This is a genomic window from Micromonospora sp. CPCC 206061 (genome assembly GCF_036906915.1).
In the GTDB taxonomy this organism is placed as follows: Bacteria; Actinomycetota; Actinomycetes; order Mycobacteriales; family Micromonosporaceae; genus Phytohabitans.
Genome location: NZ_JBAKHX010000041.1, coordinates 1 through 57,671, shown reverse-complemented (window position 1 = coordinate 57,671; position 57,671 = coordinate 1). Strand labels below are relative to the sequence as shown.

The following is a 57,671-nucleotide window of genomic DNA, read 5'->3' as shown; positions in this document are numbered from 1 at the left end:
ATGATCCGCTGCGCGTGGTTGTCGTACAGGATCGCGCCGACCCGGTTGCCGCCGTGTGTGAAGAGCCGCGCGAGGCAGACGGCGAGTTCGGCGAGGCGCGAGTCCTTGCCCCGGTCGGGCGGCCCGAACCGCATCGAGGCGGACTGGTCGAGCACCAGCCACGCGGTCAGGTCGCGGTCTTCGGTGTACTGCCGGACGTAAGGCTCGTCGAGGCGGGCGGTCACGTTCCAGTCGATGTGCCGCACGTCGTCTTCGGGCGTGTACTCGCGCAGGTCGGCGAAGTCGAACCCGGTACCGCGAAAGACCGTGCGGTACGCGCCCAGCAGCCGCCCGTCGAGTCGGCGGACGACCTGCCAGTCGAGGCGCCGCAGCAGCCGGTCGGGTGGGCTCGTCACACAGGGGCCTTCCGCATGGGCGCCTCCGGCACCGGCATCGCGGCCAGCACCTGGGTGAGGATCATGTCGGCGGTGACGTCGTCGGAGAGCGCCTCGTAGGTCAGCACCAGCCGGTGCCGCAGCACGTCGAGGGCCAGGTCGGTGACGTCCTGCGGCACCACGTAGTCCCGCCCGCGGATGTACGCGAGGGCGCGCGCGGCGAGGATGAGGTTGATCGACGCGCGCGGGCTGGCACCGAAGTCGATGTACCGGGTCAGCCCGCCGAGCCCCACTTCGGCCGGCTGGCGGGTGGCGGTGGCGAGGCGCACCGAGTACTCGATCAGGGCCGGATCGACGTACACGTCGTCGACCTGTGCCTGCATCTGGATGAGCCGCTCCGGGGCGACGACCGCCTGGGTGATCGGGTCGGGCGCGATCGCCCGCTCGACGATCACGAACTCTTCGGTGGCGCTGGGGTAGCCGACCAGGACCTTCATCATGAACCGGTCGACCTGCGCCTCGGGCAGTTGGTAGGTGCCCTCGGACTCGATCGGGTTCTGCGTCGCCATGACGAGGAACGGCCGCGGCACCGGGTGCGTCTCGCGGCCGATCGTGACCTGCTGCTCCTGCATGACCTCCAGCAGGGCGCTCTGCACCTTCGCGGGCGCCCGGTTGATCTCGTCGGCGAGCAGCAGGTTGGTGAACACCGGCCCCAGCGACACCTCGAACTCCCCCGTGCGCTGGTGGTACACCCGGGTGCCGACGATGTCGGCCGGCACCAGGTCGGGCGTGAACTGCACCCGGTGGAACTGCCCGCCGATCGCTCCCGCGAGCGCCTTGACGGCCAACGTCTTGGCGAGGCCGGGCACGCCCTCGACGAGGATGTGCCCGCGCGCCAGCAGCCCGATGAGGAGCCGTTCGAGCAGCGTGTCCTGCCCCACGATGGTCTTCTTGACCTCGTACAGGATCTGCTCCACCGGTGCGTCCATGCATACTTCCTTACGGTTCGTTCGTCACTGCTGGTGCGTCACTGCTGGGGTCCGTCGCCGCCGCCCGCGGCGGCGGCCGCGCCGATGGGCACGGCGAAGCCGATACCGATGAACGTGCCGGCGGTTGTCGGGTTGGCCAGCGCCACGACGATCCCCACCGTCTCACCTCGGGTGTTGACCAACGGTCCGCCGGAGCTGCCGGGGTTGACCGCCGCGTCGAACTGGATCAGGCCCGAAAGGCGCAGCCCGCCGGTGCCGGTCGCGGACCGGTCGAGGCCGGAGACCACGCCGGTGGTCGCGCTGCGGACCATGCCGAGCTGGTTGCCGACGGCGACGACGCCGTCGCCGACGGAGAGGCGGCCGGAACTACCCAGTACCGCTGGAACCACGATCTGCGGCAGGGTCGCGGCGGCGAGCGCCGCGACGTCGATCTCCTCGTCCGCCGCGCGGACCGTGGCGGCCGATTGGGTACCGTCGGCGAACGTCACGCGCACCCCGCCGGCACCCTTCACGACGTGCAGGGCAGTGAGGATCACCCCCTGCGCGCTGGCGATCACGCCGGTGCCGGTGGCGGTGGTCTTGCCGCCCGCGTCGAGCGCCTCGATGATCACCACCGACGGCGCCACGGTGTCGTAGACCTCTTTGGCGGTGAGCTCCTCGACAGCGGTGGGCTCCGGCGAGACGGTCGGCAGTACGGCCGGGGTGTCGGAGGCGCCCCACCGGAACGACACGACCGCGACCAGCGCCAGGGCGACCAGCGCGACCAGCGCCGAACCGATGATCAACAGTCGGTGCGAACGCGCGGGTCTCTGGACCGGGGGGTCGCCCGCGTCGGGTTGGCCCATGCCTCAAGATAACCGCGCAAACTCGGAATTCGGTAAGGATCGCCCCCACGATCGGGCCCGATCAAGTACCGTCAGGCAGCGCCTGATCATGCCAGGAATCGCCGTTTCGGCCTGTCGCGCGCCTGAAGCCGGCCGGCATATCGGGAGTATCCGAAATGGACGCTAGCCCGTCCGAAACTGGCTGCTCACTGACGGTTGTCCATGGCACAGCGGTCGCATAGCCTCCTGTCGTTGCCCGAACACTCCACCCGGGTGTCGGGTGCGTGGCTCGCTCAGGGACGCGCGAGAAGGGGGAATACAAAGTGCGGGGCAAGAAGATACGGGCACTGCTGTCGGTACCCGTCCTGGTCATCGCGTCGGCCGGCTTGTCGGTCGCCAGCGCGGGGCCGGCGGCCGGCAAGCCCGCCCGGTTCGTTCCGACGGACCGGGACTACTACATCAACTACGTGGAGCCGAAGGTCGAACGCCCCACCGACGGCCGCGAGGTGGTCGCCGAGGGCGCCAAGGGCAAAATCAAGCAGGCCCGCCCCGACCCGGTCAGCGAGTACGGTCGCAAGTTCTCCGAAGGCAACCCGGTAGCCGCCCGCGGGCTGGCCAGGACCGAGGCCGAGGCGATACGCACGGGCAAGAACCCCCGGCACATCCGATACAAGCAGGCCGACCAGACGCAGGTGGCCCAGCTGCTGACGATCCTGGTCGAGTTCAACCCCAACGCCAACGACGACTTCAGCGGCGTGATGGTGCCGCAGGCGACGTTCGACGACGCGACCACGCCGGAGAACGAGCGGTCCTGCGTGCCGGGCAACGTGCAGAACGGCCCACTGCACAACAACATCCCCAACCCGGCCGAGGCATCGCATCCCGACAACAACTCAATGTGGGTGCCGGACTTCTCCTCCGAGTTCTTCAACAAGCTGCTGTACACCAAGGAGGGCGTCACCGAGCGGGTGCGGCCCGACCTGCGCGGCCCGGACGGCAAGAAGGGCATCAGCCTGCGCGGCCTGACGATGGCCAACATGTACACCGAGATGTCCAAGGGCGCCTACACGGTCGACGGCGAGGCAACCCCCTGGGTCACCGTGCCGCACTCCGAGGGGTGGTACGGCGCCGACACCTGCACGCTGGTCGACGGGGTCTGGGAGGCCGGCGCGAGCCAGGACATGAACGGCCATCCCGACAACCCGGCCGGCCCGGCGGCGCTCGGTGCCGACGCTGTCGACGTGCTGGCGGCGCAGGACCCGAGCTTCCCGTGGGCCGACTACGACGTCGAAGACGTCGCGGACGTCGACGGTGACGGCAACTTCCTCGAGCCCGACGGCGTGATCGACCACCTCGTGCTGGTGCACGCCGGCGAGGACAAGTCCGGTGGCGGCGGCGCCGAGGGCCCGTACGCGATCTGGGCGCACTCCTCCGCGATCGTTCCCGGCCACACCATCCCGGGTACCGACATCGCGATCAGCAACTACATCGTCCAGCCGGAAGACTCCGGCGTCGGCGTCTTCGCCCACGAGTACGGGCACGACCTCGGCCTGCCGGACCTGTACGACACCGGCTCCGGCGGCGACTCGGACGTCGACTTCTGGGACCTGATGTCGTCCGGCTCACACACCGGTCCGATCTTCCAGAGCATGCCGACACACATGGGCCTGTGGGACAAGTTCGTGCTCGGCTGGGCCGATCCGCTGATCCTCAACCCGGGCGACTCCGCGGCGCGGGTCAAGCTCGGGCAGACCTCGCGCACCCCGGTCGGCACCGAAGACGGCATCCGGGTCAACCTGCCTCCCAAGCAGGTCACGCTCTCGACACCGCACAGCGGCGCCAACCAGTGGTGGTCCAACAACGACCAGTCCTGGGCCGACGTGCGACTGACCCGGTCGATCGACGTGCCGGCCGGCGGCGACGTGCGGTTCTGGACGTGGAACAACTACGTGATCGAAGAAGACTGGGACTTCGGTTTCATCGAGGTGTCCACCGACGGCGGCGCCACGTGGGCCGAGCAGAAGATCTTCGACGAGGCCGGCAACCTGGTGTCCACCGACGACGGGTACGCCGACCCCAACAACCGGATGCGCGACTACGGCAACAAGAAGTACGGCCTCACCGGCACCACCGGCGGCCAGTGGCGGCACGACTACGTCAGCCTGACGCCGTTCGCCGGCCAGAGCATCCAACTCCGGCTGCGGTACGCCACGGACGCCGCGTTCGAAGCCAGCGGCTGGTTCGCCGACGACTTCTCGGTCACCGCGGACGGTGCCACCGTATGGTCCGACGACGTCGAGGGCGGTGCCAACGGCTGGACGCCGACCGTCACGACCTTCACCAACACCACCGGCGCGGGCTGGGGCATCTCCCCCGGTTCGTTCTCGTTCGCGCACTACTACCTCGCCGAGTGGCGCAACCACGACGGCTTCGACGAGGGCCTCAAGTACGCGTACTCGACGAACTACCTGCGTGATGGCGCGTGGAAGGTCGAGCGGGTGCCGTACAACGCCCCCGGCATGCTGGTGTGGTACCGCGACACCAGCTACGGCAACCTCAACCACGTCCTCAACAACCTCTTCGACCCGCCGAGCATCGGCTCGAAGGGCGGCCTGCTGATCGTCGACTCGCACTTCGACCCGCTCCGCCGCAAGGGCGTAGCGGCCGACAAGGACCCGTCGGCCCTCAACAACCTGCCGTCCCGGCCACAGTCGTCGAACGCGGCGTTCGGGTTCCGCGCCACCTACCCGTTCACCGAGTGCTTCGAGGCGCCGAACGAGCCGTTCAGCTCGTACTGCTCGAAGTTCGCGGCCAAGCCCGGCAAGTTGGCGTTCACCGACGCCAAGGGCTGGTACCCGGGCGTGGAGTACCGGCCGGACCTCAACCCGGCCAACCCGCTGTTCTTCCGCGACGCCGACGCGTCGGTCGTGCTGCCCTCGAAGGACAGCGCGCCGTACTCGGTGCGGATCGTGGATGCGAACGGCAACCCGGCCACCGCGCAGTACGGCATCGACCTTGGCGGCGGCGTGGTCACCGGCACCGGCAATCCCGGTGACGCCGGCGTGAACTTCGGCGTCAAGTTCATCCTGCTGGAAGAGGGGCACCGCAACCAGTGGGCGACCGTCCGGGTCGTCCCGCCCGCGGCGCCGTAACCGCTCGATCATTGTTGGGGGGCCGCCCGTGGGGTGGCCCCCCTTCGTTGTCGCGATCCTTTACCGTCGGGTCATGAACCTGCTCGCCCCGTTCACAGGCACCCTCTACCTGCCGGACAAGGAGTTCCTGGCCACGGGTACGCCGGTTCTCCTGTCCGACGGCCGGCCGGTGGCGTCCATCCAGTGGCACACCTGGTCGCAGCGGTTCGAGGTGCTCGACCTGGCCGGGGCGGTCGTGGCGGCGTGCCGGCCGGAGGGGTTCTTCCGGCGGCGGTACCCCGTGCACGCAGCGGACGGGCGGCTCCTGATCGACCTGCGGCCGGGCACGTGGCGGGCCTTCAACGGCGCCGAGCTGACCGTCGCCAGTGGTCGCCGGCTCGCGATCCGCCAGCCGAGCATGTGGTCGAACCGGCAGTTCGAGTTCCACGCTCCCGAGGGGCTGGTGGGTCGGATCGCGCCGACCACCGGCACGTTTACCTTCCGACCTGATTCATACGCTTTCGAGCTGCTTCTCCCGGTACTGTCCTCATTGGAAGCGATCTCGCTCGCTCAGGCGTTGCGGCTTGTCGCGCGTGGGCAGCGGCAGGCGGCCGCGTCCTCCAGTAGCTAACAACCCACCGGTCCGCGCTTCGCCATCAAGGACGACCAGGACTCCCACCCGCTGCGCTGAGACTCCGGCTAGCCGTGCCAGGAGCGCCAGAGGGCGGCGTACGTGCCGCCAGCGGCGACCAGCTCGTCGTGGCTGCCCAACTCGGTGATCCGGCCCTCTTCGAACACCGCGACCCGGTCCGCGTCGTGCGCGGTGTTGAGCCGGTGTGCGATCGCGATGACGGTCCGCCCCTCCACCACGGCGGCGAGCGCCCGTTCGGTACGCCGCGCGGTGGTCGGATCGAGTGCGGCGGTGGCCTCGTCGAGGATGAGCGTGTGCGGGTCGGCGAGCACGAGACGGGCCAGCGCGAGCTGCTGCGCGTCGGCCGCGCTGACCTCGAGAGCGCCGTCGCCGAGCTCCGTGTCGAGCCCTTCCGGCAGGTCGGCGTACCAGTCCGCGCCGACAGCGGCGAGGGCGGCGCGCAACTGTTCGTCGGAGGCGTCGGGCGCGGCGAACGCCAGGTTGTCGCGGAGCGAGCCCATGAAGATGTGGTGCTCCTGGGTTACCAGCGCGATCCGGCGGCGGCGCTCGGCCGGGTCGAGGTCGGTGATCGGGCAACCGCCGACGCTGACCGTGCCTTCGCGCGGCGCGTCGATGCCAGCCAGCAGCCGGGCGAGCGTCGACTTCCCCGCGCCGGACGGGCCGACGATCGCCAACCGCTCGCCGGGGCGCACCTCCAGGTCGATGCCGTGCAGCACGTCATGGCCCTCGGGGTACGCGAACCGCGCGCCGCGCACGACGAGCCGCTCGCCGCGGGGCACGGACGTCACGCCGCGCGGCTCCGGCGGGACCAGGCCGACGCCGAGCACGCGGGCGAACGAGGCGATGCCCCGCTGCGCCTGCTCGATCCATTGCAGCAGGCGGTCGAGCGGCTCGATCGACCGCTGGAGGTACAGTGCGGCGGCGACCACCTCGCCGAGCGTGAACCAGCCATCGGCGAGGAAGAAGCCGCCGAACAGCAGGACCGCGGCGATCGGGAGCGCATAGCTGCCCTCGGCCACCGGAAAGAACACCGACCGCAGCGCGAGCGTGGCCCGCCGGGCCGCCCACATCTCGCCGATGCGCTCCGTCCCGTACCGGATGCGCTCGCCGTCGAGGCCGAGCGCCTCCACGGTGCGCGCGCCCTCGGCGGTGGTGGTGAGCGCGTCGGTGATCTCGGCGGTCGCGGCGCCTTCGGCGAGGTACGCGGCGCTGGCGCGGCGCAGATACCACCGGGTGACCGCGTAGATCGACGGGAGTCCGACCAGCGCGACCAGACCTAGGAAGGGATGCAGCAGAAAGATCGCACCGAGCAGCAGTACCAGCTCGGCCAGCGAAAGCACGATGACCGGTAGCACGTCCCGCACGGTGGTGCCCACGGTGTTGACGTCGACCGAACTGCGGGTGGCAAGGTCACCGGTGCCGGCGTGCTCGACGACGGAGACGGGTAGTCGGAGCGTCTGCCGGACGAACCGTTCGCGCAGCCGCGCCACGGCTCGCTCGCCGAACCGGTGGCCGGCGTACTGCGCGTACCGGGTCAACAGCCCCTGCACCAGCACACATCCGCCGATGGCCAGTGCCAGGCGATCGACGGTGCCGGCGCCCCCGCCCGCGGCCACCTCGTCGACGATGCGGCCGAGCAGCCACGGCGTGGCAAGGCCGGCGACCGCCGCCAGGCCGTGCAGGGTCAGCACGATCGCCGCCGCGCGCCGGTCTCTTGCGATCAGGTCGAGCGTGGCACGGCGCACAGTGGTCCGATCGGCAATCGGAAGCCGCCTCATCGCCGGGCCCCGTCGCGGTGGCCGGCGGCGTCGTCGATGTCGGCGTCCCGTGCCACCAGCGCCCGATAGGTGGGATCGTCGTCGAGCAGCTCGACGTGGCGGCCGGTGGCGACAACCCGCCCGTCGCGCACATGCGTGACCACGTCGGCGGCGCCGAGCAGCAGCGGCGACGTGGAGATCAGCACAGTCGTGCGGCCGGCGCGAGCGGACCGCAGCCGCTGCGCGATGCGCGCCTCGGTGTGCGCGTCGACGGCGGAGGTCGGGTCGATCAGGATCAGCACATCGGGCTCGGCGAGCAGCGCCCGCGCCAGGCGGATCCGCTGGCGCTGGCCGCCCGAGAGCGTACGGGCGCGGGCGGCGACGGAGGTGGAAAGCCCGTCGGGCAGCGCGTCGACGACGTCTTCGGCGGACGCGGCGCGCAGCGCGGCCCAGATCTCAGCGTCGCCAGCACTGGCCCGGATCCGCAGGATCTCGCGCAGCGCGCCCGCGAACAGGTACGAGTCGTGGTCCGCGACGAGGATCCGAGCACGCACCTCGTCGAGAGCCATCTCGGCGAGCGGAACCCCGCCCCACGTGGCCTCGCTGGGTGCGAACCGTCCGAGCCGGTCACCGAGCGCCACCGCCTCGGATGGCTCGTCGACGGCCACGCCGATCAACAGGCCATCGGGCACCACCAGCCCGCTGTCGGGATCGTAGAGGTCGGCCGGGCGCTCCGGGGTGGACCGCTCTCCCCGGCCACCGGCGTCGTCCGCCGTCAGGCTGAGCAACGCGACGATCCGGCGGGCGGCGACCCGACCGCGGATCATCTGGTAGGCGCCTTCCAGCAGGAACCAGACCGGCACGATCAGCACCGTCACGTATCCGTACACGGCGACCATCTGCCCGATCGTGATGCCGCCCTGCGCGGCGGTCCGCGCCGCGAGCCACACCACGGCCGCGAGGAAGAGCCCCGGGATCACGATCGTCAGCGCGTCGATCCAGCTCCGGACCGCGCCGACCCGGTACCCCTGGGCAAGCAGGTCCTGCGACTGGGCCGAGAAGCGCCGCGCGAACAGGCCGCGCCCGCCGACGCCGGCGAGCACGCGCAGCCCGGCGACGATGTCACCCGCACGGGCGGTGAGCGCGCCCTGCTGGCGGCGGTACACGTGCTCGGCGTTCTCGAGGCGGCGCAGCAGCGGACCGGCGAGGATGGTCATCACCGGGACGCCGAGCAGCACGAACAGGGCCAGGAAAGGAGAGACCGACCACAGCAGGACGGCCACGACCGCGTAGGCGAGGACCGCGCCCACACCCGGCCCGGTCATCGTCAGCACCGCCGAAGCGTGCCCGATGTCGGCGCCCCCCACGGTGGCTGTCTCGCCGGCGGCCAGCTTGCGCGGCAGCACGGCTCCGATCCGGGAGAGGTGGCGCAGCAGGACACCGGCGGACCGGGCGGTCGCGTCCTCCCGTACGAACGTCATCGTGCGGTGCCGCATGATGCCCAGGTACGCGAGCCCGAACCCGGCCACCGCGATCGCCGTGACCCACAGCGCCAAGGCCCGGCGGTCGTGCGCGCGGAGCCCGTCGTCGATGGCGCGGGAGACCAGGTACGGCCGGACGGCCAGCCCGATCATCCAGGCTGTGCCGATCAGGCTGCCTCGCAGCACGCGCACCGGCTGGCAACGGACCAGCCACCAGATGTACCGCATCGGTCCCCTCGTGTCCGGAACGCCAGGGTCCGGATGAGGGATGCGCGGCATGCGCCACAGGCTACCGACCGCCCAGACGCGGTTGAATCGATTTTCCGCTTGGACGACGCAAACCTCGATTTCGCGACACGCTGTCCGACACGCCGATCGCGGTCGCCATCGAGACAGATTGATCTAGCACCTCCGTTCGAGAATGGGGACATGCTCGACGTCGACGTGTTGGTCCCAGGCGCGTGACCTGGCCGCCAAGTGCGCTGACGCGGGTGTGTGGTCGGTGCCCGACGCCGACCTGGTGGCCGTGTTGGATACCGCGCACGCGTTGGAGCAGTTGGCCGCGACGGTCAAGCTGCACGCCGTGCGGGAGGTAGACGGGCGTGGGATCCCCGCCGCACAGCACGCGACCAGCGTGGCGGTGTGGTTGCGGCAGCGGCTGCGGGTCGACATCCACACCGCTCGCCGGATGGTGGAGTTGGCGCGGCAGGTGGAGCGGCGACCCGGGTTGGACCAGGCGTTGGCCAGCGGTGCGGTGTCGGTGGATCAGGCTCAGGTGATCGCTACCGCGATCCGTGACCTGCCGGACCGGCTCGCCCCCGAGGTGGTAGACGCGGCTGAAAGCCTGATGGTCGGCTGGGCAAAGGAGTTCGAGCCGAGGTCGATGCGGCAGCTCAGCACCGGCCTGTTGGCGTATGTGGCGCCGGAGTTGGCCGACGAGGCGGATCGGCGGGCAATCGAGCGGGACGAGAAGCGCGCCCAGCAGACGCGAGCGTTCGCCCTGTCCGACCAGGGTGATGGCCGCTACCGGGTGACCGGTTGGCTGGACGCCGAGGCCGCCGCCACCGTCTCCGCCGCACTTGACCCACTGTGCCGGCCGAGCGGTGATGAGCGAAGCCCGACCCAACGGCGTGCGGACGCACTGGTGGATGTCTGCAAGCTGGCCTTGGGGTGCGGAGAGCTGCCAGACAACGGTGGTGACCGGCCTCAGGTGGTCGTCACGGTGCCGTTTGACGTGCTGCGGGGCGAGCTGGGCGTGGGGCAGTTGGATTGCGGCGACCGGCTCAGCGCGGAGCAGGTGCGCAAGCTGGCCTGCGATGCCCGGATCATGCCGGTGGTGTTGGGTGGTGACGGTCAGGTCCTGGACGCCGGCCAGGCTCGGCGGCTGTTCACCGGTGCGTTGCGGCGCGCCCTGGTGGCTCGCGACGGCGGGTGCGCTTTCCCAGGCTGTGACCGGCCGGCACGCTGGTGCCACGGCCACCACGTCAAGGCCTGGACAGCCGGTGGGGCCACCGCTCTCGACAACGGCGTTCTTTTGTGTGGCCATCACCACCGGGTGATCCACCAGGGCGAGTGGCAAGTGCGGATGGCCGCCGACGGTCGGCCGGAGTTCATCCCGCCCGCTTACCTGGACCCCGCCCGCCGCCCCCGCCGCAACACCTACCACCTGCGCACATAGCCGAGGCGGCACGGCTGTCAGAAACCTGGACACGCGACCAGCCCACGTGGTCACCGGCCAGGTCTGGTGCTCTGCGTAGGAACGACGGGCGGCAAGGTGGCTCGCCTGACGATCACCAGAGCCGATTACGAGGGGGTGCGCTTCAACGTCACCGTCTGGGAGTGACCAGCGCGGACGCCACCGCCTCGTCGAAGCCCGAGTGCCACGTCGCGTCGTCCGACTCGACCTCCCAGAGCTTGTTCTGCAGGATCCGCGCCAGCGTCCACGCCACCGCCCGCTCCCGATCCAGGCCGAGCACCTCGGTCATCAGGTCGAACCGCCGCTGGACCGCCCGCGGCACGTCGCCGGTCGCGACCACGTCGTCCCAGCGGTTGTGCAGGGCGGCGAGCAGCTCGAAACCTGGATCGCCGGCGAGAGGTTTGGGGTCGATGGCGAGCCACGGCTCGCGCTCCCCGGCGAGCACGTTCTCGTAGTGCAGGTCCCAGTGCAGCAGCCGGTCGCCCGGCTCGGGCAGCACCTCGCGGAGAGCGGCCGTGCCGTCCCGGATGAGCCGCCGCCGGTCCGGATCGCCGTCCTTGGCCAGGGCGTCCGGCACCCGGTCGAGCATCGCGGCACCCACATCGGCCAACCTGCGGACGCCGGGCGGTGCCGCGACGGCGTTGAGGCGCAGCAGCAGCTCGCTGATGATGCGGGTCGCGGCAAGGTCGTCAGGCACATCCGCCAACATCCGCCCCTCGAGCCGTTCCAGCAGCAGCGAGCCGTCCTCCGGTTCGTACCGCAGCAATCGCACCGCACCGTCGCCGTCCCATGCCTCGAGGGCGACCGGTTCACCGGCGGTCTCGTCGTCGATGGGCTGAAGCTTCAGCATGGCGGGGGTGCCGTCGTCACGCACGACCGGCACGACGAGCGCGACCGCGCCGTAGATCGGTTGCCCGTCGCGGCGCAGCTCCCAGCGCTCCATCAGCTCCGCCGCCCGACCGGGCAGCGCCGCGATCCACGCCTTGCCGGCCTCGCCGTAGAACTTCGCGTGCGACTCGACCAACTCGTCGGGCACCTCAAGGCGAAGATCGCTCGTCATCGCTCAAGCATGGCGGAACTGGCCCCGGCCGCAACTGTTGACCCCTGTGTCAGCGAGCGGACAGTGGGTGTGCTTGTCCGGCGGATATGGCGAGCGCGGGATGAGGCTCCGACGCGATACTGCGACCGTGGATGGGGAGATCGTCGCGGATGACGGGTGCCGGCTGTGGAGCGCTCAGGCGGGCAGCGGGCCGCCGCTGGTGTTCTGCCATGGCGGGCCGGGACTGCGCCGTCTCAACGTCTCCGGCGCCAACCTGTCGCTCATGGACTACTGCACCGCCGGCCCGCAGTACGCCAGCGGCGGCTTCATCGCCGACTCGCGGCTGCCGTTCGTCGTCAACGGGTCGCAGCAGCAGTGGCTGACCCGCAACAGCGAGGTCGCCGGCTGGTCGAACGCGGTGTGGAACCAGGTCTTCGCGGGCGTCACCGGCGCCCTCGAAGACGCCGCGTTCCCCAACCCTCCATACACGACACTCGCCACGACGCCACTGAGCCGCGAAAAGCCGTATCTCTTCGTGGACACCAAGGGCCGGTACCAGGTGCGCGTGCCCGCCGCCCAGCGAAACAGCAGCGGCATCACGTGGGCGAACGGGCTGACGCCGGGACGCACGATCCCGCTGTCCCACTTCCACGTCGCGACGCCGCGAGACTCCGTGCGCACCATCAATTCCGAGCTCGCACGCGGCAAGCACCTGCTGCTCACGCCGGGCGTCTACGACATCGCGCGCAGCATCGAGGTGCGGCGGCCCGACACCGTCGTGCTCGGCATCGGGCACGCGACGCCGCTGGAGGTGGCGGGCGTGCCGGGCGTGGTGATCGCGGGCGTGACCATCGACGCGGGGCTGACCGAGTCGCCGGTGCTGTTGCGAGTGGGGCGCAAGCACGGTTTCGAGTTCAGCATGCCGAACAACCCGACAACACTGTCCGATGTGTACTTCCGGGTGGGCGGGCCGCACGTCGGCAAGGTAGACACCGCGCTGGAGGTCAACAGCGACGACGTGCTCATCGACCACGCGTGGGTGTGGCGCGGCGACCACGGCGTCGAGGGCTTCACGGACACCGAACGGTGGAACACCAACACCGGGCGGTACGGCGTGGTCATCAACGGCGACGACGTGACCGCCACAGGGCTCTTCGTCGAGCACTTCCAGCGGTACAACACGGTCTGGAACGGCGAGCGCGGCACCACGATCCTGTACCAGAACGAACTGCCGTACGACCCGCCGACACAGGCGGACTGGATGAACGGCGACGTCGAGGGGTACGCCGGCTACAAGGTGAGCGACCGGGTCCGTCAACACACCCTGTATGGCGGCGGCGTGTACGTCTTCAACCAGAACAACCCGTCGATCCACACCGAGAACGGCTTCGAGGTGCCGGACCGGCCGGGCGTCACCCTGCACCACGTGATGACCGTGAACTTGAGCGCCGGCACCATCGACCACGTCGTCAACGGCGTAGGCGACGCGGCCGACACGACCCGAATCGGCCAACCCGTCTACATCACGCGCTATCCCGCACCGTAACGCTCCTCACCCGCACAGCCGATGCAACCCGGCCAGCGCACGAGTAGCCGGCGGGCGGCGATCAAGGAGGTTCGCGCGGAAGTTGCGGCGCTGGCGGCACTCAGGTAGTCCTGCGTTGCCGCTCAGGCGTCGCGCTGACGCAGGACCGCGTATCCGCCGAGGAGCGCGGCGACCGCCCACAGCGCGAGCAGTCCCATGCCGCTCCACGCCCCGTAGTCCCGTGCCCACCGGGCCTCGTCCTGCGGCCCGGCCAGATGCAGCATGACCCACGCGGTCTGGTCCGGCAGGAACTGCGTCACCTCCCGCACTTTCGGGATGTTGCCGAGCCCCTGGGAGCCGAGAAACAGCAGCGGCAGCAGTATGCCCAGGGTGAGCGGGCCGCTGCGCAGCATCGTCGCCACGCCCAGCGCGAACGCGCACATCAGCGGCAGGTACAGGCACGCGCCCACGAGCGCCTGCGCCGTGCCGTCCCCGGTGAGCGACCTGTCCAACCCGGCCTGCGCCGCGAGGAACGTGACCGGCACGGCCACCACACCGACCACCGCGGCGACGAGCGTCGTGGCGGCCACCTTCGACGCGTAGAACCGGCCCCGGTCCGGAATCGCACAGAGCGAGGCCCGGATCGTGCCGGTCGAGTACTCGCTGGTCATCGCCAGCACCCCGAACACCACGAGCGGCAGCTGCCCTAGCGTCAGCGGCAGAAACGCGATCATCAGCGGGTCCTTCTCGAACGCCTGGCCGCCGCCTGATCGAAGGCTCAGCGCCAGCAGGTACCCGAGCGCCCCGCTGAGCACGACGGTGAGCGGCAGTGTCCAGAAACTGGACCGGACGCTCCGGATTTTCGTCCATTCCGCGGCGATCATCGGGCGCCTCCCGCCGTGAGCCGGAGGAACGCGGCCTCCAGCGAGTCGGTGCCGCTCTCGGCCACGAACTCGGAGACCGTGGTGTCCGCGAGCAGCCGGCCGCGCGCCACCACCACGAGGTGGTCGGCGGTCATCGCCATCTCGGTCATCAGGTGGCTGGAGACGAACACGGTGCGCCCCTCGGCCGCCAGGCCGCGGAACAGTTCGCGCGCCCACACCACGCCCTCGGGGTCCAGCCCGTTGACTGGTTCGTCAAACAGCAGCACCGGCGGGTCGCCGAGCAGCGCCGCCGCGATGCCGAGCCGCTGCCCCATGCCGAGCGAGAGCGCCTTGGCCCGGCGGCCCGCCACGTCGGCGATGCCCACCTGCTCCAGCACGGCGCGCACCCGCGAGCGCGGGATCCCGTTCGTCTGGGCCAGCCACAGCAGATGGTTGTAGCCGCTGCGCCCGCCGTGCACGGACTTCGCCTCCAGCAGCGCGCCCACGCGCCGTAGCGGGTGGCGCATGTCCCGGTACCGCTCGCCGTCGATGCGCACGTCGCCGCTGGTCGGGCGGTCGAGCCCGAGCATCATGCGCATGGTCGTCGACTTGCCGGCGCCGTTCGGCCCGAGGAAACCGGTCACCATTCCGGGACGCACCGTGAACGACAGCCCATCGACCGCCACCACCCGCCCATACCTCTTGCTGAGGTCACACACTTCGATCACTCGCACCACGCTAGGAAGGTGGGCGCTCGCCGGCAGTCCTCGAAAGTCGCGGCCTGACCCGACGAAGGTTGACGCACGTACCCTTCAGGGCGTGAGCCGACACTTCCTCGCCGCCGCCGTGGTCGCCGTCGACACCGCGCTGCTCGTGGCCGTGCACGGCATCGGCTACCTGTGGGTGGCGGCGCTGTTCGCCGCGACGGTGGTGCTCGCGTACCGGCAGCGGCTCGCCGGGTTCGGCGGGGCGCTGCTGCTCGGTGCCGTCACCGCCGGCGGGTACGCCGTCCTGGTCTGGACCGCCTACCGCGCCGGGCGCGGCGCGTCCAAGCGCGTGCTGGTCGCGGTCGGCGCGACCGGGCTCGCGACGCACCTCGCGCTGCTCCCCTCGAACACGCGCATGGTCCCCCAGCTCGTGGTCGTCTACCTGGTGTTCGTCGCGCTACCGGCGGTCGTCGGCCGGTACGTCACCCAGCAGGAGCAGCTGATGTCCGTACTCGGCGACCAGGCTCGCCTGGCCGAGCGGCTGCGCATCGCCCGGGACATGCACGACTCGCTCGGCCGCCGGCTCAGCCTGGTGTCGATCCAGGCCGCGGCGCTCGAAGTCGCGCCGCTGCCGGCGGAGCAGCGACGGGCCATCGGCCAGCTCGGCACCGCCGCGCGCGAGGCCATGACCGAGCTATACGGGGTGATCGGTGCGCTCCGCGAGCCACAGTGCACTGTCGACATTGGTGCGCTCTTGACTCAGTTTCGGGACGCCGGGGTGCCCGTGACCGTGGAGCCCGCGGAGCCGCCCGCGGTCGGCGAGGCCGCCTACCGCGTGGTCGAGGAGGGACTGACCAACGCCGCCAAGCACGCCCCCGGCCAGCCGGTGTCGGTGAGCCTTCGCAGCGAGGGCGACACGCTCCTCGTCACCGTCGCCAATCCGGCTACGTCGCGGCCGGCGAGCACGGCCAGCGCCGGCGGCGGGCGCGGCCTGCCCGGTCTTGATGAGCGGGTACGCCTTGCCGGCGGGTTGCTGCACCACGGGCACGCGGATGGCCGCTTCCGCCTGACCGCGATGCTGCCCGTCGCGCCAGCGGCACCTGCCGCGTCGCCGCCCCGCCCGGCGCTGCTCGGCACCGCCGCGGCGGTCCTCGTCCTCATCGTCCTGCCGGTGAGCCTGATGCTGGGGGTCAAGGGGTGATCCGGGTCCTGGTCGTTGACGACGAGCCGCTGATCACGGCCGGCATCCGCACGGTGCTGGAGTCGGCCGGTGACATCGCGGTCGTGGCGGAGGCGGCCGATGGCCGTTCCGCCGTGGCCGAAGCCCTGCGGCACCGTCTCGACGTCGCGCTGGTCGACATCCAGATGCCCGTACTGGATGGGCTGTCCACAGTGGAGGAGCTGCGCCGCGTCCGGCCCGATCTGCGCACCGTCATGCTGACCTCGTACGGCGCCGAGCCGAACGTGCTGCGCGCCCTGGAGAGCGGCGTCGCCGGTTTCGTCCTCAAGAACTGCGCGCCCGGCGAGCTGATCGGGGCCGTCCGGGCGGCGCACCGCGGCGACGCGTACCTATCCCCCGAGGTGACCCGGATGGTGCTCGGCATGGTTGGCCCCGCCGCGGCCGGGCGCCGCCGCGACGCCGCCGACCGGTTGGCCGCGCTCGCGCCGCGCGAGGCCGACGTGCTGGCGCTGGTCGCCGAGGGCCTGTCGAACGCGGAGATCGGCCGGCGCGTGAGCATGAGCGAGCCGACCGTCAAGACGTACGTGAGCCGGGTTCTCGTAAAGCTGGACTGCGAAAACCGGGTACAGGCGGCCCTGCTCGCCCGCGACGGCGGCCTGACCCGCTCGTCGTAGGGTGTGCTGATGACCCTCGCTCATGACGCCGCCGGCAGCGGTCCGCCCGTGCTCCTGCTGCACTCCACGGTCTGCGACCGGCGGATGTGGGATCCGCAGCTGCCGGCGCTGACCGACGCCGGCTACCGCACGGTGCGGTGCGACCTGCGCGGCTACGGCGACTCCCCGGTGCCTCAAGCGTCGTACAGCGACGCGGAGGACGTCGTCGAGCTGCTCGACACGCTCGGCATCGAACGGACGGCGGTCGTAGCCGCGTCCGGCGGCGGGCGGGTCGCGCTGGAGGTGGCGGCGCGGTGGCCGTCGCGGGTGTCCGCGCTGGCGCTGCTGTGCACCGCGATGGCGGGGCACGAGCCAGGCCCGGCGCTGCGGGCTTTCGGCGAGCGGGAGGACACTCTGCTGGAGGCCGGCGACGTCGGCGCGGCTACCGAGTTGAACGTGGATACCTGGCTGACCCCGGACGCCACTGAGGCGACGCGCGAGGCGGTCCGCGCGATGCAGCGCAACGCCTTCGTCGCGCAGCTCGCCGGCCCCGACGTCGCGCCGATCCAGGCCGAGACCGACCTCTCCGCCATCACCGCGCCCGCGCTGCTCGTCTCCGGCGCCCGCGACCTGGTGGACTTTCGCCAGGTCGCCGCCCGGCTGGCGGAGCTGCTGCCCGACGCTCGCCGGATCGAGCTGCCCTGGGCCGGTCACCTGCCCAGTATCGAGCGCCCCGAAGAGCTGAACGCGATCTTGATCGACTTCCTGACCATTGACAGTTAGCGATTCGATCGCCACCTTCTCGGGAAAACGCTTTCCGCTCTGCCCAGGTCTGCCCACACTAGTCCGCGCCGGCGTAGGGGTCGGCAAGATCGAGGCTTGACCCGCGACCGACTCTGGACCGCGCACGCGGCACGCGGACGGCCGGCGCCGAGGGGGGATCAACGCCAGCCGCCCGCGCCGAAATCGCCGGTCAGCGGAAGCTGAACCGGCGCCTGCGCTTGCGCCCGGACAGGCGCTGCAGGGTGTCCGCGCCGCGGTGCAAAATGCGCGTCGCTCGCGACGAGCCGCGCCGCTGCTCGACGGCGTTTCCGATCTGCCGCGCACCCGCCGCCACCAGCGGGACGGCGATCGCGATCAGTGCCCAACGTCCGATGGCCTTGCCGATCATCTCAACCTCCAAGGGGTGCTTCCCCTGGCTTACCCGCCCCGGCCGCCGATTATGTACGCGCTGGTCAGACCGGGTGCGAGCGGCCGTCAGGCGGGGTCTAGGGCCACGAGGGTCACGGTGTGGGGGGCTCGACGGGGGATGGGCAGGCCCTGGACGGACAGCACCTCGGCGTCGACCGCCGCCTCGCCCACCGGCCCAACCGGGTCGGCGGCGGGGTACACACCGATCCGCGCCACCGGCCTGACCCATCGCGCCCGGTACCGGCCCGGCGCCAGCCCCGGCACGCGCAGGTGGAGCGGGCGCTCCGAGGTCGACTCGTCCATCTGCACGTGAGCCATCAGCGCCCGCCGCCCATCGGCCGCGACGACCCCGTGCGTCCAGACTGCGGGGTCGGGCGAGTCGAGGCGTACCACCCGGCCGCTGTGCAGCAGGTCGCGGTAGGCCTTGTAGACCTCGATCCACTCGGCCAGCGCCTCCCGCTCCGACGCGTTGGTGCGGGTGAGATCCCACTCGATGCCGAAGTGTCCAAAGAGGGCGGTCGCGGCCCGGAAGTCCAGCGGGAACGCCCGGCCGGTCTGGTGCGACTCCGGCGACGCGATGTGCGCGCCCAGGTACTCGGGGGCGGCGAGCTGGACGGTCCAGCGCTGGATGCCCTGCCGCGCCCTAGCGTCGGTCATGTCGGAGGTCCACACCCGCTGGACCCGCTCCAGTACGCCGAGGTCGACCCGCCCACCACCGGACGCGCACGACTCCCACTCGACGTGGGGGTGCCGGGCGCGCAGCTCGTCGAGGAGCCGGTAGAACCCGAGGGTTTGGCCGTGTACCGCCGGCGCGCCGCTCCGGGCGGCTGAGCCGGCCTCCAGCAGGTCGCGGTTGTGGTCCCACTTCACGTACGAGATGTCGTATGTGGACAGTACGGCGTCGATGCTCTCCAGCAGGAAGTCGACGACCTCGGGGCGCGACAGGTCGAGCACGTACTGGTTGCGCTGCTGCAACGGTGTGCGCCCGCGCGGGGCCAGGATCCAGTCGGGGTGCTCGCGAAACAGGTCGGAGTCCGGATTCACCATCTCCGGTTCGAACCACAGGCCGAACGCCATGCCCAGCCCGCGCACGTGGTCGATGAGCGGGGCGAGGCCCTTCGGCCAGACGGTCTCGTCCACGTACCAGTCGCCGAGGCCGGCGGTGTCGTCGCGCCGCCGGCGGAACCAGCCGTCGTCAAGGACGTACCGCTCGACGCCGATCGAGGCCGCGATGTCGGCGAGCTCGCACAGCCGCGCCAGGTCGTGGTCGAAGTAGACGGCTTCCCACACGTTGAGGTTGACGGGGCGCGGGCCGCTCGGGTGTGCCGGCAGCGACCGCTGGTACCCGTGGAACGCGGCGGCCAGCCCGTCGAGCCCGTCGCGGGACGCGGCGACGTGCACCCACGGCGAGCTGTACGAATCGCCGGAGCCCAGGACCAGCTCGCCGGGCAGCAGCAGCTCGCCCCCGCCGGCGGTGGCCGGGGAGGCGCCGTCGCGCTCCACCCGGTACACGTTGTTGCCGCTCCACGCGACGTGGACGCCCACGACCTCGCCACCCTCGAAGCCGAAGCCCGGCGTGCCGGCCACGACCATCGTCGCCGCGTCGAGGCCGGTCTTGCCGTGCCGGTTCTCGCGCAGGTACAGGCCGTCGGTGAGCGCATGCCGCTGCGGCACCCGCTCGTTCGCCCAGCGGCCGGTGAAGTCGAGCACCTCGGTCAGGTGCTCGGCCAGCGGCACCACGACCTCCAGACCGTCCACAATGTATGGCGAGTCGCCGGTGTTGGTGACGGTGTGGCGCAGCCGCAGTGCCCCGCCGGGCAGCGACTCGACCTCGGTCGAGAGCGCCAGCCCGGCCGCCTCGTCGGTGGCCGACACCCGCAGCAGCGCACCCTCGACCGTGACGGCCGTGGTGTGGAACGCCGTCGACCAGTCCAGCCCGGCCGCGGGCCCGCCGGCCACACAGAGGCGGTGGCCGCGCAGCCCCGGCCGCACGTACCAGCCACGGGACTGCTCGGGCAGCAGCGAGCTGGCGCCGGGCCCGGCGGTCGCCGCCCACGACGAGGCGTCGCCGGCGCCGCTCGCCACACCGAGCCAGGAGACCAGCGGCAGCCCACCGGACGGGTCCGGCGCGAGCGCCAGCGCGGTGTGCCCAGCCGGAGCCGGATCAGGGTGCACCAGCGCGTCCCACCGGAGTTCGTCGTCAGCCATGTCCCGCCCTTCAAGCCGCCCGAACCTGGAAGCGTACCGGCCCTGGCCAGGCCGTCACCGGCGGGCGGAGGCGCGGGTGAGCTTGGCGCGCAGGGCGCGCCGGGCGACCGGGCCCATCTCGTCGACCACCTCGACGAGCACCGCCAGCTGTTCGAGGGCGTCCAGCGCGTGCCGCGCGCCGTCGGGGTCCACGCCTTCAAAGAGCTCCAGCCCGATGAACGCCGCCGACACCGCGCGCGCCAGGCCCGGCACGTCGGCCACGTCCGCGAACGGGGAGCCGGCCAGCAGGCGGCTGAGTACCGGCTCGATCTGATCGATCCAGAGTCGCAGCGCGGCGGCGACCGGCGCGCCCAACTTCGGGTCGGCCTGCGCGCCAGCGAGCAGCTGGGCGAGAATGGCCACGTTGCCGAGCCGGCGTTCCTCGGCGTGCAGGGTGCGGCCGACGTCGAGCAGTTCGCGCAGCGAGCCGACCTCGGCGAAGGCTTCGGCGTACCGCTCGACCCGCGCCGCCGTGTTGACGGTGCACGCGGCGGAGAGCAACTCGTCGACGCTGCCGAAGTGGTAGAACACGAGCGCCTGGTTCACCCCGGCGGACGCGGCGATGGTGCGGGCGGAGACGCCGGCGATGCCGTGGGTGCGGATCGCGTCTATCGCGCCGTCGAGCAGCCGCTGCTTGGTGTCGTTCGACATCGCTCCCCCGGTTGCGCCGCGTGCGGTGGCGCAATCATCGCATCGGTGACGAGTTGCGCAAGCCCGCCGACGCCGGGCAGCCGCAACAGCCACCCGACCGTGGCCCAGCCGAGGTCTATGTGCTCCAAGGCACGCGCGACGGCGGTCACCCCCCGTTCCTCGTGGCCGCCGTCGGCGTACAGGGACCGCCACAGCGGCGGTCGGTGCTCGTGCGCGGGCGCCAGCGTGAGGCCGTGCGGGCGCCGCCGCTTCAGGAAGCGCGCCACGCCGCGACAGGCCTCGCACCCCTCGTCCAGCCACAGCACCGCGGGCGGGCCGGCACGGTACGGCGTCCAACGCGGACGCCAATCCCGCACGGACCGCCGGTATTCGCGCCATCGCTCCCCGTGCCGGCCGGCGAGGTCGTGGTGCTCGTGCGGGCGCGCGACGCCCGCGCCGAACGCCGCGGCCGCCAGCGCCGCCGCGCCGAGCGTGGCGCTGCGCGTGCCCGCGGCGAGCAGGCCGAGCAGCGCGACGGCGCTGAGCTGCATCGGGTTGGCGACATAGGCGTACGGGCCAGTGGTGACCAGCCGCACCGGTGGGTCCCACGGATACGGTGTGCCGCCGCCCCGGACCGCGAACTCCCGCACCGCCATCAGTGCGGGCGCGGCGACCAGGAGCCCCACCTGTGCCAAGGAAAACAGCAGCGGGCGGGGCAGCCCGGTCAGGTGCGTCCACGAGCCGTCGCCCATCTCGAACGCGACGGTGGGCACCAGCCACAGGGTGACCGCCGCGAACACGGCGATCTGGAGCACGGCGCGCGCACCGAGGCGCCGCCGTTCGGCGGTCCAGCGGCCGAGCAGCTGGGCGGGCAGCGCCACGAGCAGCAGCCCGACTGTTTCACCGATCAGCCAGTGTGTGCCGAGCCGCACGAGCGGGTCGAGGGCCGGCATCGCGACCGCGTCCAGCCACAGCAGCAGGCCGAGCGCGAGGGGAAGCGGCACGAACCGCCGGTACAGCACCGGTATCGCGCCCCACAGCACCGCCCAGCCGAGCCACAGGTCCACCGGCAGGCCGCGGAACGCGCCGTCGACGGGTGCGAACCCATACCACCCGGCAACCCGCGCCACCTCGTTGAGGGCGGCGATGCCCACGGCCGCCGCGACAAAGGCGAGAAGCGCGGCGGCTCCGTCGCGTCCCGGCCGCCACCGCGCCAGCGCGCCGAGCGCCGGCACGATCAGGCAGAGGTACCGGGCGATGGTCATGCGCCGCCGCCCGCAGCCGCCAGAAAGCGAAGCGAGCGAAGCGACCACAGCGACTGGCGGCTACAGTGCGGCTTTGAGGCGCATGATCCGCGCGGGCGAAGGCGGGCGCCAGCCAGCTCAGTCATCGCGGCACCATCGTGTCCAGCAGGTAGCCGGCGCCTTCGCGCATCAGCGTCTGCTGTACGGGACCGAAGTACCACGACGGGTCCAGGCGCCGCGTGTACACGATGGACAGTCGTACCTCGGTGCGCTCCCCCACCGCCTTCCACGCCACGGTCGCGCTGCGCCAGACCAGCCAGCGCGCCGTGATGGCGGAGTCTTCGACGACGCGGAACTCGATCCGGCCGGGCGCCGCGGCGACGACCTCGGTGACGGTGTGGCCGCCCGACCCGTGCGCGCTGCCCGGGTAATGGAACATCCAGCGGTCGCCGGCCGCGAGCCCGCTCCCGTCGACCCGCTCCGGCAGCGGCACGCGGAGCATCCGCAGCGGCACCGACCGCACTCCCGCCGACCCTGGCCCATCCGCCAGCCGCGACGCGACCTCGTCGCGGCTCAGCGCCACCGTCCGGGTCACCGTCACCGCCTGCTCGGGATCCAACCGCACACCCGTGCCCTCCAGCGCGAGGACCAGAAGTAGCGGGATCGGCAGCAGCGCGTACCGCTTCTCGGGCTGCTCGGCCCAGTTCAGCAGCGCCGCAGCGCCGTGCGCTACGGCATACACCAAAGGGGCGGCGAGCACGACGCAGATCGCACCCTCGTGGAGGGCGACCGCCGCGAGCAGCAGGCCGACGGTGGTCACCGTGAATACCCGGCCGTGCGTGGTGCGCCCCGGCATCAGCACCAGCGCGATCGACATGAGCACGGGCAGGCCTATGAAGAGCAGCGCGCTGTCGGCCCGCCCGTCACGCACGGCGAGGACGAAGACCGCCACGCCGAACAGCCCCACCAGGCCGGCCAGGATCCACCGCGCCATCACACCCACCCCATCTCTTGAGCACTCGCTCAAAACGCAAGGTAGCATGCTTTTGAGCGAGCGCTCAAGAGATGGGTTCAGCCCTGGAGGTAGGTCAGGACCGCGCGCACCCGCCGGTGGTCGTCGGCGCTGTCGGCGGGCAGGTCGAGCTTGGTGAAGATCGAGCCAATGTGCTTCTCGACGACCTTCTCGCTGACCGTCAGCGCCCGCGTGATGGCCGCGTTGGAGCGGCCCTCGGCCATCAACTCCAGCACCTCCCGCTCGCGTGGTGTCAGCCGAGTCAGCGGGCTGCGGCGCCGCGCCAGCAGGTGGCGCACCACCTCCGGATCGACGACACAGCCTCCGGCGGCCACCCGCTCCACCGCGTCGACGAAGTCGCGAACCTGGAGGATGCGGTCCTTGAGCAGGTAACCGACGGCGGCGCTACCTGTCGACTCCAGCAGCCTCGCGGCGTAGGCGCTGGCTACGTACTGGCTCAGCACCACGATCGGCAGCCGCGGGCGGTCGAGGTGGAGCGCGAGCGCGGCGCGCAGGCCCTCGTCGGTGAACGACGGCGGCATTCGCACGTCGGTGACCACCACGTCGGGCGCGTGCTCCTCGACGGCTGCGACCAGACCGTCCGCGTCGTCGACCGCCGCGACGACCTCGTGGCCGAAGCGGCCGATCAGCGCGACTAGGCCCTCCCGCAGGAGTACCGCGTCATCCGCCAGTACGATGCGCAGCGCGCCGGCGCCCCTCACCCCGTCCAAGGCAACTCCACGGTCAGCACCGTCGGCCCTCCAGCGGGGCTCGACAGCGTCAGCGTGCCGGCCAGCGCGTCCACCCGGTCGGCGAGCCCGGCCAGCCCGGTGCCGCGATCCGGGTCGGCGCCGCCCACCCCGTCGTCGCGCACCCGCACGCGCAGCCTTCCGCCGCGTACCCCGCCGGTGATCTGGACTTCGCTGGCGCGGGCGTGCTTGGCGGCGTTGGCGAGCGCCTCCGCGACCACGAAGTACACCGTGGACTCCACTGTGGACGACAGGCGGCCGGGGAGATCCAAGCTCACCGCGACAGGTGTCGCCGACCGGTCGGCCAGCTCGGCGACCGCCGCGGCCAGCCCCAGATCGGTCAGCACCCGCGGATGGATCCCCCGCACCAGCTCGCGCAGCTCGGTCAGCGCCGACGCGGCCTGGTCGGCCGCCCGCCGCAGCAGCGACCGGGCCGCCGCCGGGTCGTCATCGAGGTGCAGGTCAGCGGCGACCAGCGTGACGCCCAGCTCCAGCAGGTGCTGCTGGGCGCCGTCGTGCAGGTCGCGCTCGATGCGGCGGCGCTCCACCTCGAACGCGTCGATGAGCCGCACCCGCGACCGGGTCAGCGTCCGCACCGTGGCGTCCTCCCCCGGGGCGAGCAGCAGCCGGGCCAGCGCGCCATGCGCCGCCGCAGCCAGGCTCACGGCGTACACGATGGCGACGGCCGCGACGAGCACCTCGACGACCGCGAGGATTGCGGTGACGGCGGCCACCCCGACGTCTACCCCATCGGCCGGGGCGCCGGTCCCTGACCGGGTCACCGTGCCGAAACCCAACGCCAGCATCGGGCCCGCCGCGAGCGCGGCCGCCGTCGCGTCCAGCACCAGCAGTAAAGTGCCATGCAGCACCAGATACGCCAGCTCGCGCCACGTCACCGGCTCGGCGTACCGGTGCCGCAGCCACGCCACGAGCCCGGGACGGTCCGGGCGACGGTGCGGATCGGGCACCGGCGGGTCACCGAGCAGCAGCAGCCGGCGCCGTTCCAGCGCGGCCAGCGGTGCGGTGAGCGCCGGTGCCCCGACCACCAGGCCGGCCACGAGCGCCACCAGCAGCCAAACCAGTGTCACCGCGCCGAGCACGGCACCGGTGAACACGTACGCCAGCGCCCGCACCGGCCACAGCGACGTCAACAGCCGCTGAGGGCCGCCGCGCAGCGCCGCCCAGAGCGTCGTCATGGCCGACACCGTACGCGGTAGGGCTAACCCTCCCCCGGTAACGCGGGTCCGGCCTCCTGTGCCGGCACACGTGTGCCGCTTCGATGGTGGCATGAACGCGATCGAATGCCGCGCGCTGCGCAAGCGGTACGGCCGGACGGTAGCCGTCGACGGGCTCTCCTTCACCGTCGCGCAGGGCCGGATCACGGGGTTCGTGGGGCCTAACGGCGCCGGCAAGTCCACCACGATGCGGATGATCCTCGGGCTGGACGCGCCCGACGAGGGCACGGCTCTGGTCAGTGGCCAGCCGTACCGGCGGCTGCGGGCGCCGCTGCGGCACGCCGGCGCGCTGCTTGACGCGAGCGCCGTGCACCCGGGACGGCGCGCCCGCGACCATCTGCTGTGGCTGGCCCAATCGAACGACCTGCCCCGCAACCGGATCGACGAGGTACTGGAACTCGTCGGCCTAGCCGCCGTGGCCAGGCGCCGGGTCGGCGGGTTCTCGCTCGGCATGCGGCAACGGCTCGGGATCGCGGCGGCGCTGCTGGGGGACGCGCCGGTGCTGATGTTCGACGAACCGACCAACGGGCTCGACCCCGAGGGCATCGTTTGGGCCCGCCACCTGTTTCGCGGCCTGGCCGCCGAAGGGCGTGCGGTGTTCGTGTCCAGCCACCTGATGAACGAGCTCGCCGGCACCGCCGACCACCTGGTCATCGTCGGGCGCGGGCGGCTCCTGGCCGACACCCCGGTCACCGCGTTCGTCGCCGGGAGCGGCACGGACTCGCTGGAGGCGGCGTACCTGGCCCTGACCCGCGGCGCGGTCGAGTACGGGGGACGGCGATGAGAGGGCTGGTGCTGGCCGAGTGGACCAAGCTGCGCACGGTGGTCGGCACGGCAGGGTGCCTGGTCGCCATGGCAGGTGCCCTCGTCGCGGTAGCGCTGCTCATCTCGTCAGGCAACCCCGGCACATACAGCGACACGGACCACGTCGACGAATTCCGGTTCGTCCACCGGGAGCTCACCGGCGACCACACCATCGTCGCGCGGGTCACCGGCCAGGAGAGCGACCAGCCGTGGGCGATGGCGGGCATCCTCGTGAAGCGCAGCCTCACCCCGGGCGCCCAGTACGCGGCGCTCGCGGTCACGCCAGGCCATGGCGTGCGGATGCAGACCGGCTTCACCACCGACATCGCGGGTGACGCGCGCCCAGGACCCCGGTACCTTCGGCTCACCCGTACGGGGGACACGGTCACGGGGTCCGAGTCGGGCGACGGTGTGACGTGGGACCGGGTCGGTACCGTGACGCTCACCGGTCTCCCGCCGACCGTCCACCTCGGATTGTTCGTCACGTCGCCGGGAATGACCCGGGTGCACCCGATGCGGCCGGGGCTCGTCCAGATCCGCCCGAACACGGCGACGTTCGAAGCGGTCCGGGTCTCCCCCGCCGGTCCCGCGGGCCCTTGGCAGGCGCTGGACGTCGGCGGCACCTCGGCCCCGACCACAGTGGAGGTCAACGGCAGCGTGGCCGTGACCGGGTCGGGCGACATCGTCGGCCGCTCCGATGACGGCAGCCGCATCGTGGCCGCCACCGCCGGCACGGTCTTCGCCGCCCTCCCCGCCATAGCGCTGGGCGTCCTGGTGACGACGTCCGAGTACCGCTGGGGCCTCATTCGCACGACGCTCGCGGCCGCCCCTCGGCGCGGCCCGGTGCTCGCCGCCAAGGCGGCCACCGTCGCCATTACCGCGTTTCCGGTGGCGCTCGCCGCGACCGCGGCCGCCCTGCTGGCCGTCCAACCGCTGCTGCACCGCAACGGCTACCGCCCACCGACGTACCCCGACCCGTCACTGCTCGACCCGGCGGTCTTGCGGGTCGTCACCGGTACCGCCATCGTCCTGACCCTGCTCGCGCTGCTGGGCCTCGGCATCGGCGCGCTCGTCCGGCGAAGCGCGGGCGCCATCACGGTGGTCGCCGCGGCCGTGCTCGTACCCGTCGCCGCCACACCATTCGCCCCAAGCTGGCTGCAGCGGTTCACGCCGGTGGCGGGCCTGTCTGTGCAACAGGTGCGGGAGACCGACGACACGCTGCTGCTGCCGTGGGCGGGCCGACCATGGATGGGGATCGCCGTCCTCAGTGGATACACGGGCCTCGCGCTCGCCGCCGGGTACTGGCGGCAGCGCCGGAGCGACGCGTGACCAGCCCGCTTTGGGCACTGCGCGCCGAGTGGACCAAACTGCGCACCACGCGCGGCACCGCCTGGCTGCCGTCTCTCGCGGCGATCCTGACCATCGGGGGCGGCGCGGCCGTCAGCGCCGTGGCGGCGCCTGGCACGACAGCGTGCGCATCCGGCTGCGACCCGGTCACGCTCAGCCTCTCCGGTGTCCACCTCGGCCAGCTCGCCGTGGTCGTGCTGGCCGTCCTCACCGTCACCAGCGAGTACCAGACCGGCCTCATTGCCGTGACGCTGGCGGCGACGCCGCGACGGCTGTCCGTGTACGCGGCGAAGGTGGCGACGGTCACCGCCGCTGTCGTGCCGGCGGCCGTGCTCGGCGTCGCCGGCGCGCTGCTCGCCGGTCGTCTCCTGCTGCCCGGCAACGGGTTTCCAATGGCGCTCGCCCGGCAGACAGTGCTGCGCGCGGCGGCCGGCACCGTCCTGTACCTGTTCCTGCTCGCCCTGCTCGCGCTCGGCCTCGCGACCGCCCTCCGGCACACGGCGCCCGCGCTCAGCGCGGTCCTCGCGCTGCTCTACCTCTGGCCGCTTCTGGGCCGACTCGTCGCCGTCGAGCCCTGGCACGCGTGGCTCGACCGGTACGCACCCGCGAACGCCGACCCAGCCGCGCTCGCGGGCTATGCGGCGGCGGCCCTGCTCGCCGGTGGCGCGTTCTTCACGGCCCGAGACGGGTAGTCGCGTCTACCACTGCCCCTGCGGCATCCTAGGAGGCTGGCTGATTCATTCGGGCGGATGCGACACGGTTGTGCCCGCCGGCCATAAAGAGGTGCGCGGGTACGACTCGGCGCTGTTCGTTCCTGAAGAACGACAAATTCTTCACCTACGACGTGTCGAAGAAGCCCATGATGGAAGTGACGGGCGGCACCAGCTCCGACCGCTGGAGCCCCGCACAGCGGGCCCGGCTGCCGGGCCCGATCCAGCGCCGCACTGCTACGTCGACCCCGCCGGCACCGTGGTGTACCGGCAGGATCGCACCAAGACGGCGGACCCGGACCCGCGCGAGTGCAGGCCGCCGACCCCTGGGCCGCTGACCCGTCAGAGCCGATCGCAGGTCGGCGGGAACCAAACGGGCTCGGTGGCCGACAATCCAGTCATGAGGTGTGATGACTTCCGGGAATCGCTGTCGGCGCGGCTGGACGGTGAAGACGACCCGGCCGAGCGTCCCGCGACCGACGCACACGTGGCCACCTGCGCTGCCTGCGGCACCTGGTTCGAGGCAGCCGTCCAGGTCACCCGGCTGGCGCGCACCTCTCCGGTACCGGACGACATCGACCTTACTAGCACAATCCTCGCGAATCTCCCGGCCGCGCCGCCGCGCCGGCGGCGGCTCGTGCCGGTACTGCGGGTGCTACTGGGCGCGCTGGGCGTCGCGCAGTTCCTGCTCGGCGCGGCCCAGATCAGCGGTTTTGCCGCGGCGGCACACCTGCACAGCGCCGCCGGCCAGCCCGCCGGGCACCTGTGGCACGAGTCAGCGGCGTGGAACGTCGCCGTCGGTGCGGGGTTCGCGTGGATAGCGTGGCGGCGCACCCGCCCCACCGGGATCGTCCCGACGCTGACCGCGTTCGTGGCCGTACTCACCCTGCTGACCGTCAACGACCTGATCAGCAGCCGCGTCGACGTGGCGCGCGTCCTCAGCCACACGATCATCGTGGCCGGTTACGCCATCATCCTGTACCTCTCCCGGCGCGGCGCCAGCCCCAGCGAACCGCCCGCGAGCGGCTCCCGCTGGCGCGCGACATTCGACCCAGAGCCCGCGAGCGAGCCAGCCGCGCCACCCCGCCTGCGTTTGATCCGCGGCTTCGGCGGCCCCGTCGAGGTCCGCTACAACGACCGCCGCGCCGCCTGACCCGCCGCCGGCGTCAGGGTCGCCAGGCGCCGCGGTCGACGTCGAGCATGACACCATTGTCGGACGCCAGCACTAGATCAAACTGCATCGATCCCACGCGTCATCGGCGTGTCGCCCGGCGTGTCGAAAAATGCCCCGGGCGCCGCGCCTCTGTTGGTTAGCGTGCGGTCATGACGCTCGATCCTGAGACGGTGCTTCCGCCGGCTGCTCGTGGATCGCGACCTCTCGGTCTGCGCGAAGCTACTGGCCGATGACTATGTCGACCACGACGCGCCGCCCGGACGCCTCCCGGCCCGGAGGCGACGCGGTCCCATGGGGCCGGGATGCTCCGCGCGTATCCAGACCTGCGTTTCACGATCGCGCGACTGGTGGCGCTCGACCGGACGCGGTCCAGGCCACCTGGCGCGGCACGCATCACGAGGGCGGTCCGCCGCTGCGGCAGGACGGCCTGCTGCTGATCCGCGTCGATGCGACGGGACATATCGCGGAACGGCGCTCGGCGTACGGCGATGCCGGTACGGTCTAGCGGGAGGGAGGTCGCCATGACGGATGACCGCAAGACGTCGCCGCGCATTCTCGCGATCTCGTGGGGCCATATGGACGTCGAGGGTCTGACGCCGGGCAAGGACTTCAAGCTCTACCCCGGCGGGGGCCGCCCGTGGGACTGGTCGGAGACCGGCACCCAGCACCGCCCCGGCGTCCAGCCCGCCGATGTCGAAGAACTTCTCGCGTACGGCACCACCGTCGTCGTGCTGTCGCGAGGGATGCAGCTCCAGCTCGAGGTCGACCCGCGCACGCTGGCGCTCCTCGAAGAGCGCGGCGTCACCGTGCACGTGGCCGAGACGGTCGAGGCGGTCCAGACGTACAACGATCTGGCCCTAACCCAGCCGGTCGGCGGCCTCTTCCACTCGACCTGCTAACGCGGGCTTCCCAAGCTCGGCCGCACCCTGAGCAAGCGAGCCGCTGAGATACGACGGAAACCGGCACCCAGTGATCTTGAGTTGAACCTGCCGCAGGTGAGGTGCTGGGGCGGATCGACGTCGGCTGCCCGACCAGGGACAGCGATGCGCAAACGCAGCCGGAGGCCCGATCTTGTGTCACCGTTCGCAGTGGACTTGTTCGCGTAGCCGCTCAGATCGGTCAACGGCGCACCCGATAGCGTAGGTGAAGCACCCGGTTGCCCTGAATCACCACGTCAGGATCCTCCAACAGGTGCTGCGCGTCGACCGACCCGAAGTAGCGCTTGCCGGAGCCGAACACGACGGGTACGACGTCCATGCGCACCTCGTCGACCAGACCCGCGGCAAGCACCTGGCCACCGACGTCGCCAGCGGCGACCTCGACCAAGCGGTCACCGGCAAGCTCCTGCGCCTTGGCCACGGCTGCCTCGACGCCGTCGACGAAGTGAAACGGCGCCTCGGGGTCCCACCCTCGGGCCTGCCCTTGTGGGTCACGACGACGACGTGGTCGACCCCGGCCGGAGGCTTCCCGTCCCAGCCGTCCGTCATGTCGAAGACGTGGCGGCCGGCGATTGTCGCCCCGATCTGGTCCCAGTACGGCCGGGTGTAGTCATAGGACGTCTGCGACACCTTCACCTCGCCGCTCTCGTCCAACGGGACGTCACCGCTGGTCAACCAGTCGAACAGCGGTCCGGGCTGGTCGTTCTCGTCCGCGACGAAACCGTCCACCGACACCGAGGCGTACATGACTACCTTGCCCACGGGGCTCTCCTCTGCTTCGGGGTCCCCCAAATTAGCGTGTCGTGAGCTGTCGGTCTTGTAAGAAATCAATCGGCCGGCAGCGGCCAGCCGTCCAGCGTGTGGCCGGGATGTTCGCGCAGGAACCGCCGCCGGACTTCGGCGTACCGGGTCGGCGTGAGCCCGGTGAACGCCCGGAACTCGTGGCTGAAGTGGGCCTGGTCGAAGTAGCCTGCGCCACCGGCGAGGTCGCTCCAGTCGATCGGTCCGGCGAAGTCGATCGCGAACACGGTGGCGGTGAAGCGGTAGGTGCGGGCCAGCCGCTTCGGCGTGACGCCGATGAGCTCCTTGAACCGCTGTGCCAGATGAGTGCTGCTGACACCGGCTGCCACGCTCAGGTCGCCGATCGCCACCGCCCCGCTGGTCGCCGCGATGACGCTGCTCGTATGGCGGACCAGCCCCAGGCCGGCGGTCTCGCACAGCCGTCGCATCAGCTCCTCCTCGAGCAGCGTCAGCATCTCGTGCGGTCCGTCCGCCATGGCCAGCCGGTCTCGCAGATCAGCAACGGCGGGCCGGCCCCAAACCTGCTCTACCGTCACCGGCCGGTCACACAGCTCGGCCGCGGGCATCGGCAGGATCGGCGCCAGCCCCCACGGCTTGAAGTGCACGCCGACGGACCGGGTCCGGGGTGGGTAGCCGAACTCCCACGCGCGGGTGGGCATGGTGATCACGCAGCCGTCGGCGTACTCGGCCGTCTCGATGTCGGTGCCGGCGCGGATGCGGAACGGCGCCCCGAGGTTGACGATGAGCAGCGCCGACGGCGCGGGCGGCAGCGTCAGCAGGGCGTACGGCGACGCACCCTCCAGGTAGTAAAGGTCGTCGATCAGCCCGTCCAGCGGCGGTCGCGGCACTCTGGACACGTACTCCATGCGCACAGCATCGCCGACGCCCGGCCGGCGTCGCGCGCTGGGATGGTCCAGCCGCGCTGCCGCCAGCATCGAGCCGGCGCCGATCCCGGACGAGCGCTTCAGCGTCACCGAAGACACTTTGCATTGTTTTGAGATCAAAGCACGTGCGTTTGCCCTTGATCGACGGAGAGGGGCAGCGGGAGGTGGGAAACGCCGGAAACGGGGGTGCGGTCAGTGCGGCTCAGGATGTCGCGGGCGGTGTCGTCGGGGGTTTGATCGTCGGTGTCGATGCGCACGTCGCCGACGCCCGCGCGGTCGAGTGCTTCGGCGTGTGCCGCCGCCTCGCGGGCCGCGCGCTCCAGTACGGCGGTGGGCTGGCCGTTCAGCTCGTCGCCCGCTACCAGCGGCGGGCCGCCGCCCTGACCGCGGAGCATGATCCGCTCGGTGAGCTTGTCGGGGCTGGCGTGCAGCCGGCAGATGGTGAAGGTGCCGGCCGGTAGGGCGGTGGTGTACGCGCGGACGTCGGCGTCGTCGTCGAGCGGTCCCACGACGACGAGGCGGCGGGCGCCGACCGCGTGGTATGCCTGCCATAGGGCGGCGAGGTTGCGGGCCTTGGTGTCGTGGTTGCGCGGATCGTGAGCTGGCGCGGGACGGAGGAAGCCGATCTGGTCCAGGTCGACGAAGGCGGCTGTGCCGTCACGTCTGATCTGGTCCCACGCCTGATAGCCAGCGGTCGACTTGCCGACCGCGCTGGGGCCGCACACCCACAGGACCTCGGCGGGCACGTCCACCGGGCGGTCGCGCCAACCGACGCTCACCCCACCGCCGGACACGACGGGCCAGCCGCCGGCACGCTCGCGTACGAACTCGATGACCTCGTCGACCGACAAGCCCGTGGTGTCCAGACGCACGTCGCCGTGGTCGACGCGGTCGAGGACATCGGCGTAGCGCAGCATCCCGTCGACGTCGTCGCCGGGCCTGCGCCGGCCGGCGAGGCGGCGTCGCAGCTCGTCGTGACTGCCGCGCAGCCGGCACAGAGTCAGGGCCGCGTGCGGGTACTGGTCAGCCGCCACGCCGTGGTCAGGGTCGGTGACGCCGGACACGATGACGCATCGGGCGCCCGCGCTGTGGAAGTTGGCGAGCACCTCGCCCAGGTTCTGCGCCTTCATCCGGTACCGGCCAGGGTCCGACCGCGACGGGTCGGGCGCGTACTCGTCGACGGTGGGCGGCGCGTAACACATGCCAAGCTGGTCGATGTCGACGTACGCGGCCACGATTCCGGCCCGGGTGAGCTGGCCGAACATCCGCCAGCCGACCGTGCTCTTGCCAACACCGGGTGGCCCGCACAGCCACAGCACCGGAATACGATCCACGACCGGCAGTATCACCAACCACACCCGTGCCGGTCGACGGATTAACCAACGTGCGGATCCGGCACAACAGTTTCGGGTCCTCGCGCGTCCCCGGTCATGAGGAGGTGGCCATGAGGGACACCGACGCGGCGTTCGACGCGTTCGTGCAGACGCGCGCGCCGGCGTTGCTGCGTTACGGGTACGTGCTGACCGGCAACCCGCACGACGCGGCTGACCTGGCGCAGGAGGCACTGGCCCGGTTGGGCGCGGCGTGGTCCCGAGTACGGCGCAAGGGTGACCCGGAAGGGTACGTGCGCACCACCATGGCCCGATTGCACATCAGCTGGTGGCGGCGCCGCCGGCGGGAAAGCCTGGTCGGCGAGGTGCCCGAACGGGGGTATGCAGACCCGGGACTCGACGAAGTCGAGGTTGACCTGGGGCTGTGGAGGGCCCTCGCCGACCTACCCGCACGGCAGCGCGCGGTGCTGGTGCTCCGGTACTACGAGCTTCACACCGACGAGGAGATCGCCGCCCTGCTCGGCATCTCCCGAGGCACGGTGCGCGGATACGCCTCCCGCGGGCTGGAGACGCTGCGCGCGGGCTGGCAGGACCGCTCGCACAGCACGACCGGGGGTGCACGGTGACCAGGCCACTGGAGTACGCGCTGACCAGTACCCTCGCCGCTGCCAGCACGGCGGCGCCGGCTCCCGACGCCGGTTTTCTCGCCGGCGTGCGCTGGCGGCGGCGCCGCCGGCAGCGGCGCACGGCCATCCTGACCGCCTGTGCCGTCGCGGTCGCCGTGATCGCGACGGTCACGGTGGTCGAGCAGCTCAAGCCGGTACCGGTACAGCGGTTCGGGCATCTGCTGACGCCGGACCGGATACCCAACTTCCTCGACCTGGCGCCGCCCGACCGGGTGTGGCCGGACGCCGTACACCGGCTGCCCGCCACGCTTCCGGACGGCTCGGACTACTCGGTCGTCGACGTGCTCGGCGGCGGGCGTTTCCTGGTCACGGGCGTCCAGCCCATCGACGAGAGGTCCGGCCCGTCGGTGTTCCAGCCCGCCACCGGCACCGTGACCGCGCTGGCCCCGCCCGCCGTGACGGAGGGGCTGGTCGAGGCGCAGCTGCTGATGGCCAGGGGCGCGGGTGACCGCGTCGTGTGGCTTCTCGACGCCCGCAGGAGCGGCGGGGCGGCGCGCGAGCTGTGGTCGGCGCCGGTGGCCGGCGGCGCCGTCACCAAGCTGGCCACGCTCGGCCTGGGATCGGGCAAGTTCGCCGTCGCCGGTGACGCGGTCCTGTGGGAAGAGGACCGGGGCGAGGGCCGCGACGGCGTGGTGATCCGGCGGGTCTTCGCCGCGGGTGGGCCGGTCACCGACGTGCCCGGCTCGACCGGGTACCGGCTGGCCGACCTCGGCCCCTGGCTGACCTCGACCTCGGACACAGACGGGCAGGAGAACGGGGGCGACCTGCTCAACGCGGTCACGGGTGAGCGGATGCGCTGGAAAGCCAACGCGAAGATCGGTACGTCGGTGTGCGGGCCGACATGGTGCGGCGGCACCGGGCCGAACGGCGTCGCGGCGTTGCAGGACCGGGGCGGCGGTGGCTACGTCGAACTGAAGGACGCCGGTGCCCTCTACCCCGCCGCGGGCGGCCGGCTCGCGGTGGGTCTGCTGGCCAGCCAGCCCGTCGTCTGGGACCGCACCACCGGCCGCGCCACGCTGATCACGAACTTCGTGGGGCAGGACCGGGGTGAGCCGGCCGTCCGGGTGTGGCGCGGCGCCAACAACTCGATCATGGTGCTGGAGTTGAAGGCGATCACGTAGGCTCACTACTTCCGCCCGCCCGGCTGACCGGAAAACGCGTTGCGAGCCGGGGTAAACCTGATCGACACGCCCGGGCACCCCGACTTCGTCGCCGAGGTCGACCGGGTGCTGGGCGTGCTCGACGGCGCGGTGCTCGTCATCTCCGCCGTCGAGGGCATGCAGCCACAGACGCGGGTACTCATGCGGGCGCTGCGGCGGCTGCGGGTACCGACGCTGTTGTTCCTCAACAAGGTCGACCGCCGCGGTGCGGGCGTGGACCGCGTGCTCGCGCAGGTCGAGCGCCGCCTCGCCGTGATGTGCGTGCCGATGAGCAGGGTCGAGCGGCCGGGCGCTCGCGACGCGCGGGCGGTGCCGTGCCCGCCCGACCGAGACGGGCTGGTCCAGGCGCTCGCCGGCAACGACGACGCGCTGCTGACCGCGTATGTCGAGGACGAGGCGCGGGTGACACCGGCCGTGCTGCGGCGCGAGCTGGCAGCGCAGACCGCGCGGGCGCAGGGCCGCTCAGCACGGCCGCGGGCTTCCGCAAGCTCACGCCGGTCGTGCTCGGTCAGGCACTGGCGGCCGCCGGCACCGTCGTGTGCGAGCCGATGTCACGGGCACGCGTCGACGCGCCAGCCGACACGCTGGGCGCGCTGCTCGGTGCCCTGAGCCGGCTGGGCGCGGCCGTGGAGGCGCCCGCGGTGCGCGGCGGCGAGGTCACGGTCGAGGCGGTGCTGCCGTCGGCCAGCGTGCCCCGCCTGCAGCGCGAACTGCCCGGGCTGACCAGCGGCGAGGCGTGCTCGACACGACGTACGAGGGTCACGAACCCGTGCGGGGTAGGCCCCCACGCCGCCGGCCGTAGCGCGTCCAACGGTGTCCAACGGTGTCCAACAGCGTCCAAGATGGCCGATCCCGATCACGAGTCCGCTGCCACGATCGCACCGCTGCTCCCCAACCAGGAGCACTGCGACCCCCAACAGGGGAGGGACTCATGACCCGCACCAGATCATCCATCCGCATTCTCGTCCTGGCCGGCGCGGCGCTGCTCGCGGCGTCGGTGGCCTCGCCCGGCGCCGCGGCACCCGCACCGGCGCCGGGCGAGCGGACGCCGGCCGTCGCGCTCGGCGCCGGCACTGCTCCGCCGGCCGGCTTCGCGAGCTGGTCCGAGGTGTTCGCGGTACAGGACCGGCTGAACGCCGCCGCCGAGAAGATCATCGCGACGCGCGGTGCCGGGTTCGCCGGCGTCGTGGCCGCACCGGAGAACGGCGACGTCCGCGTGTACTGGAAGGGCCGCGTGCCGGCGTCGGTGCGGCAGGCCGCCGTCGCGGCGGGCGCTCCGGTCCGGTTCCTGTCGGCGGCGTACTCCGAGCGCGAACTGCTCGCCGAGACCACGCGCCTCGCGGCCGACCCGAGGGTGCTCTCGGTGGGACCGGAGGCCGACGGCAGTGGCCTGACCATCACCGTGACCGAGGCCGGCCAGCAGGCGATCCGTTCGCGTGCTGGCGCGTTCGGGGCGTCGACGATCCCGCTGTTCGTGCGCACCGAGTCGGCGCCAGAGCCGCTGAGCCGCCAGAACGACTTCTCGCCGTACGTGGGCGGTGCCCGCTACACGACGACCGGCGGCTGCTCGACCGGGTTCGCCGTCTCGCTCTCAGGCGTCTCGCACATCCTCAGCGCCGGCCACTGTGGTAGCAACGGCCAGCTCGCCACCGATGGCGGCGGCGGGGTCGCCGACCAGATGGGGACGATCTTCAACGACAACAACGCCCGTGACACGTTGATGATCAACACTCGGTCGTTCGGGCACATCTACGTCGGGCCCTTCAACGGCAGCGCCACGTTGAACGTGTCCGGCGCGCAGTCCGACGTCGTGGGCAACCTGGTCTGCACCAGCGGTGCCCGCACCGGTGAGCACTGTGGACTGCGGGTCACCCACGTGAACACGTCGGACAGCGGGTTCTCGCCGCTGATCCGGGCGATCCACCCGACCGGCGGATGCGCCGCGGCCCGCGGCGACAGCGGCGGCCCGGTGGTCGTCTCGTCGGCGTCCGGACTGCTCGCCCGCGGCACCATCAGCACCGGCCGCCCCGGTGAGGGCAACGTCACCTGCCCCAACGCGCCGGTCGCGGACAGCTCCAACGTCGTGTTCTACGCGCCGACGTTCCGCCCGGTGGGCGGACCCACGGTGGGCTCGCTCCAGTTCTACGGCCTGGGCATCCTCTGATCCACCACACCAAGCGGGCGCCCCGGCACACGCCGGGGCGCCCGTTCCTTAGCGGGTGCCGGCCGAGCCGGTCGAGAGGTGCCGGAGCAGCGCGAGCGTCCCGTCGTCGGCCCACTGGAGGTCTTCGAGCACCACGAACAGCCCGGCCGGCTCGGCCGCGCGGCGCAGCGTTTCGGCGGTCCGGTGGACCGCCCGGAACCGCGCCGCCGCCGAGCTGTCAGGCTCGGCGCTGAGGTCGAGCAGGTCCGGCCCCAACCCCGGTGCGCCATCGCCTGACCGGTCCAGCGCCCGCGGCCACGGCCAGAACGCTGGTACGCCGTCGTCGGCGACGGCCCGGCCGGCAAGTACCGGCATGCCCGGTATTGTCCGCCCCACCCGCCACGAACGCCGCAGGTCCACCCCGCGCCGCGTGGCTCAGGGCCGCGGCCTCGGCTCGCGCCGATCAAGGCCATTCCGGTCGATCAAGGGCAAATGCACGCGGATTTGAGATCCAACCACGTGCGTTTGACCTTGATCGACGGGAAGAGCGCGCGGCGCCGGGCGTGCGGCAAGAGCGCCCGCGGCGGCGGGCGTGCGGGGAGAGCGCGTGGGGGCCGTTGGGGGGTCGGATAGCCTCTGAGCTCGTGCGGAGCGAACTTGTCGAGGCGGCTCAGGCTGGGGATCAGCGCGCGCTCGACCAGCTCGTGGCGGAGAGCCTGCCGCTGGTCTACAACATCGTCGGGCGGGCGCTCGACGGGCACGCGGACGTCGACGACGTGGTCCAGGAGACCATGCTGCGGGTCGTACACGGGCTGCGGTGGCTGCGCGAACCCGGCAGCTACCGGTCGTGGCTGGTGGCGATCTCGCTGCGTCGGGTGCGTGACCGCGGCCAGGACCGGCGGGCGGCGCTCGCACGCCAGGGCAGGCTCGACGACGCGACCGAGATCGCGGACCCGGGCGCCGACTTCGCGGACCTGACGGTGGTGCGGCTGGGGCTGTCGGGGCAGCGCAAGGAGGTGGCCGAGGCCACCCGGTGGCTGGACGCCGGCGACCGGCAGTTGCTGTCGCTGTGGTGGCTGGAGGCCGCGGGCGAGCTGACGCGCGCCGAGCTCGCCACCGCGCTGGAGCTCAGCATGCCGCACGCGGCTGTGCGGGTACAGCGGATGAAAGCGCAGCTGGACGCCGCGCGCGCGGTCGTGCGCGCCCTGAACGCGGTGCCGCGCTGCCCGGAGCTGGCCGCTCTTACCACCGGCTGGGAGGGCCGGCCCGGCTCGGTGTGGCGCAAGCGGCTGGCCCGGCACACGCGGGAGTGTCCGGTGTGCGCCGCGCACTGGGAAGGGCTCGTGCCGGCCGACCGGCTGCTGGTCGGGCTGGCGCTGGTGCCGTTGCCGCTCGGGTTCGCGGTCGCGACCGCCACGCTCAAGACAGCGGCCGTGACCGGCTGGCTCGCCAAGCTGGCCGTGCTCGTCTCGAAGCCGGTGGTGGCCGTGGCCGCGGGCGCCACCGTCGTCGCGGGCGGCGCGACCGTCGCGTTCCATGCTGTCAACGAGCCGGCCGTCCGCGGCGACGCCGTCTTCGCGGCGGCACCGCCATCCACCACGCCAGCGCCGACGGCGGCGTCGCCCACGCCGCGCCTGTCCCCCACGGGCGCCGCACCACCGTCTCGCAGGGCGGCCGCACCCCGGTACGGCAGCGTGGTGGACCGCGTCGAGCCCGCACCCGCCAAGCTCACGCCGCCCCGCGCGCTGCCGGCGCGCGCTTCCGGCACGGTCGCGGTGACCGGCGATCCGGTGATGGAGCACCGCGGCGACACGGTGGTGCTGAAGGGGCGCGGCTACGTGCGGGTGCGGTACCAGATCAGCTACTGGACGCGCGCCGGCGGCATGGTGATGCCCACCTGGACCGGCCTGAAGGGCAAGCTCTTCCACGTCGCGTCCGGCGGCCTGCGGCGGATGGACGACAACAAGCCGACCGCGCCGGCGCGGCACACCTGGATGGGCGAGCCGGGCACCGGATACACGGTGCTGCCGGCCGGGGCCCAGCAGTTCTGGCAGAACGAGTTCTTCCACCTCGACGGCGAGGTCTCGTTGACCAACCAGGAGCGCGGCGCCGACTACAACATGGTCGTCGCCGCGATGACCCGGCAGCAGGTGGTCGACGACGTCTCCGCGCCGCCGCCATCGGATCCGGCGGCGAGCGGCTGGGTGCGGTACGGGGTCGTGCGCGACACCGGAGACGATGGCGCGCCGGTGCCGCAGTACCTCACGCGGGAGGCGACGATCGACCCGGCGCGGGTGCCGCAGGCGTCACGCGTCTGACGGAAACGCGAATCGCCGCGCCGACGCGCTCAGCGTCCCGGTCGACGGGGTGACCATCCACAGTGCACTCAGCTCGTCGGCGACCGCCGCCACGAGCTTCGGCACGTCGGACGATGCGCTGTCGTGCATCGCCTCTGCGACGATCAGCACCGAGGTCGTGCTCTCCCGGACAGCCGAGTGACCGCTCTGCCGGTGCGTCCAGCGGCGCGCGTGCGACTCGCCGCCCGCGTCCGCGAAGACGAGCTCGCCCGGCTCGGGGTGCTCGACCTCCCCCGAGAACGCCAGGTACCGCTCGTCGCCGGTCGCCGGCCGCACCTCCAGGTCGCCGTCGATCCGGGTCGCGTCGAGCGCCGCCACCGGGATCGCGAACGCCACCGAGATCGCGTTGCACAGGTCGATGAGCGGGTGGATGCGCGGCAGGTCACCCTCCCGGCGCAGGCGGCGCAGCAGCGACTCGGACGCGCACCGGTACTGGGTCGGCTTCAGCCCCATCCGCGCGAACGCCCGCCGCCACGCCTGGATCTCGGGCAGCTCCGCCTCGGTGCCGCCCGCGAGGCGCGCCCGCGCGATCGCCATGTACCGGTCCATGACCGGCTCGACGGGCGCTTCGGCGGTCAACCCGGTGGCGTATACCGCGCCCGCGACCAGGTCGGGGTGCGCCGCCCAGACGGCGGGCGCGTGCTGGAAGTACCTGCTCACCACGCCACCCTGCCGCCCCGAAGGCTCAGCTGCCAGGGCCAAAGATGCGGTGGACGACCGGTCCAATACGGCCCGGCTGGCTGCGCGACGGTGACATCACGTCGAGTAGTCTCTATCCTTACCGTGGGGAGTTGACCGTTAGGGGAGCCGCCATGGATCGTGCCGCACCCAGCCGTCAGGCCAGCGAAGCCGACCCGTTCGAGGCCGTCCGGCGCACACCGTTACGCCGCATCGCCACCGACAACATCGACGCGGTCAATGCCGTCCGGCGCCGAGTGCTGCACACCGAGTCCGGCCTGGTCTCCGTCGGGGCCACGCCGTTCAACTCCGCGATCTGACGAATCTATTGCGGTATTTCGTTCTCAAGGTGCACAGCCGGTGTGACCTGGCCTGTGACCACTGCTACGTCTACGAGCACGCCGACCAGAGCTGGCGCACCCGGCCGCGGACGATCGCGCTCGAAACCGTGCGGGCGGCGGGCAAGCGCATCGCGGAGCACGCAGCGACCCACGCGCTGCCCGGCGTCCAGGTGATCCTGCACGGTGGCGAGCCGTTGCTGCTGGGCGCCGACCGGCTCGACGCCGTGCTGGCCGAGTTACGGGCCGCCATCGCGCCGGTCGTCCGGCTCGACCTGCGCATGCAGACCAACGCCGTGCTGCTCTCCCCCGCGATCTGCGACGTCCTGCTGCGGCACGGCGTGCGGGTCGGCGTGTCGCTGGACGGTGACCGGTCGGCCAACGACCGGCACCGCCGGTTCGCCAGTGGGGCCAGCAGCCACCCACAGGTGCTGCGCGGCCTCGCGCTGCTGCGCCAACCGGCGTACCGGCAGCTCTACGCCGGCATCCTCTGCACCGTCGACGTCGCGGGCGACCCGGTCGCGGTGTACGAGGCGCTGCTGGCCGAGGCGCCGCCGCGCGTCGACTTCCTGCTGCCGCACGCCACCTGGGACCAGCCGCCACCGCGCCCGGCGGGGTCTCCCACCCCGTACGCCGACTGGCTCGGCCGGATCCACGACCGCTGGACCGACGGCGGACGACCGATGCCGATCCGCCTGTTCGACGCGCTGTCGTCCACTGTGGCGTATGCGACCGGCGGCACCGAGGCGGTCGGCCTCGCCCCGGCCGACGTGGTGGTCATCGAGACCGACGGCGCCTGGGAGCAGGCCGACTCCCTGAAGACGGCGTACGACGGCGCCCCCGCGACCGGGTTCGACGTGTTCTCGCACAGCGTCGACGACGTGGCCGGGCACGCGGGTGTAGCGGCGCGCCAGAACGGCCTCGCCGGTGTCTGCGCCACCTGCCGGGCCTGCCCGGTCGTGCGACGGTGCGGCGGTGGCCTGTTCGCCCACCGGTACCGGTCGGGGTCCGGATTCGACAACCCGTCGGTCTACTGTGCCGACCTCAAGGCCCTCATCGCACGGATAGACGAGTCGCCGGTCGATGTGTCGCCGGCCGGCCCTGGTGCCATCGCGGACGGGAGCGATCGAAACCCCATGTCGGATCGCTTACTGGACGAGATCGGCTCCGGGTACGGCGACGCGGCCGCCATCGCGCGGCTCGTCGAGAGCCAGGTGCTCATCACCCGAGTCCTGTTGTCGATGGTCGGCGAGACCGAGGCCGCCTCACCGGCGTGGGAGCTTCTCGAACACGTCGACGCCGAGGCGCCCGAGGCCGTGGCGGAGGTGCTCGCGCACCCGTACGCGCGGACCTGGGCGGTCCGCTACCTGGAAGAGGGAGAGCACCGCGACACCGACCGGCGGCACCTGGCATGCGTCGCCGCCGCGGCCGCGGTACGGGCCGGGCTGTCGGTCGAGCTGGCGTTGCCGGTCCGGGACGGCCTGGCACACCTGCCGACGCTCGGCGCTTTCGCGGTCGCGTCGCGGGCGGCGAAGACCGCCGAACTGTCCGTCTCCGGTGGGGAGTTCGAGCTGCGTACCGGCGCCGAATGGTGGCCGACGAGGTGGCTCGACGCCGAGGGCGAGCGCGTGCCGATCGACGACACCGACGCGTACCGCGACTGTCACGAGTGGCCGGTCGCCGGCCGCCTCACGCCCGCCGCCGTCGACTCGTGGCAGGGCCTGCTCTCCGCCGCCTGGCAGGGCATCCACCGCGACGCGCCGGCCCACTCGCCGGCCGTGCGTGCCGCGTTCCGTGCCCTGGTCCCGCTCGTCCCCGACCCCGGTGGCCGGCTGCGCAGCGCCACCAACCGGGACGCGTTCGGCGCGGTCGCGGTGGCCGAGCCGGCCGACGGCGACGCGCTGGCCCTGCTGCTCGTCCACGAGGTGCAGCACGTCAAGCTCGGCGCCGTGCTCGACCGGTACGACCTGGTCGACTCCGAGCACCGCGAGCTGCTGCCCGTGCCGTGGCGGCCGATCAAGCGACCCGCCGAGGCGGTGCTGCAAGGCGCGTACGCCCATCTCGCGGTCGCGGACGTGTGGCGGGCGCGAAGCCGCGGCTCGGACGCCGCCGCCGAGCACTACCACCGTTACCTCGGCTGGGTGACCGGCGCGCTCGGCGCGCTGCACGGCACGGGCGCGCTGACCGCGGACGGCGAACGCTTCACCCACCGGATGCGCGAGACGGTGGAGAAATGGCGTGACGACCATCGCTGAGCAGGTGACGACGCGAGCCCAGGCGCACGCACAGGCGCGGCTCGCGGCCGATCTGGTGGCGCTGGGTTTGCCGGCGGGGCGCGACGCGCTCGTGCACTGCTCGCTGCGCCGGGTCGGCCGGATCGCGGGTGGGCCGGGAACGCTGGTGGCGGCCCTCAGAGACGTGCTGGGCCCGGCCTCGACCATCGTCGTGCCGACGCACACCACCGGAAACTCGACCACGACCCGGCGGTTTCGCGCCACCGCGACGGGGCTGACCGCGCCGGAGGTCGCCGCCATGGAGGCGCGGTTGCCGGCCTTCGACCCGGTGGCGGCCACCTCGCACGGCATGGGAGCGATGGCGGAGTACGTCCGGCGGGCGCCTGAGGCCGTGCGCAGCGGCCATCCGCAGACCTCGTTCGCCGCGCTCGGCCCTCGGGCGCGCGAGTTGATGGCCGTCCACGACCTGCGTTGCCATCTGGGTGAACGCTCGCCACTCGGCGCGCTGTACGCGGCGAACGCGATGATCCTGCTACTCGGGGTGGGGTACGAGGCGTGCACGGCACTCCACCTCGCGGAGTACAAGCTGCCGTGGGACGCGCCGGACCGGCGGTACCGCTGCTACGTGATCGAGAGTGGACGGCGGGTGCTGAAGGAGTTCACCGCCCCTGACCTCGACGACCGCGACTTCCCCGCGCTGGGCGCCGACCTTGATCAGACCCCGCTGGTCCGGAAAGGGCCGGTCGGAAACGCACCGTCGCGGCTCATCGAGATGTGCGGAACAGTTGATTTCGCTGTCGAATGGTTGACAGCACGGCGAGAGCCATAGCCATTCTGGGTTACGAGCGTTGGCGAGGGTTCTTAGGATGTTGATTTCCGCAAGATGCAGACGGCAGGGAGCACGCCATCGTGGCACCGGACGAGGACGACGCCGACTCGCATGCCCCGGTGTTCTTCGTCAGCTACGCCCAGTTCACGACGCAGCACCTGGAGGTCCAGGAGCCCAACCAGTACGTGATGGAGTTCTTCGACGAGCTGTCCGGCAACGTGAGCCAGCTCCTCGGCAGGCGCACCGGGGAGTACCCGGGCTTTCTCGACCGCACGCTGGTCGGCGGCCAGCGCTGGACCCGCGAGCTGTTTCTGGCCGCGGCCACCTGCCAGGTCTTCGTCCCCCTCGTCTCCCCCGGCCTGCTGCGCAGCGAATGGTGCGCGATGGAGTGGGACGTGTTCTCCCGCCGCAAGATCGTCCGACGCAAAGGCGCGGGTCCGGTCTCCGAGAGCGGCATCCTGCCGGTGGCCTGGATCCACACCGAACCAGACGAGCTGCCGTCGGTGGTGAGCGACATCCAGATCTTCTCGCCGGTCGGCCTCCCAGACCAGGCGTTCGCCCGCCAATACCTGGAGGACGGCCTGTTCGGCCTGCGGCAGCTCGGCCAGAACGTGGTGTACCGGGCGGTCGTGTGGCGGCTGGCCCAGCGCATCGTGCAGATCTACCGGACGCACCGCGTCGTGCCGCTCGCGCCCGTTCCGACGGGGACTGACGGCCTCACCAACGTCTTCGCGAACCAGCAGGAGGTGGCATGACACAGGCCAGCGGGGCCGCCGCGCCGCCCACCGGTCGCGGGACGTACTTCTTCCTCAGCTACGCGCACCCGGCGCCGTCGTCGGAGTACACGCCCGCGGACGCCGACCCCTGGGTCCGGGTCTTCTTCGAGGACCTGTCCGGCGAGGTACGCCGGCATGCCCGGCCACCGTCCGGTATGGAGATCGGGATCTTCGACCAGCAACTCCCGATGGGCTCCGACGTGAAGGCGGCGCTCGCCGGCGCCCTCAGCGACGCCCAGGTCTTCGTGCCGCTCTACTCGCCGGACTACTTCAGCAGGTCGTGGCCGCTGCGCGAGCGACAGTCCTTCCTGGACAGGGTGGCCGCGTCGGGCTCGCCCGACACCGACCGGCACGTCCTGCCGGTGCTGTGGATCCCCTTCCCGTCCTGGGACGAGACGCCCGAGGTCCGCCGAGCGCTGGATCTGGGTGACGGCATTCCCGCGTACGCCGAGAACGGTATGCGGGCGCTGTGCATGCTGGCGCCATACCGCGACGACTACACCCGGCTGCTGGAACGCCTCGCGGGGCAGATCGTGCGGCTGACCGAGCGGTCGCCGCTCGACGCGTCGCCGGCGCCCCGCCTCGACGAGGTGACCGACGCGCCGGTGCCCAAGGGCGCCGACGCCGAGACCCCGTTCGTCGTCGCGGTGATGGCGCCCGCCGGCGTCGACCGGCTGTCGCTGCCGGTTGCCCAGTACGCCGCCAGCACCGCCGAGCGGCTCGGATTCTCGGCACAGGTGGAGGCCTACAACGACGGGTCCGGGCTGTTCGCCAGGGCTCCGGGCGTGCTGCTGATCGACCCCTGGGCGGCCGGCGGCCCGGGTGGCATCCAGTCGCTGCGCGCCGCGACGAAGGACTTGCCGGAGTGGGTCGTACCGGTTGTGATCGCCGACCGCGACGACCCGCGGTACGACGAGCGCGGCGCGCGCCTGGCGGGCGAGGTGATGGATATGCTCACCGCTGCCGGCCTGAAACGCGCGCAAAGTGTGGCTCAGGTGAAGGAGTTCGTCGACATCATGCCGAACATCGTCACCCACGCCCGCCGGCAGTACCTGCGCAACGCTCGGGTTCACCCACCCGAAGGCTTCCAGAGCACGCGGCTCAGCTTGCGCACCCCCGAGTCCTCGACGCCCTCCGATCCTCCGAAAGCAGAACGATGACTGACAGCGGCGGCCAGATCATCACCTTCTACTCGTACAAGGGCGGCACGGGGCGCACGATGGCGCTGGCGAACGTGGGATGGATTCTCGCCGCCAACGGCAAGCGCGTGCTCGTCGCCGACTGGGACCTGGAGTCGCCCGGCCTGCACCGGTTCTTCAAGCCGTTCCTCGACCCGGAGGTGGTGCGGGGCTCCACCGGCATCATCGACCTGATCCGCACGTACGAATGGGAGACCACCCGCAAGCCGGAACGCCCGGAGCGCTGGTACGAGGAGTTCGCCAAGGTCGGGCGGCACGCGTTCTCGCTCGACTGGCGCTTCGGCGGCGGCACCTTGGACTTCCTCTCCGCCGGCCTGCAGAACCAGGACTACGCCGTCTCGGTCAGCGGCCTGGACTGGGACACCTTCTACGACCGGCTGGGCGGCGGGCAGTTCTTCGACGCCCTCCGCGCCGACATGAAGCGCAACTACGACTACGTGCTGATCGACAGCCGCACCGGGCTCAGCGACGTCGCCGACATCTGCACCATCCACCTGCCCGACACGCTCGTCGACTGCTTCACGCTGAGCGACCAGGGCATCCACGGCGCTGCCCAGGTGGCGCACACGGTGCAGAGCCGGTACAGCGCGCGAAACAGCAGGCAGCGGCTGATCCGGGTACTGCCGGTGCCGATGCGCGTCGACCAGGCCGAGAACGACAAGGCAAACGCCGGCCGGCTGCTCGCGAGGAGCCAGTTCGCCGGCCTTCCGGCCGGCATGACCGACGAGGAGCGGCGACGGTACTGGGCAGCCGTCGAGGTGCCGTACCAGACCTACTACGCGTACGAGGAGATGCTCGCCACCTTCGGCGACGACCCGAGCTCGCCCCGGCTGCTGCTGTCCTCGTACGAGCGGTTGACCGCGTACATCACCCACGGCGCCGTCACCAGGTTGCCCGCCATGGACGAGTCGCTACGGCTGCGAGAGGTGGCCCGCTTCACCCGCAGGCCACCGGAGCAGGAGGCCATCGTCCTGCGGTACGCGCCGACCGACCTGGTGTGGGCGGAGTGGATCGAGTCGGTGCTCACCTCGGCCGGCGTCCGGGTCGTCGACCCGCAGGACGTCGTGCACGGCACGGACACGGCGCGCTCGCTGGTCATCGTGTCGTCGGCGTCCGGTGCGGCGGTGCCGCGCGACCTGCCCAGCGTCCGCCCGCCCCTCGCGGTCTACATCGCCGACGTGCGCCACTCGCCGGACTTTCCGCCCGAGGCGTCCACCAGCACCGTCGGGTGCGACGAGGGCGTGGCGGCGGACCGGATCCTGAATCTCGTGGGGCGCTCCGGCCCGGTGGCCGGCGACCCGCTGTCCCGCGTGCGGTACCCGCGCACCGAGCCGGGCCTCTTCCAGGCCCCGGTGCGCAACGCCCGGTTCACCGGCCGCGAGGAGGAGCTGCTCGAGCTGCGCACGCAGCTCAAGTCCGGCCGCACCGCGGTCGTGCTGCCGGTCACCCTGCGGGGCATGGGTGGCGTGGGCAAGACGCAGGTCGCGCTGGAGTACGTCCACCGTTTCAAGTCCGCGTACGACCTCGTGTGGTGGATCCAGGCCGAGCAGCCCGAGTTCATCGACGCCTCGTTCGCCGACCTGGGTGCGGCCATGGGCGTACCGCAGGCGGCCACGGCCCGCGAGACCGCGCTGGCCACGCTCGAGGCGCTCAAGCGGCGCGAGCGCTGGCTGGTGGTCTTCGACAACGCGGAAGACATCGAGGGCGTCGACCGCTGGCGGCCGCAGGGCAACGGCCACGTCCTGATCACCTCGCGCAACGAAGACTGGGCCAACCGCACCAACTCGATCCCGGTCGACGTGTTCCGGCGGGCCGAGAGCGTCGCGCACCTGCGCAGCCGGCTCAAGGCGATCAGCGACTCCCAGGCCGAACAGATCGCGGAGGCGCTCGGCGACCTGCCGATCGCGATCGCCGGCGCGGGCGCCTGGCTCGCCGAGACCGGCACGCCGGTCGGCGAGTACCTGGCCGAGCTGGAGCACGGTGGATCCGGCCCGCGCTCCCCGCAGGCCGCGTGGCAGGTGACCTGGGACCTGTCGCTCCAGCGGTTGAGCAGCCAGTCGCCCGGCGCGTACCGGCTGCTGCAACTGTGTTCGGTGCTGTCCTCCGAGATCGCCCTGGACCTGCTGTACAGCGACGAGATGGCGGCCGCGATCTCGCCGTACGACCCGTCGGTATCGGAACGGCAGATGCTGGCGTTCATGGTCCAGCAGATCAACCGGCTGGCCCTGCTCAAGCTCGACACGCACGCCCGGCAGATCCACGTGCACCGCCTCATCCAGGCCGCGGTGCGCGACCGGATGACGGACGACGACCTGGAGGCCGCTAAGCACCAGGTCCACCTGGTACTTGCGCGTTCGCGGCCGAGCGGCGACGTCGACGACCCCGAAAACTGGCCGCGGCTGCGCATGCTGTGGCCGCACCTGGCCGCGTCCGAGGCGGTCAGCTGCCAGGACGAGCTGGTCCGGCAGCTGATCATCGATCGGGTGCGGTACCTGTGGCGGCGCGGTGACCTGGCGCAGGGCGTCGAGTTCGGCCGGGAGATCGACAGGCAGTGGGCGGACCTGTTCGCGCGCGACCCGGAGTTCGCCGAGGGCACGGCGCGGGGGGCGTCCCTGTACCGGCAGCTGCTGCACCTGCGTTTCAACGTGGCCAACCACCTGTGGTCGCAGGCCAGGTTCGACGAGGCGCTGCGGATCGATGAAGACGTGCTGGCGCAGCAGCGGCAGCTGCTCGGTGAGGAGCACCCGCACACGCTGATGACCGCCGGTAGCCTCGCGAGCAACCTGCGCGGCTTCGGCCGGTACACCGAGGCCGTGCCCATGGACCGGGCCACGTACGCGTCCTGGGCGCGGGTGTTCGGTGAGGACTACCCCCGCACGCTGTCGGCGGCCAACAACCTCGCCACGTCGCTGCGCCTCATCGGGCAATTCCGCGAGGCCCGCGAGCTCGACCAAGACGTCTACGAGCGCCGGCGGATGGTGCTCGGCGACGACAACCCGTACACCCGGCACTCCGCCACGCAGCTGGCCCGCGATTTGCGGGAGGCGGGCGAGTACGACCGCTCGGTGCTGCTGCTCGACGAGGTGTACGCGGCTTTCCGCGACGATCCGAAGTTCGGCCCGGACGCGCTGGAGACGCTGAACGCGCAGGCCAACCTGGCGGTCTCGCTGCGCAGCGTCGGCCGCGGCGGCAGGGCGTCCCGGCTGCTCGACGACGCGCACGAGCGCCTGCGGGAGCGGTTCGGTCCGTCCAATCCAGACACTTTGGCGTGCCGGCTGAGCCTGGCGGCCACCCTCGTCGTGGTGCGCAACGTCGCGCGGGCCGACGAGGAGACGCGCGCGGTGACCGCGGCGTACCAACGGAATCTCGGCCCGGACCACCCGCACACCCTGGTCTGTATCAACAACATGTCCGCCGCGGCTCGCGTGGCCGGTGACCACGCGCGGGCATACGAGCTGGCGACGCGGGCGGCCGAACAGTTCGCGGAGCGACTGGGCCCGGATCACCCGTACAGCCTGGCCGCCGCCATGAACCAGGCCATCTGCCTGGTCGAGATCGGCGAGCCGGAGAAGGGCCGCGACCTACTGCAGGGCGTCGCCACCCGGATGCGCACCGAGCTGGGCGCGAAGCACCCGGACACGCTGAGCTGCGAGACCCACCTGGCCATCGTGCAGCGCCGGCTCGGCGAGCCGGGCTCGGCACCGCACTACGCCCGGCTGATCGAACGACTCGCCACGGCGCTCGGGGCCGACCACCCGATCGTCACCGAGCTGCGCGAAGGGCAACTGGTCTACCGGGTACTAGATCCGCACCCGGTCTGATCTCGGGCCCGGGGTGGGCCAGCGCGCTGGGCGCCCCGGCCGCGGTCAGCCAGGTCAGCATCTGTGGCAGGATCTCGACCGCCGCGAAGTGCCCCTGACCGTGCTGCACCTCGACCTGCGCGCGGGGGATGCGCGCGGCCAGCCACCGGGTGTGCTCGACCGGCGAGAACTGGTCGGCGCTCCCGTGCCAGAGCCGCACCTGCACCTGGATCGACTCCGGGTCGAAGCCCCAGTTGTGCCGGAACGCCAGGGCGTCGTCGATCCACCCGTCGGCGCCGAAGCGCACCGCCTCGGCGTAGCTGTCGGCGAGCTGCCGGCGCATGGCCACGTTTTCGACCACGCGGCGATCCGGGTCGGCGAGTTCCTTTTCCAGGAACGCGATCAGGCTCTCCGGATCGCGGCGCAGGCGGTCGGCCTGGCTCCTCAGGTTGGCCATCAGGGCGGCATGGTTGGCATCCGCCGCCCGGTACTCGTCTATATTGGACTCACCCATGCCGCGGTACCAGTCGAGCCCGGGAGCGTCGGCCGGTGCCAGGCTGACCAGTACGGCCGCCCGGGTCACCCGGTCGGGCAGCGTGGCCGCCACCGCCAACGCGTGCGGGCCGCCGCCGGAGCGCCCGACGACGGCGAACCGGTCGACGCCGAGAGCGTCGGCGATGATCCGGACGTCTTCGGCAGCGTCGACGACGCGCCGCCCTTCGCGGCGGTCGGAGCGGCCGTACCCCGGGCGGTCGTAACAGATCAGGCGCACGCCGAGGCGGTAGAGGACGATGCTGCGCGGCTTGATGCCGCTGCGGCTGCCGGGCGTGCCATGCATGAGGAAGACCGGCAGGCCGTCGGGTGCGCCGGTGACCTCGACGGCCAAGCGATGCCCGTCAGGTGTCGCGACCTCCTTTTGGGCTGCCTGCTCCCCGACCACGCTCGCCTCCTGCCAGTGACGACCACGCTCCGGGCAAACGGCAAACCACCTCAAACCACCCAGAACCTACCCGGCCTCAAAGTATCAGCCTACTGTTTCAAGAACGATCGTCGCCAGGCAGCGGAAAACCAGACTTCTCCGGACCGGCGGACACCGTTACGTAGCCGATCGTCGATATCGGCAGCTGGCGTACCTCACTCCCGGTGCACAATGGCTCAGTGACCAGCGCTAAAAGTATCACCGATGACGGGTCCATAACCTCCGGATCGGACTTCCTCCAGCTCGACATCGGCGCCGCGCCGGCCGGCGGCCGCGCCCAGTGGCTGGCCGAACGCCTGCGGCTCGCGATAGCCGACGGCCGCCTGCCGGTCGGGAGCCGGCTGCCCGCCACGCGGGTGCTCGCGGGCGAGTTGGGCGTGTCGCGGGGTGTGGTCACCGAGGCGTACCAGCGGCTGGGCGAGGCCGGGCACCTTGCCGGGCGCGGGCGCGGCGGCACGGTGGTCGTCTCCGCTCCGGCGGCCCCCCGGCAGGCGGCCACGGAGGCGCCCGCGAAGATCGGGCCGTTCGCCGCACAGCCCGACATCGACGTCTTCGACACGCTGCGGGCGGCGCCCGCGCGGATCGACCTTTCGCCGGGAGTACCGGATCTCGCGGCGTTTCCACGGACCGCGTGGCTGCGCGCGGAGCGCGCCGTGCTCGATGCCCTGGCACCGGCGGACTTCGGATACGGCGACCCGCGCGGGACGCCGGCACTGCGCGCGGCCGTGGCCGGATGGCTGGCGCGCAACCGCGGCATACTCGTCGACCCGGCCGAGGTGATCGTCGTGGCGGGGGTGTCGCAGGCGCTCGGCCTGCTCGCACAGGTGCTGCGCGCCGGCGGCATCACGAGCGTGGCGGTCGAGGACCCGGGCTCGCTAGGGGTCCGGCAGCACCTGAACAACTGGCTGGTCGACGCCCCACCGGTCACTGTGGACGATCGCGGGCTGCGCGTCGACGAGCTGCGCGCCAGCGGGGTGCCGGCCGTGCTGCTCACGCCCGCGCACCAGTTCCCGACCGGCGTGGTGCTGGACGGCGACCGCCGCCGCCAGCTCGCCCGGTGGGCCGAGGGCGGTGGGCTGATCGTCGAGGACGACTACGACGCCGAGCACCGGTACGACCGGCCGCCGGTGCCCGCGCTGCGCGCGATGCTGCCCGATCACGTCTGCTACACCGGCAGCGTCTCCAAGCTGCTCGCGCCCGCCCTGCGGACCGGCTGGATGCTGGCGCCGTCCCGGTACCGGGACGCACTGGTCGCCGCCAAGCGCAACGCCGACCTCGGCAACGCCGCCCTGCCGCAGCTCGTACTGGCCGAGCTGATGTCCTCGGGGACGCTGGAGCGCCACCTGCGCCTGCTGCGGCGCCGCCACGTCCGGCGGCGGGACGCGATGATCAGCGCGATCGCGACGCACCTGCCGGGCGCCGTCGTGCACGGCGCGGCCGCCGGCCTCCACCTGATGATTACCCTGCCGGGCACCGTCGACGACGTCGCGCTCGCCGCCGCCGCGCTCGCGCACGGCGTCAAGGTGCAGCCCTTGTCCTGGCACTATCAGCGCCAAGGCCCGCCCGGCCTGGTGCTGGGCTACGCCGCCAGCGCGCCCGCGGACATCGAGGCGGCCATCGCCACGCTCGGCCACCTCCTTTCCGCCGATCAAGGGCAACCGCACGTGGTTTGATCACTTTTCCACGTGCGTATGCCCTTGATCCATGCAGATCTCCTTGATCGACGGACGCGGAGGGGGCGCGGGTTCAGCGGCCTCGCGGTACATCCGCGCGGCCTCGGCGCGGACTTGGCGGCGCTCGGTCAAGGTGGTCGTGAACGGGACGCGCGTGGGCACTTCGGCACCGTCCACAGTGGCCATGAAGTCCATGCCGTCGGCGTCCATGCCGGACATCGCCGCCGCCGAGGCGCCCGGCTGACCACCCAGGCCCCGCACGATCACCCGGCAGTCGTCGGCGTGGTCACAGTTCATGTGGCGCATGATCGCAGCCACCACCTCCGGGGTGAACGGGTCGCTCATCGCGCCACCACCGCCTTGCCGAGGTCGTCGAGCATCGCCACGTTGAGACGGTACGCGAGCGACACCTCGTCGAGGAACCGGTCCTGCTCGACAGGGTCCCACGCGGTCTCGTCGAGCAGCTGTCGGTACTGGCGCTTGACGTGGACCGGATGCACGCCGGGGAACTGGAAGAAGCGGGTCCCCTCGTCGCCCAACTCGTACTCGCGGGCCAGCGCCTTGCGCACGATCTGCCCGCCGGAAAGGTCGCCCAGATACCGGGTGTAGTGGTGCGCCACGAACCCCGCCGGCCAGGTGAACGCCACATCGCGCAGCCGCGCGCGGTACTCCGACGTGGCGGTGCTGGCGCTGACCCGGGCCGGCCAGTCATCCCCGAGCAGGTACTCCAGGTCCGCGACCAGCGCAGGCAGTCGCTCCAGCCCGTCCAGCACGAACCGGCCGGCGATCGGGTCGGCGCGCATCTCGATGGCGGCCTCCTCCAGCGTCTCGTACACGAAGAAGAGCTGCGCGGTGAGCGCGGCGTATCCGTCGCGGTCCAGCTGTCCCGCCATCAACGCGTCGAAGTAGGTGACCGCCTGTGCGGCCACGTGGTCCGTCCTCGTCGCTTCCCGTACGCGTGCCGCGAGCCCCATGCCCAACCCTTCGAAGATAGGTGAGGCTAAGCTATATGTCGGATGCTGTGATCCACTAGGCCCTGTCCTGCCGATCATGTCGAGCCGAGGCGGGGCGAGGTCCAGGCGGCGATCCGGTGGTGACGGGCCTAACGGATGATCCGGCAAATGGGGCGTGGTGACGCGACCAGCGCTCCCAAGCGGACATCGATCAAGGACAATCGCATCGATCAAGGGTAAATACACGCGGATTTGAGATCAACGTACGTGCGTTTGCCCTTGATCGGCGGGGAGACCGCGATCGGGGAGACCGCGATCGGCGGGGAGACCGCGATCGGGGAGACTGCGATCGGGGAGGGCCACCGGTCGGTGGCGGGCCGTTCGCAGGACGTGGCGGTGCGGGTCAGCTTCGTCGGGCGGGACCCGTTCGGCGGCGACAACGGCGGCGTCACGCCGACGCCGTCCGGCGGTAGCGGCGGCGCGCTGCCGCGTACCGGCGTGGGGTTCGTGCTTCCGGCGGCCGGTCTGGGTGTACTGCTCATCGTGCTCGGCGGCGCCGCCGTGGTCGCGACCCGACGCCGCACCCGCCAGGCCAAAGCGCCGTAGCACCAGCAGGATCGCGCCCAGTAGTGCCAGCGACACGATGCCGTCGAGCCAGTAGTGGTTGGCCGTCACCACGACGACCGCCAGCGTCAGCAACGGATGCAGCAGCCAGAGCCAGCGCCACCGGCTCCGGGTCGCCGCGATCAGCACGATCGCGACGGCAGCCGCCCAGCCGACGTGCAACGACGGCATCGCGGCGTACTGGTTGGCGAACGCGGCCGTCGAGCTGCCGTACACGGTCGGCCCGACGCTGTGCCCGGTGTCCTCCATGCCGGTCAGCCACAGAAAACGCGGCGGCGCCAGTGGCACCAGCACCTGCGCCACGAAGCCGGCCGCGGTCAGCAGGGCCAGGGTGGTGCGCGCCCACCGGTACAGGGCCGGCCGTCGCAGGTACGTCCACAGGAGTACGGCCGCGGTGGCCGGGAAGTGGACGCAGGCGTAGTACAGGTTCGCGGCCCGCACCAGGCCGTCGTGGCCGAGCACGAGCCCTTGCAGGGCCGCCTCGCTGGGCAGCCTCAGGGCGCGCTCCAGGTCCCACACGTCCACCGCGTTGGCGTACGCGGTGGACAGGTCACCGGCGACGGCCAGCCGGCCCAGCTTGTACGCCAGGAAAAGGACCGCGACGAGCAGCAACTCCCGGACGGGCCGTGGTCTTGCCGCACGGTGGTCGATGCTCATCGCGGTGTCCTTTCCCGGACGGTCGGTCAGACCGAGGCGCGTTCGAGTACGCGCTCGGGCGCGGACGCGTCGTCGAGCTGGTGGCGCAGCTTCTCGCCTTCGACGTCCACATTGGGCAGGAGCCTGTCGAGCCAGCGGGGCAGCCACCACGCGGCCTTGCCCAGCAGCGTCATCACCGCCGGCACGATCGTCATCCGCACCACGATCGCGTCGAACAGCACCGCCACGCCCAGTGCGAACCCGATCGACTTGATGATCGAGTCGGGCGCGAGGATGAACCCGGCGAAGACGCTGATCATGATAATCGCCGCCGCGGTCACGACCCGCGCCCCGTGCCCGAAGCCGGTGACGACCGCCTCCCGCGCGTCGATCCCGTGCACGTAGTCCTCCCGCATCCGGGTCACCAGGAAGACCTGGTAGTCCATCGCGAGCCCGAACACGATGCCGATCAGGATGATCGGCAGGAAGCTGATGATCGGCCCAGTCTGCTCGACGCCGAGCAGGTCGGCCGCCCAGCCCCACTGGAAGACCGTCACGACCGCGCCGAACGTGGCCACGATGCTGAGCAGGAACCCGAGCGTGGCCTTCAGTGGCACCAGGATCGACCGGAACACCAGCATGAGCAGGATGAACGCCAGGCCGACCACGACCGCCAGGTACGGCACGAGCGCGCCGCCGAGCTTCTCCGAGACGTCGATGTTGACGGCGGTCAGGCCGGTGACGTTGACGTTCGCGCCCGGCACCGTGCCGTCGAGCTGCCTGATCGCACGCACGAGGTCCTCGGTCGCCGCGTCACTCGGCCCGCTCTTCGGGATCACGGTCAGCAACGCGGTGTCGCCGGCCTGGTTGAGCGTCGCCGGGGCGACGGCCGCCACGTCGGCCAGCCCCTGGATCTCCCCCGCGACCTGGCCGGCGGCCGCCTTGACCTGCCCGGCGGTGCCGTCCACCACGACGGTCAGCGGCGCGTTGAAGCCCTTCCCGAAGCCGGTCGACACCAGGTCGTACGCCTTGCGCTGCGTCGTGTCCGGCGCGGCCGTGCTGTCGTCCGGCATACCGAGACGCAGGTCGAGCGCGGGGATCGCGACGACGCCGAGCCCGAGCACCGCGACCAGCAGCGCGAGCACCGGCCGGCGGGCGACGCCGCGCGCCCAGCGGGTGCCGAAGTTGGTGCCGTCGGCCTCCGGATCGCGGCCGGCGCGCCCGCGCTTACCCAGGATGCGCCTGCCCGCGAAGCCAAGCAGGGCCGGCAGCAGCGTCAACGCGATGATCACAGCGATCGCGACGGTGCCCGCGGCGGCGAGGCCCATCTGGGTCAGGAACGGCACGCCCACCACGGACAGCGCCGCGAGCGCGATCACCACGGTGAGGCCGGCGAACACGACGGCGGAGCCGGCGGTACCCACCGCGCGGCCCGCGGCCTCCTCGCCGTCGCGGCCCAGGGCCAGCTCATGCCTGTATCGGGACACGATGAACAGCGCGTAGTCGATGGCGACCGCCAAGCCGAGCATCAACGCGAGCGTCGGCGTGGTCGAGGACAGGTCGATGAGCCCGGTCGCGGCGGTGATCAGGCCGATGCCGATACCGATACCGAAGATCGCGGTCAGCAGCGGCACCCCGGCGGCTATCAGCGAGCCGAACGTGATCACGAGGACCACCGCGGCGACGAGCACGCCGATCACCTCGGTCATGCCCTGCTCCGACTGGACCTGGAGCGCGTCCCCGCCCACCTCGACGGTCAGGCCACCGGCACGGGCCTGGTCGACGATGCTCGCGAGCTCCTCGCGCGCCTGGTCGGTCAGCTCCTGCGCCTGTACCTGGTAGGTGGCCTGCGCGAAGCCGACGGTGCCGGCCTGGTTGACCGTGCCCGACTGGAACGGGTCGACCACCGACGCGACCTGCGGTGCCTGCTTCAGCTCCGCCACCACCTGCTCGACAGCCGCCCGGTTGGACGCCTCGGCGAGCGTCTGCCCCTCCGGCGCCGCGAACACCACGCGTGCCGTCGCCCCGCCCGCGGACGCCTGCGGGAACCGCTCCTGGAGCAGGTCGATCGCCTGCTGCGACGCGGTGCCGGGAATGTGGAACGAGTCGTCCGTCGACCCCGACACGGTGCCGGCGGCGGTCAGCGCGCCCGCGAGGATCGCGAGCCACAGTGCGGCCATCAACCATCGGCGCCGGAACGCGAACCGGCCCAGCTTGTAAAGGAATGACGCCATCAAGATCTCCTGTTTCTGGGCATACGGGATCGACCGGCCACCGGGTGGCGGGCGGCTTCGTTCGTTTCGCTAGAGGGTGGGCGGGTCCTCGCCCAGCGGAATGCCCGCGCGGAGTACCGCGAGGCTCTCCCGAATGAGGCCGGCGACCGAGGTGTCCGCCTGGGCCTGCGCCCACGCCACCACCGCGGTCCGGATCGCGACTCCGGCGGTCGCGGCCAGCAGCCGCGGCGACAGGTCGCACCGGTCGGTGCCCATGCGTTCCGCGATGACCGCTACCAGCACCTCCTGGCCATGCTCGAACGCGACCAGGTGCTGCGCGAACATCGCCGGGTCGCGCAGGACCGCGTGCATCATCAGCAACAGGTCATGTGACTCCCCCACCATCCCGGCGACGGCGTCCGGCAGCACCTCTATGAGGGAGTCCCAGACGGGCTCGCCAGCGGGCCGCGCCCGCAGCGCCTCGCCGATGGACCCCGCCCGGCGTACCAGCCCGTACAGGATCGCCTCCTCGCGGCTGGCGAAATAGTTACGGAACGTTCGCGGCGAGACGTCGACCGCCTCCGCGACGGTCTCCGGGGTCACCGCCTCGAGACCGTGCTCGATCATCAGTGACCACGCCGCGTGGCTCAGCGCCGCACGCGTTGCCTGCTTCTTACGCTCCCGCAGGCTCACTTCCGAGGTCATGCCTATGACTATCCCCGATTTCTTTCCCATCCGGCAACTTTTCACATTGGGAAAGATCGTGGGAAACGTCACTCGGGCATGCGACGATGATGTCGTGCTCGATCACATCTCGATTCAGTGCGACGACGTGACGGCCAGCGCCGCCTTCTACGACGCGATCCTCGCGCCCCTCGGCGGGCAGCGCGTGCTCGACTTCGGCAACGTCATCGGATACGGCGTGCCGCCCCAGCCGGTCTTCTGGATCGGCCCGCACAACACGGGCACCGGGTTCCGCGAGTCGCACATCGCCTTCGAGGCGCCAGACAGGGCGGCAGTGCGCGAGTTCTTCCGGATCGCCGTCGAGTCCGGCGCCGAGCCCCTCCACGAGCCCCGCGAGTGGCCCGAGTACCACCCCGGCTACTACGGCGCCTTCGTCCGCGACCCCGACGGCAACAACGTAGAGGCCGTCAGTCACACCCCCGACTAGGACCTAACCACTCACCCACCGCCGCCGCGGCCCGCCGCCCAAGTCGGAGGCCAA

General features: G+C 71.7%; 48 protein-coding genes and 4 pseudogenes (1 of these 52 running past the window's edge). 26 read left to right on the top strand and 26 right to left on the bottom strand.

Annotated features, from left to right (window positions below; all coding sequences use genetic code 11):
- The 3 genes in view from V6V89_RS25025 to V6V89_RS25015 are tightly spaced (at most 38 nt apart) and all read right to left on the bottom strand, a layout consistent with a single transcriptional unit that may run on beyond the window.
- Positions 1–395: the beginning of a DUF58 domain-containing protein gene (locus V6V89_RS25025; protein ID WP_334621763.1), read on the bottom strand. The gene continues 493 nt to the left of window position 1, outside the view; only the first 395 of its 888 coding nucleotides appear in the window; the start codon lies at positions 393–395; the stop codon falls past the left edge of the window.
- Positions 392–1,363 (bottom strand): AAA family ATPase, encoded by a 972-nt coding sequence (locus V6V89_RS25020; protein WP_334621762.1) that lies wholly within the window; start codon positions 1,361–1,363, stop codon positions 392–394. The genes V6V89_RS25025 and V6V89_RS25020 overlap by 4 nt, the downstream gene beginning before the upstream one ends.
- Before the next feature lie 38 nt (positions 1,364–1,401).
- Positions 1,402–2,148, bottom strand: a complete 747-nt coding sequence (locus V6V89_RS25015) for a S1C family serine protease (protein ID WP_334621761.1) — start codon at positions 2,146–2,148, stop codon at positions 1,402–1,404.
- A gap of 362 nt (positions 2,149–2,510) precedes the next feature.
- Between V6V89_RS25015 and V6V89_RS25010 the strand changes: the two genes are divergently transcribed.
- Together V6V89_RS25010 and V6V89_RS25005 are read left to right on the top strand one after the other, a co-directional pair.
- Positions 2,511–5,339, top strand: a complete 2,829-nt coding sequence (locus tag V6V89_RS25010; RefSeq protein ID WP_334621760.1) for an immune inhibitor A domain-containing protein — start codon at positions 2,511–2,513, stop codon at positions 5,337–5,339.
- Positions 5,340–5,412: 73 nt separating this feature from the next.
- A complete protein-coding gene (locus V6V89_RS25005; protein WP_334621759.1) occupies positions 5,413–5,949 on the top strand; it encodes a hypothetical protein in 537 nt (178 codons plus the stop codon).
- A gap of 68 nt (positions 5,950–6,017) precedes the next feature.
- On the opposite strand, the gene V6V89_RS25000 is transcribed toward V6V89_RS25005, so the two are convergent.
- Complete coding sequence (locus V6V89_RS25000; protein ID WP_334621758.1) at positions 6,018–7,748, bottom strand: ABC transporter ATP-binding protein; 1,731 nt, start codon at positions 7,746–7,748, stop codon at positions 6,018–6,020.
- Positions 7,745–9,436: an ABC transporter ATP-binding protein gene (locus V6V89_RS24995; RefSeq protein ID WP_334621756.1), complete on the bottom strand. Its 1,692-nt coding sequence runs from the start codon at positions 9,434–9,436 to the stop codon at positions 7,745–7,747. Before V6V89_RS24995 ends, V6V89_RS25000 begins: the two co-directional genes overlap by 4 nt.
- A 274-nt stretch (positions 9,437–9,710) precedes the next feature.
- On the opposite strand from V6V89_RS24995, the gene V6V89_RS24990 reads away from it, so the two are divergent.
- Positions 9,711–10,886, top strand: coding sequence for an HNH endonuclease signature motif containing protein (locus V6V89_RS24990; protein WP_334621755.1), 1,176 nt, complete (start codon positions 9,711–9,713; stop codon positions 10,884–10,886).
- Between the two features lie 148 nt (positions 10,887–11,034).
- Here V6V89_RS24990 and V6V89_RS24985 read toward each other — a convergent pair whose 3' ends face one another.
- Positions 11,035–11,964: an aminoglycoside phosphotransferase family protein gene (locus tag V6V89_RS24985; protein WP_334621754.1), complete on the bottom strand. Its 930-nt coding sequence runs from the start codon at positions 11,962–11,964 to the stop codon at positions 11,035–11,037.
- Between the two features lie 223 nt (positions 11,965–12,187).
- Here V6V89_RS24985 and V6V89_RS24980 point away from each other — a divergent pair.
- Positions 12,188–13,489, top strand: a pseudogene (locus V6V89_RS24980) (adenylyl cyclase); the annotation flags it as partial.
- Positions 13,490–13,611: 122 nt separating this feature from the next.
- Here the strand turns inward: V6V89_RS24980 and V6V89_RS24975 are convergent.
- Both V6V89_RS24975 and V6V89_RS24970 read right to left on the bottom strand, forming a co-directional pair.
- On the bottom strand, positions 13,612–14,352 hold the full coding sequence (locus V6V89_RS24975) for an ABC transporter permease subunit (protein ID WP_334621753.1): 741 nt from the start codon (positions 14,350–14,352) through the stop codon (positions 13,612–13,614).
- On the bottom strand, positions 14,349–15,059 hold the full coding sequence (locus V6V89_RS24970; RefSeq protein WP_334621751.1) for an ABC transporter ATP-binding protein: 711 nt from the start codon (positions 15,057–15,059) through the stop codon (positions 14,349–14,351). The genes V6V89_RS24975 and V6V89_RS24970 overlap by 4 nt, the downstream gene beginning before the upstream one ends.
- Positions 15,060–15,150: 91 nt before the next feature.
- Between V6V89_RS24970 and V6V89_RS24965 the strand changes: the two genes are divergently transcribed.
- The 3 genes from V6V89_RS24965 to V6V89_RS24955 are packed head-to-tail and all read left to right on the top strand — an operon-like array spanning position 15,151 to position 17,654.
- Complete coding sequence (locus tag V6V89_RS24965; RefSeq protein WP_334621749.1) at positions 15,151–16,239, top strand: sensor histidine kinase; 1,089 nt, start codon at positions 15,151–15,153, stop codon at positions 16,237–16,239.
- The gene (locus V6V89_RS24960; protein WP_334621748.1) at positions 16,236–16,892 is read left to right on the top strand and encodes a response regulator transcription factor; all 657 of its coding nucleotides are present in this window, start codon (positions 16,236–16,238) and stop codon (positions 16,890–16,892) included. The genes V6V89_RS24965 and V6V89_RS24960 overlap by 4 nt, the downstream gene beginning before the upstream one ends.
- Before the next feature lie 9 nt (positions 16,893–16,901).
- Positions 16,902–17,654 (top strand): alpha/beta fold hydrolase, encoded by a 753-nt coding sequence (locus tag V6V89_RS24955; protein WP_334621747.1) that lies wholly within the window; start codon positions 16,902–16,904, stop codon positions 17,652–17,654.
- Positions 17,655–17,844: 190 nt separating this feature from the next.
- Here V6V89_RS24955 and V6V89_RS24950 read toward each other — a convergent pair whose 3' ends face one another.
- The 7 genes and pseudogenes from V6V89_RS24950 to V6V89_RS24920 all read right to left on the bottom strand — a co-directional run bounded on the left by V6V89_RS24950 (position 17,845) and on the right by V6V89_RS24920 (position 25,140).
- Positions 17,845–18,042, bottom strand: coding sequence for a hypothetical protein (locus V6V89_RS24950; protein ID WP_334621746.1), 198 nt, complete (start codon positions 18,040–18,042; stop codon positions 17,845–17,847).
- Between the two features lie 86 nt (positions 18,043–18,128).
- Positions 18,129–20,270: an alpha-galactosidase gene (locus V6V89_RS24945; protein ID WP_334621745.1), complete on the bottom strand. Its 2,142-nt coding sequence runs from the start codon at positions 20,268–20,270 to the stop codon at positions 18,129–18,131.
- A gap of 54 nt (positions 20,271–20,324) precedes the next feature.
- The gene (locus V6V89_RS24940; RefSeq protein WP_334621773.1) at positions 20,325–20,897 is read right to left on the bottom strand and encodes a TetR/AcrR family transcriptional regulator; all 573 of its coding nucleotides are present in this window, start codon (positions 20,895–20,897) and stop codon (positions 20,325–20,327) included.
- Positions 20,852–22,204, bottom strand: a pseudogene (locus V6V89_RS24935) (isoprenylcysteine carboxylmethyltransferase family protein). Before V6V89_RS24935 ends, V6V89_RS24940 begins: the two are co-directional and overlap by 46 nt.
- A 121-nt stretch (positions 22,205–22,325) precedes the next feature.
- Positions 22,326–23,177, bottom strand: coding sequence for a hypothetical protein (locus V6V89_RS24930; protein WP_334621744.1), 852 nt, complete (start codon positions 23,175–23,177; stop codon positions 22,326–22,328).
- 77 nt (positions 23,178–23,254) lie between these two features.
- Positions 23,255–23,917 (bottom strand): response regulator, encoded by a 663-nt coding sequence (locus V6V89_RS24925; protein ID WP_442935211.1) that lies wholly within the window; start codon positions 23,915–23,917, stop codon positions 23,255–23,257.
- Positions 23,914–25,140, bottom strand: coding sequence for a sensor histidine kinase (locus tag V6V89_RS24920; RefSeq protein ID WP_334621742.1), 1,227 nt, complete (start codon positions 25,138–25,140; stop codon positions 23,914–23,916). The genes V6V89_RS24925 and V6V89_RS24920 overlap by 4 nt, the downstream gene beginning before the upstream one ends.
- A gap of 91 nt (positions 25,141–25,231) precedes the next feature.
- Between V6V89_RS24920 and V6V89_RS24915 the strand changes: the two genes are divergently transcribed.
- The 5 genes from V6V89_RS24915 (at position 25,232) to V6V89_RS24895 (ending at position 30,113) form a co-directional block, all read left to right on the top strand.
- Positions 25,232–25,963, top strand: coding sequence for an ABC transporter ATP-binding protein (locus V6V89_RS24915; protein ID WP_334621741.1), 732 nt, complete (start codon positions 25,232–25,234; stop codon positions 25,961–25,963).
- Positions 25,960–27,312 (top strand): hypothetical protein, encoded by a 1,353-nt coding sequence (locus tag V6V89_RS24910; protein WP_334621740.1) that lies wholly within the window; start codon positions 25,960–25,962, stop codon positions 27,310–27,312. The genes V6V89_RS24915 and V6V89_RS24910 overlap by 4 nt, the downstream gene beginning before the upstream one ends.
- Positions 27,309–28,022 carry an ABC transporter permease gene (locus V6V89_RS24905; protein WP_334621739.1) on the top strand — a complete coding sequence of 238 codons (714 nt, stop codon included), beginning with the start codon at positions 27,309–27,311 and terminating at the stop codon, positions 28,020–28,022. Before V6V89_RS24910 ends, V6V89_RS24905 begins: the two co-directional genes overlap by 4 nt.
- A 418-nt stretch (positions 28,023–28,440) precedes the next feature.
- Entirely contained in the window at positions 28,441–29,193 is a 753-nt protein-coding gene (locus V6V89_RS24900) for a zf-HC2 domain-containing protein (protein ID WP_334621738.1), read from the top strand.
- Between the two features lie 542 nt (positions 29,194–29,735).
- Complete coding sequence (locus V6V89_RS24895; RefSeq protein ID WP_334621737.1) at positions 29,736–30,113, top strand: Mth938-like domain-containing protein; 378 nt, start codon at positions 29,736–29,738, stop codon at positions 30,111–30,113.
- A gap of 220 nt (positions 30,114–30,333) precedes the next feature.
- Here V6V89_RS24895 and V6V89_RS24890 read toward each other — a convergent pair.
- From V6V89_RS24890 to V6V89_RS24880, 3 genes and pseudogenes are all read right to left on the bottom strand, one after another.
- Positions 30,334–30,914, bottom strand: a pseudogene (locus V6V89_RS24890) (dihydrofolate reductase family protein).
- Positions 30,915–30,979: 65 nt separating this feature from the next.
- Positions 30,980–31,927, bottom strand: coding sequence for a helix-turn-helix domain-containing protein (locus V6V89_RS24885; protein WP_334621736.1), 948 nt, complete (start codon positions 31,925–31,927; stop codon positions 30,980–30,982).
- Positions 31,928–31,953: 26 nt separating this feature from the next.
- Positions 31,954–33,171, bottom strand: a complete 1,218-nt coding sequence (locus tag V6V89_RS24880) for an AAA family ATPase (protein ID WP_334621735.1) — start codon at positions 33,169–33,171, stop codon at positions 31,954–31,956.
- A gap of 110 nt (positions 33,172–33,281) precedes the next feature.
- Between V6V89_RS24880 and V6V89_RS24875 the strand changes: the two genes are divergently transcribed.
- The 5 genes and pseudogenes from V6V89_RS24875 to V6V89_RS24855 all read left to right on the top strand — a co-directional run bounded on the left by V6V89_RS24875 (position 33,282) and on the right by V6V89_RS24855 (position 37,178).
- Complete coding sequence (locus V6V89_RS24875; RefSeq protein ID WP_334621734.1) at positions 33,282–33,794, top strand: SigE family RNA polymerase sigma factor; 513 nt, start codon at positions 33,282–33,284, stop codon at positions 33,792–33,794.
- Positions 33,791–34,975, top strand: coding sequence for a hypothetical protein (locus tag V6V89_RS24870; protein ID WP_334621733.1), 1,185 nt, complete (start codon positions 33,791–33,793; stop codon positions 34,973–34,975). Before V6V89_RS24875 ends, V6V89_RS24870 begins: the two co-directional genes overlap by 4 nt.
- Before the next feature lie 51 nt (positions 34,976–35,026).
- Positions 35,027–35,437, top strand: a pseudogene (locus tag V6V89_RS24865) (GTP-binding protein); the annotation flags it as partial.
- 125 nt (positions 35,438–35,562) lie between these two features.
- Positions 35,563–35,949: a hypothetical protein gene (locus V6V89_RS24860; RefSeq protein ID WP_334621731.1), complete on the top strand. Its 387-nt coding sequence runs from the start codon at positions 35,563–35,565 to the stop codon at positions 35,947–35,949.
- Positions 35,946–37,178, top strand: a complete 1,233-nt coding sequence (locus V6V89_RS24855; RefSeq protein ID WP_334621730.1) for a hypothetical protein — start codon at positions 35,946–35,948, stop codon at positions 37,176–37,178. Before V6V89_RS24860 ends, V6V89_RS24855 begins: the two co-directional genes overlap by 4 nt.
- Positions 37,179–37,226: 48 nt before the next feature.
- On the opposite strand, the gene V6V89_RS24850 is transcribed toward V6V89_RS24855, so the two are convergent.
- A complete protein-coding gene (locus V6V89_RS24850; RefSeq protein WP_334621729.1) occupies positions 37,227–37,532 on the bottom strand; it encodes an AAA family ATPase in 306 nt (101 codons plus the stop codon).
- Between the two features lie 269 nt (positions 37,533–37,801).
- On the opposite strand from V6V89_RS24850, the gene V6V89_RS24845 reads away from it, so the two are divergent.
- Entirely contained in the window at positions 37,802–39,475 is a 1,674-nt protein-coding gene (locus V6V89_RS24845; protein WP_334621728.1) for an RNA polymerase sigma factor, read from the top strand.
- Here the strand turns inward: V6V89_RS24845 and V6V89_RS24840 are convergent.
- On the bottom strand, positions 39,464–40,174 hold the full coding sequence (locus V6V89_RS24840; RefSeq protein WP_334621727.1) for a B3/B4 domain-containing protein: 711 nt from the start codon (positions 40,172–40,174) through the stop codon (positions 39,464–39,466). The genes V6V89_RS24845 and V6V89_RS24840 overlap by 12 nt on opposite strands.
- A gap of 152 nt (positions 40,175–40,326) precedes the next feature.
- On the opposite strand from V6V89_RS24840, the gene V6V89_RS24835 reads away from it, so the two are divergent.
- The 6 genes from V6V89_RS24835 to fxsT all read left to right on the top strand — a co-directional run bounded on the left by V6V89_RS24835 (position 40,327) and on the right by fxsT (position 49,389).
- Complete coding sequence (locus V6V89_RS24835) at positions 40,327–40,512, top strand: hypothetical protein (protein ID WP_334621726.1); 186 nt, start codon at positions 40,327–40,329, stop codon at positions 40,510–40,512.
- A gap of 8 nt (positions 40,513–40,520) precedes the next feature.
- Positions 40,521–42,785, top strand: coding sequence for an FxsB family cyclophane-forming radical SAM/SPASM peptide maturase (locus tag V6V89_RS24830; protein ID WP_334621725.1), 2,265 nt, complete (start codon positions 40,521–40,523; stop codon positions 42,783–42,785).
- Positions 42,769–43,593, top strand: coding sequence for an aminoglycoside N(3)-acetyltransferase (locus tag V6V89_RS24825; protein ID WP_334621724.1), 825 nt, complete (start codon positions 42,769–42,771; stop codon positions 43,591–43,593). The genes V6V89_RS24830 and V6V89_RS24825 overlap by 17 nt, the downstream gene beginning before the upstream one ends.
- Before the next feature lie 80 nt (positions 43,594–43,673).
- Positions 43,674–44,348 carry a TIR-like protein FxsC gene (locus V6V89_RS24820; protein WP_334621723.1) on the top strand — a complete coding sequence of 225 codons (675 nt, stop codon included), beginning with the start codon at positions 43,674–43,676 and terminating at the stop codon, positions 44,346–44,348.
- Positions 44,345–45,529, top strand: coding sequence for a TIR-like protein FxsC (locus V6V89_RS24815; protein ID WP_334621722.1), 1,185 nt, complete (start codon positions 44,345–44,347; stop codon positions 45,527–45,529). Before V6V89_RS24820 ends, V6V89_RS24815 begins: the two co-directional genes overlap by 4 nt.
- On the top strand, positions 45,526–49,389 hold the full coding sequence (fxsT, locus tag V6V89_RS24810; RefSeq protein ID WP_334621720.1) for an FxSxx-COOH system tetratricopeptide repeat protein: 3,864 nt from the start codon (positions 45,526–45,528) through the stop codon (positions 49,387–49,389). The genes V6V89_RS24815 and fxsT overlap by 4 nt, the downstream gene beginning before the upstream one ends.
- On the opposite strand, the gene V6V89_RS24805 is transcribed toward fxsT, so the two are convergent.
- Positions 49,331–50,308, bottom strand: coding sequence for an alpha/beta fold hydrolase (locus V6V89_RS24805; RefSeq protein ID WP_334621719.1), 978 nt, complete (start codon positions 50,306–50,308; stop codon positions 49,331–49,333). The two genes, fxsT and V6V89_RS24805, sit on opposite strands and share 59 nt — an antisense overlap.
- Before the next feature lie 218 nt (positions 50,309–50,526).
- Between V6V89_RS24805 and pdxR the strand changes: the two genes are divergently transcribed.
- A complete protein-coding gene (pdxR, locus tag V6V89_RS24800; RefSeq protein WP_334621717.1) occupies positions 50,527–52,020 on the top strand; it encodes a MocR-like pyridoxine biosynthesis transcription factor PdxR in 1,494 nt (497 codons plus the stop codon).
- Here the strand turns inward: pdxR and V6V89_RS24795 are convergent, their stop codons facing one another.
- The 5 genes from V6V89_RS24795 to V6V89_RS24775 form a co-directional block, all read right to left on the bottom strand.
- The gene (locus V6V89_RS24795) at positions 52,021–52,365 is read right to left on the bottom strand and encodes a DUF2470 domain-containing protein (protein ID WP_334621716.1); all 345 of its coding nucleotides are present in this window, start codon (positions 52,363–52,365) and stop codon (positions 52,021–52,023) included.
- The gene (locus V6V89_RS24790) at positions 52,362–52,994 is read right to left on the bottom strand and encodes a biliverdin-producing heme oxygenase (protein ID WP_334621714.1); all 633 of its coding nucleotides are present in this window, start codon (positions 52,992–52,994) and stop codon (positions 52,362–52,364) included. The genes V6V89_RS24795 and V6V89_RS24790 overlap by 4 nt, the downstream gene beginning before the upstream one ends.
- Positions 52,995–53,231: 237 nt before the next feature.
- The gene (locus V6V89_RS24785; protein WP_334621713.1) at positions 53,232–54,254 is read right to left on the bottom strand and encodes a phosphatase PAP2 family protein; all 1,023 of its coding nucleotides are present in this window, start codon (positions 54,252–54,254) and stop codon (positions 53,232–53,234) included.
- Positions 54,255–54,280: 26 nt separating this feature from the next.
- Positions 54,281–56,467, bottom strand: a complete 2,187-nt coding sequence (locus tag V6V89_RS24780) for an MMPL family transporter (protein ID WP_334621711.1) — start codon at positions 56,465–56,467, stop codon at positions 54,281–54,283.
- A gap of 69 nt (positions 56,468–56,536) precedes the next feature.
- Positions 56,537–57,151, bottom strand: a complete 615-nt coding sequence (locus tag V6V89_RS24775) for a TetR/AcrR family transcriptional regulator (protein WP_334621710.1) — start codon at positions 57,149–57,151, stop codon at positions 56,537–56,539.
- A 94-nt stretch (positions 57,152–57,245) separates the two neighbouring features.
- On the opposite strand from V6V89_RS24775, the gene V6V89_RS24770 reads away from it, so the two are divergent.
- On the top strand, positions 57,246–57,617 hold the full coding sequence (locus tag V6V89_RS24770) for a VOC family protein (protein WP_334621708.1): 372 nt from the start codon (positions 57,246–57,248) through the stop codon (positions 57,615–57,617).
- Positions 57,618–57,671: the final 54 nt, after the last annotated feature.

Bases quoted from the DNA above. Each gene is read 5' to 3' on its own strand.
- V6V89_RS25020 (WP_334621762.1), bottom strand. From the start codon at position 1,363: ATGGACGCACCGGTGGAGCAGATCCTGTACGAGGTCAAGAAGACCATC.
- V6V89_RS25005 (WP_334621759.1), top strand. From the start codon at position 5,413: ATGAACCTGCTCGCCCCGTTCACAGGCACCCTCTACCTGCCGGACAAG.
- V6V89_RS25000 (WP_334621758.1), bottom strand. From the start codon at position 7,748: ATGAGGCGGCTTCCGATTGCCGATCGGACCACTGTGCGCCGTGCCACG.
- V6V89_RS24995 (WP_334621756.1), bottom strand. From the start codon at position 9,436: ATGCGGTACATCTGGTGGCTGGTCCGTTGCCAGCCGGTGCGCGTGCTG.
- V6V89_RS24985 (WP_334621754.1), bottom strand. From the start codon at position 11,964: ATGACGAGCGATCTTCGCCTTGAGGTGCCCGACGAGTTGGTCGAGTCG.
- V6V89_RS24975 (WP_334621753.1), bottom strand. From the start codon at position 14,352: ATGATCGCCGCGGAATGGACGAAAATCCGGAGCGTCCGGTCCAGTTTC.
- V6V89_RS24955 (WP_334621747.1), top strand. From the start codon at position 16,902: ATGACCCTCGCTCATGACGCCGCCGGCAGCGGTCCGCCCGTGCTCCTG.
- V6V89_RS24950 (WP_334621746.1), bottom strand. From the start codon at position 18,042: ATGATCGGCAAGGCCATCGGACGTTGGGCACTGATCGCGATCGCCGTC.
- V6V89_RS24945 (WP_334621745.1), bottom strand. From the start codon at position 20,270: ATGGCTGACGACGAACTCCGGTGGGACGCGCTGGTGCACCCTGATCCG.
- V6V89_RS24930 (WP_334621744.1), bottom strand. From the start codon at position 23,177: ATGGCGCGGTGGATCCTGGCCGGCCTGGTGGGGCTGTTCGGCGTGGCG.
- V6V89_RS24920 (WP_334621742.1), bottom strand. From the start codon at position 25,140: ATGACGACGCTCTGGGCGGCGCTGCGCGGCGGCCCTCAGCGGCTGTTG.
- V6V89_RS24915 (WP_334621741.1), top strand. From the start codon at position 25,232: ATGAACGCGATCGAATGCCGCGCGCTGCGCAAGCGGTACGGCCGGACG.
- V6V89_RS24910 (WP_334621740.1), top strand. From the start codon at position 25,960: ATGAGAGGGCTGGTGCTGGCCGAGTGGACCAAGCTGCGCACGGTGGTC.
- V6V89_RS24900 (WP_334621738.1), top strand. From the start codon at position 28,441: ATGAGGTGTGATGACTTCCGGGAATCGCTGTCGGCGCGGCTGGACGGT.
- V6V89_RS24895 (WP_334621737.1), top strand. From the start codon at position 29,736: ATGACGGATGACCGCAAGACGTCGCCGCGCATTCTCGCGATCTCGTGG.
- V6V89_RS24875 (WP_334621734.1), top strand. From the start codon at position 33,282: ATGAGGGACACCGACGCGGCGTTCGACGCGTTCGTGCAGACGCGCGCG.
- V6V89_RS24860 (WP_334621731.1), top strand. From the start codon at position 35,563: ATGTCACGGGCACGCGTCGACGCGCCAGCCGACACGCTGGGCGCGCTG.
- V6V89_RS24855 (WP_334621730.1), top strand. From the start codon at position 35,946: ATGACCCGCACCAGATCATCCATCCGCATTCTCGTCCTGGCCGGCGCG.
- V6V89_RS24850 (WP_334621729.1), bottom strand. From the start codon at position 37,532: ATGCCGGTACTTGCCGGCCGGGCCGTCGCCGACGACGGCGTACCAGCG.
- V6V89_RS24835 (WP_334621726.1), top strand. From the start codon at position 40,327: ATGGATCGTGCCGCACCCAGCCGTCAGGCCAGCGAAGCCGACCCGTTC.
- V6V89_RS24815 (WP_334621722.1), top strand. From the start codon at position 44,345: ATGACACAGGCCAGCGGGGCCGCCGCGCCGCCCACCGGTCGCGGGACG.
- fxsT (WP_334621720.1), top strand. From the start codon at position 45,526: ATGACTGACAGCGGCGGCCAGATCATCACCTTCTACTCGTACAAGGGC.
- V6V89_RS24795 (WP_334621716.1), bottom strand. From the start codon at position 52,365: ATGAGCGACCCGTTCACCCCGGAGGTGGTGGCTGCGATCATGCGCCAC.
- V6V89_RS24790 (WP_334621714.1), bottom strand. From the start codon at position 52,994: ATGGGGCTCGCGGCACGCGTACGGGAAGCGACGAGGACGGACCACGTG.
- V6V89_RS24785 (WP_334621713.1), bottom strand. From the start codon at position 54,254: ATGAGCATCGACCACCGTGCGGCAAGACCACGGCCCGTCCGGGAGTTG.
- V6V89_RS24780 (WP_334621711.1), bottom strand. From the start codon at position 56,467: ATGGCGTCATTCCTTTACAAGCTGGGCCGGTTCGCGTTCCGGCGCCGA.
- V6V89_RS24775 (WP_334621710.1), bottom strand. From the start codon at position 57,151: ATGACCTCGGAAGTGAGCCTGCGGGAGCGTAAGAAGCAGGCAACGCGT.